The following is a 56641-nucleotide window of genomic DNA, read 5'->3' as shown; positions in this document are numbered from 1 at the left end:
AGTGCTTCGCTGCTGTCGGTGCCGGTCAGCGCCGTGCGCACCGACAAACCCACGCCTTATGTGCAAGCGGTTGAAAACGACCTGGTGGTGCACAAGAGCGTGGAGCTGGGCGCTCGCGGCACCGCCGGCAAAGACAGCGTGGTCGCTGTCAAGGGCCTGGCCGACGGCGCGGTGGTGATCCGCGGCGAGATCGGCGCATTGCGCGAGGGCACCAAGGTGCGCTTCACACAACTTCCGGCTGCGGCGCAAGCAGCCAGTGCACCGGCCAAGCCGGCGCCCTGAGGACTCGCGCGCATGTGGTTCACGCAGGTCAGCCTCAAGAACCCGGTGTTCGCCACCATGGTCATGCTGGCCATCGTGGTGCTTGGGCTGTTTTCGTACCAGCGCATGCGGGTCGACCAGTTCCCCAACATCGACTTTCCGGTGGTCGTCATCACCGCCGAATACCCGGGCGCTTCGCCCGAGATCGTTGAAAGCGAAGTCACCAAAAAAATTGAAGAAGGCGTCAACTCGATCGCCGGCATCAACGCGCTGACCTCGCGCAGCTACGAAGGCCAGTCGGTCGTCATCATGGAGTTCCAGCTCTACGTCGACGGGCGCCGCGCCGCCGAAGATGTGCGCGAAAAAATCGCCGCCATACGCCCCAACTTTCGGGACGAAGTGAAAGAGCCGCGCGTGCTGCGCTTCGACCCGGCAAGCCGGGCGATCTGGTCCGTTGCGGTGTTGCCCAATGCCCAAAGCGGCAATGCCATGTCGGCCGTGGAGCTGACCAACTGGGCCGACCAGGTCTTGAAAAAGCGCCTGGAGAACGTACGCGGTGCAGGCTCCGTTACGTTGGTGGGCGGCACCAAGCGCGAAATCAACGTCTACCTGAATCCGCAGGCCATGGAGTCGCTGGGCATCACGGCCGACCAGGTGGTCAATGCCGTGCGCAACGAAAACCAGGATTTGCCGGTGGGCGCCATCCGCTCGCTGCAGCAGGAGCGGGTCGTCAAGATCGATGCACGCATGAAGCGCCCCGAAGACTTCGGCAAGATCATCGTGGCGCGCAAGGGCGCCGCGCCGGTCACGGTGGACCAGGTGGCGCGCATTGCCGACGGCGCGCAGGAGATCGACAGCCTGGCGCTGTACAACGGCCAGCGCACGCTGCTGCTGTCGGTGCAAAAAGCGCAGGACGAAAACACCATTGCCGTGGTGGATGGCCTGAATCAGGCCATCAAGGACATCCAGCCGCAACTGCCGCCCGGCGCCCGGCTGGAGCTGATCACCGACGGCTCGCGGCCGATTCGCGTGGCGGTGGAAAACGTGCGCCGCACGCTGATTGAAGGCGCGCTGCTGACGGTGCTGATTGTTTTCCTCTTCCTGAACTCGTGGCGCTCCACGGTGATCACCGGGCTCACGCTGCCGATCTCCATCATCGGCACCTTTTTGTTCATGAACCTGTTCGGCTTCACCATCAACATGATCACGCTGATGGCGTTGTCGCTGTGTGTGGGCCTGCTGATCGACGACGCGATTGTGGTGCGCGAGAACATCGTGCGCCATGTGCAGATGGGCAAGGCACCCTACCAGGCCTCGCTGGACGGCACACAGGAAATCGGCCTGGCGGTGCTGGCTACCACGTTCTCCATCGTCGCCGTGTTCCTGCCGATTGGCTTCATGGGCGGCATCATCGGCAAGTTCTTCCACGAGTTCGGCGTGACCATCGTGGCGGCGGTACTGATCTCGATGTTCGTGAGTTTCACGCTGGACCCGATGCTCTCCAGCATCTGGCACGACCCTTCCATCGAAGCGCACGGCAAACGCCATGCGCCCGTCACTTTCTACGACAAGACCATAGGCCGCGTCACCGGCTGGTTCGACCACGCCACCGACTCGCTGAGCAACAGCTACCAGGGAATCCTGCGCTGGTCGCTGGGCCACAAGCTGGCCACCCTGGCCCTGGCTGTGGTGATTTTTATCACCAGCATTTTCATGGTGCCGCTGCTCGGCACCGAGTTCGTACCCAAGGCCGACTTCTCGGAAACCTCACTCAATTTCTACACGCCGGTGGGTTCGTCGCTGGAAACCACCGAAGCCAAGGCGCGACAGGTGGAAGCCATCATCCGCGAATTCCCCGAAGTGAAGTACACGCTGGCCACCCTGAACACCGGCAACGCCCAGGGCAAGATGTACGCCAGCATTTACGTGCGCCTGGTGGACCGCAAGGCACGCACCCGCAGCGTCGACGAAATGTCGGGCGTGTTGCGCGAACGCCTCAAGCAGGTGCCAGGCATCACCGTGACGCACGTCGGGCTGCTCGACGCGGTGGGCGGCAACAAGCAGGTGGAGTTCTCGCTGCAGGGGACGGATTTGAAAGAGCTGGAACGCCTCACGCGCGCCATCAACGACAAGATCCGCGGCATCCCCGGCCTGGTGGACCTGGACTCCAGCGTCAAGGCCGACAAGCCGGTGATTGAAATTGATGTGCGGCGCGACGCAGCCTCCGACCTGGGCCTGTCGGTGTCGCAGATCGCTGCCTCATTGCGCACCCTGGTGGCCGGGCAGACGGTAGGCAACTGGCGCGCGCCCGACGACCAGACCTACGACGTGAACGTGCGCCTGGCGCCCGATGCACGCAACGCGCCGCAAGACCTGGAGCGCCTGCCTTTCATGAGCACGCCCGGCAGCAGCGCCGACGGCGCCGCGCACATGGTACGGCTCAACCAGGTGGCCACCGTGAAGGAATCCACCGGGCCCAACCAGATCAACCGGCGCGACATGGCGCGTGAAGTCGCGATCAACGCCAACGTCTACAACCGCTCGGCCGGCGAGGTGTCGAACGACATCAAGGCCGCGCTGGAAAACTTCAGCTTTCCGCCCGGCTATCGCTACCAGTTCAGCGGCTCCACCAAGAACATGGCCGAATCCTTTGGCTACGCGGTGTCGGCACTGGTGATGGCCATTTTGTTCATCTACATGATCCTGGCCAGCCAGTTCAAGAGTTTTTTGCAGCCGATGGCGCTGATGACCTCGCTGCCGCTGACCTTGATCGGTGTGGTGCTGGCCCTGCTGCTGTTCCGCTCCACGCTCTCGATGTTTTCCATCATCGGTGTGGTGATGCTGATGGGCCTGGTCACCAAGAACGCCATTTTGCTGGTGGACTTTGCCATTCGCATGCGTGCCGACCAGGTCGACGTGGATGGCCACCGCGTTCCGGGCATGAACCGCAGCGATGCGCTGCTGCACGCCGCCAAGGTGCGGCTGCGCCCCATCCTGATGACCACGCTGGCGATGATTTTCGGCATGGTGCCGCTGGCTTTTGCCCTGACCGAGGGCTCGGAGCAGCGTGCGCCCATGGGCCAGGCCGTGATCGGCGGTGTCATCACCTCTTCGCTGCTGACCCTGGTGGTGGTGCCGGTGACGTATTGCTACCTGGACGACCTGGGCCAGTGGTTCAAGCGCAAATTCGGCCCCAAAACACCGCCGCAAGACCCCGCGGACATGCCTGCTGCAACGCCGGCCGCCGTCATGGGCGACCGTTAAAATCAAAGGTTTATCTCGTGTACAGCTCACCCTCCCCCATTTCGCCAACTTACAGGTCCGCCATGAACTACGAACAAGCCCGATTCAACATGATTGAGCAGCAAATCCGCCCCTGGGAAGTGCTGGACAACCAGGTCCTTTCCCTGCTGGCCGTGGTCAAGCGCGAAGACTTTGTGCCGGCCGCCCAAAAGGCACTGGCCTTTGTCGACATGGAAATCCCGCTGGGCAGCGGGCTCGGCCAGTGCATGCTGGCGCCCAAGGTGGAAGCCCGCATCCTGCAGGAACTGGCCGTGCAAAAACATGAAAAGGTTCTGGAAATCGGCGCCGGCTCCGGCTACATGGCCGCACTGCTGGCCCACCGCGCGCAGCAGGTGATCACGCTGGAGATCGACCCCAAGCTGGCGCAGACCGCACGCGACAACCTGCAAAGGGCGGGCCTTTACAACGCCGAAGTGCGCACCGGCGACGGCGCCGCAAAAATCGCCCAGGCCGTTTCCAGCAACGACCCGCTTCGTGGACCGTTTGACGTGATCGTGCTCAGCGGCTCGGTCGCCGAAGTACCGGCTTCGCTGCTGTCCCTGCTCAAGGTGGGCGGCCGCCTGAGCGCCATCGTGGGCTTTGAGCCGATGATGCGCGCCACCCTGGTCACACGCGTGGCCGAAGACGCCTGGCGCACCACCCAGGCCTGGGACACCGTGGCGCCGCGCCTGCTGAATTTCCCTGAACCTTCGAAATTCAGCTTCTGAGCCTGGGCGCCGTACACGACTTCACCAACGCCAAGCACGCATTCCAACGCAGGACAGCCGACCATGATTCCCCAACTGAGCCCCGCCAACTTCGCCGAGTGGCGCAACAACGCCGGGGAAGGCGCGCCCGCCCTGCCTGTGGTGCTGGACGTGCGCGAGCCCTGGGAACTGCAGACGGCCTCGGTCAGGGAGGACGGCTTCAGGCTGGTGCACATCCCGATGCGGGAAATACCCACGCGCCTGGCTGAGCTGCAGGAAATCGGAGCCGGCACCGGCCAGCCGATCGCCTGCCTCTGCCACCACGGCATGCGCAGCCTGCAGGTGGCCAACTTTTTGACGCAAAGCGGCTTCACCGAGGTCGTCAATCTGCAGGGCGGCATTGACGCCTGGTCGCAGCAGGTGGACCCGTCGGTCCCTGTGTACTGACCTTTGCCGCCGCTGCACACCGTATTCACCTCCACATCGCCGATTCACTCATTCCTCAGGACCTTTATGACCACGCCCAAGAAACCGCCGGCGCTACGCCTGTCGATGTTGCCCCTGTCGATCGCCGTCACTGCGGCGCTGATGATGGCAGCCCCGGCCGCGCAGGCCCAGAGCCTGGTGGAGCTGTATGAGTCGGCCCGCGCCTTCGACGCTGCCTACCAGTCCGCCAAGCTCCAGTACGACGCCAACCTCGCCAGGGCCGCCCAGGCCAAGGCCGGCATCTTGCCGACAGCAGGCGTTTCGGCGGGCGTGTCGCGCACCAGTTTTGAAAACACCGCACCGGTGATCGAGCGCAGCTTCAACACGCAAAACGCCACGCTCAACCTTTCGCAGCCGCTGTACCGCCCCGCCAACTGGGCCACCTACCAGCAGGCCTCCAGGCAGGTCGAGCAGTCCCAGGCACAACTCGAAACCGCCAACCAGGACCTGATCGTGCGCACCAGCCAGGCGTACTTCGACGTGCTGGCCGCGCAGGACACGCTGACGTTTGTCCGGGCGCAAAAAGCCGCGGTGGCCGAGCAGCTTGCATCGGCCAAGCGCAACTTTGAAGTGGGTACCTCCACCATCACCGACACCCGCGAAGCGCAGGCACGCTACGACCTGGTGATCGCCCAGGAGATCGCCGCCGAAAACGATTTGCGCGTCAAGAAAATCGCGCTGGACACGCTGGTCGGGAAAACCGAAACGCAACCCAAGCCCTTGCTCGCGCCCGTCAATTTGCCGGTCGTGGAACCCGCCGATGTGAACATCTGGGTGCAGCAATCCGAAGCGGTGCACCCGAATATCCGCCTGGCGCAAAGCGGGCTGGAGATCGCCGACCTGGAAGTCAAAAAAGCCGAAGCCGGCCACAAGCCGACGCTGGACGCGACGGCCAGCTACAACGTGACGCGCAACCCGTCGGGCACGGCCACCACCATCCCTCCGTTTGCCTTTCGCACCAACACAACCACCATCGGTGTGGTGCTGAACGTGCCGTTGTTCGCCGGCTTTGCCACGCAAAACCGCGTACGCGAAACCCTTTCGCTGAAAGACAAGGCACAAAGCGACCTTGAAGGCGCGCGCCGCACCGTGGCCCAGGCCACGCGCACCGCGTTTTTCGGCGTGCAGTCGGGCCAGGGCCAGGTGAAAGCGCTGGAAGCCGCCGAGCTGTCAAGCCAGAGCGCACTGGATGCCAACAAGCTGGGTTACCAGGTCGGCGTTCGCATCAACATCGACGTGCTCAACTCGCAGAGCCAGCTGTTCCAGACCAAACGCGACCTGGCCAAGGCGCGTTATGACGTGCTGCTGGGCGACCTGAAACTGCGGCAGGCCAATGGCACGCTGACACCGGAAGACCTGCAAAAAATCAACGCACTGCTGGCCAGGTAAATCGCGGTACGCTTCACAACACTCCAACAAAGGCCCGGCCCGGGGCCAGAATTTCCATGTTGATGCCCGCACACAATCCCCTGCCCTTGCCGATAGAGGCTGAACGCGTGACCGATGCGCCGGTACACATCCCCAAAGGCCCCAGCTTCGAGCTGATCGAGGAAGCCACCTGGGAAGAACTCAAGCGCGCGGGCCGCCGGCCACCGTTTGACAAACCCGTGCTGGTCAAGGGCGGAATCCATCACTGGCCGGCCTGGAAAAAATGGTCGTTTGAATTCCTCGCCGACGTCTGTGCCGGCAAGGGCGCCGAGGTGCCGGTCAAGTTCACCGATGGCCTGGTCGAACAGGGCGTGACCAAGGGCCGCCCCTTCCTTCCGGTCGCACCCTATCTGCGGGAACTCGGCAAGGCGGCGCAACGCACGCCGGACCCCATGGCCGGACTGCTGCCCAAGCCGGTGCGGGACGGCTACAAACCCGGCGAGCGCTTTCACCTGAACTGGGCCCACATGCAGTCGTTCAAGCCGACGACCTTGTACCTGGCGCAGTGGGACATCCTCGAAAAATACCCCGAGCTGCGGCGCGACCTGCTCATCAAGAGTCTGTGGCCCGGCCGCATGACCTGGGAATATGTGTTCATGGGCCCGGCCAATACCGTGACCGGCCTGCACAACGATTTCCCGCACAACTGGTTTGTGCAACTCCAGGGCGTCAAGGAGTTCATCCTTTTTTCACCCGACCAGCGCCAGCACATGTGCCCGGCCGCCAAATACGACTGGGGTGCCACGCTGAGCGACATCAACGTCTCGCGCCTGCCCGAGCAAGTCCGCGAACTCGCCTCCTTCGAAAAAGCCCACGGCTACCATGCCCGCGTTGAAGCCGGCGATGCCCTGTTCATCCCCAGGCGAACCTGGCACTCGGTGGTGTCAGTGGAGCCCTCCATCAGCCTGGGCATGTTTGGCCTGACGCCGTATGAAGTGGCGACCGGCGGCGCCTGGGCCACGCTGCGCGACTGGGCGCATCACCTGCGCCTTTATGCGTGGGGAAATTGCACTTGTCATCAGGTGCTGGGCAAGCGCTAGGCCATCGAACGAACGCCTTTCAGCAAAACGTCACTTGCACCGGTCGTTGATGTCAATCGCTGGACCACCAAAACAGCCATGAAGCCGCTCGATCTCGATCACTTTCCCCAGCCGGACTCTAACGCTGCCGGTAGCGTGGAAGCTGCGCTCGACGCGCTCTGGAATGCATACGATGAATCGACCGCAAATGAAGCCTACGATGCGCTTCTCTGGGCAACTGGAAACAACCACAGGGGCACGTACTATCCTGTCGTCTTGGGTGTCCTTCCGGAGATTGAACAGATTCTCATGAAGGGAAAAGAGTGGGCGCAGCGAGCAGCTATGGAGTCATTAATAGATCTTGGTGGCTCATTCGTCCCTGAAAAAGGTTACGACACATATCTTGGAGCCTCGGTCAAAGAAACACTCAATGCATTCATCTACTCCATGCGCCAGCGCATTGCACCACTCGCTAACGGTACGGGTGCGCGCGCCAAAAGTGCAATTGAGCTGTTGGAGCTCATTGACGACCAGGCGGCCTAGGTGCCGTTAAAGCCACTTAAATAGGTCTGGAGCGCATCCACCGTCTTCACCGTCGCACCGCGGTTGCTGTCGGCGAAAGCCAGCCCGGCGGCCACCGCGGCAGCGCGTGCTTCGGGTTTGTCCATCAGCTTTCGGGCGGCACGCACGCCCTGCTCCATATCGACCACGCGCCGGGCCGCCCCCGCCTCGATGGCCAGCTCGGCGGCTTCGGTGAAGTTGAAGGTGTGGGGGCCCATCACGACCGGACAGCCACAAGCAGCCGCCTCGATCAGGTTTTGCCCGCCCAGCGGCGCGAAGCTGCCGCCCAGAAGGGCGACATCGCTCATCGCGTAATACAGCGCCATTTCACCCAGTGAGTCGCCCAGCCATACATCCGCCTGCAAGGCATCGTCGTTCACGGCCGGGCCGCTTGCCGCCTCGGGCCAGTGCGAGCGGCGCGAGACACGCAGGCCGTGCTGCTGCACCAGCGCCTCCACCTCGTTGACCCGTTGCGGGTGGCGCGGCACCAGCAACACCCTGAACTGGCTTCCCGGCCCCTCCTTGTGCGCTTCTTCCCGCGATTCATTCGCTACAGAATTGATAGCTGTCTGCGCTTGTTCAGATTGGGCTGTAGCACTTAATTGCTTTAAAAACTCCTGCTCTTCGCCTTCACGCGAGCTGGCAAACATGAGCACCGGCAGCCCGAGCGCCTGACGCCAAACCTTGCCTTTTTCCAGCTGGGTGTCGTCAGGCGAGGCATCAAACTTCAGGTTGCCAAACACGCCGCTCACCGCAGCACCCGCCTGGCGAAAGCGCCGGGCGTCGTCATCGGTCTGGGCATACACCGCAGACAACGCCGCGTAAGCCGGAAACGACAGCGGCGACATTTTCAGCGCCTGCTGCAGGGACTTTTCAGACAGCCTGCCGTTGACCAGCACCAGCGGCATGACACGCGTCTGGGCTGCGGCCACCATGTTGGGCCAGATCTCGGTTTCCATCAGCAGGCCCAGGCGTGGTTTGAAGTGATCAAAAAACCGCGCCACTGCGCCTGGGCTGTCCCAGGGCTGCCACACCTGCACGTCGCCGGGCTGCAGCAGGGCCACGCCCTCGGCGCGCCCTGTGGCCGTACCGTGCGTCAGCAAAATACGCAAGCCGGGGTGTTGCGCGCGCAGCGCCTTGAGCAGCACGGCTGCCGTGCGGGTTTCGCCGAGGGAAACGGCATGCAGCCAGACCAGCTCAGAGGCGGTTTCCACCGGCTGGGCGTAGTGCCCAAACCGTTCCTGCACCGCCTGAAGGTAGCCGGGTTCCTGCCTGCCGCGGCGCGCCAGTTTGCGGCGCAGCAGCGGCTGGCCCAGCCACATCAGAAGCGAATACAGCTTCAGGGCCAGCGCGCTCATTTCGCCCCGCCGGCACGGGTGGGGCTGCTCACCGCCCAGCATGCCAACCAGGCCTGCCAGACGGTCTCCACTGTGGGCGCCGGCCGCGCATACACGCTGACCTGCCGCCCACCGTGGCCGAGGGCAGCGGGGCCGGTTCGCCACGCCGTGTCGAAGTTGTAGATCTGCACATGCGGCAAATCCAGCGCCACGGCAATGTGGCTGACACCGCTGTCGACACCAATGACACCGGCGCACTGCGCCAGCGCTTCAGTGAGCGCGTCGAGCGGCAGCAGAGGCAGCACCAGGGCGATGTCCGCGGCGGTTTTGGTCAGCGCCTGCGCGATGGCCTGGCTGGTGGCCAGCTCGTGTGCATTGCCGTGCGCCAGTGCCACCGGGTAGCCGGCCGCATGGAGGCGACGCCCCAGCGTGATCCAGTGATCCAGCGGCCACTCCTTGTCGGGGCGCGAGGTGCCGTGGACCAGTACCACCCGGCCTTTCGACGCTTCAGGCGCTATCTTTTCAGGAGCTGCTTGCGCCCGTCCCTCATAGGTTTCAAGCCTTTTTAATCCAAAATCTGGCGCGCCTTTCAGGGTGTAGCCCAGCGCGCGCGCCGCCAGCTCGCGCGAGCGCTGCACCGCGTGAATATGCGGTGGGAGGGTGATGGCCACGTCGGCCACCCAGCGGGTAGGCGCTTCATAGCCCGAGCCCTCGGTCTGGTTGGCCAGGGCATAGCGCTTGCCGCCGGGCGCCACCGTGGCAAGCCGCGCCACCAGCGCCGACTTGGTCAAGCCCTGCAGGTCGATGACGGCGTCATAGGCTTCACGTTGAAGGTCGCGCTGGAAGGCACGCCATTCGTTTCGCGTGGCCAGCGTCCAGAATGATTTGCGCCAGCGCCGGATCTCACAGGGAATCACCCGGTGCAGACCTTTGTGGCGCGCCAGCAAGGGGGCAAAGGCCTTTTCCACTACCCAGTCAATCTGCGCGTCCGGGAGCGCGGCATGGATGTCCCGCACCACCGGCAGGGTGTGCACCACATCGCCGAGGGAGGACAGCTTGACCAGCAAAATTTTCATGAAGCATTTTAGACCCCCACGCTCCCCCACTTCGTGTGGGTCGCCGCCCCCCGAGGGGGCCGCCCGCCTGCGGCCCGGCAAAGCCGGTTCCGCGGCACCCGCTGGCTTGAAGAGTCCGATGGGCGTAACTAACGGGGGGTATTTCACCAGTGGGGGCCGAGGGTCCGGCTTTGCCGGCCCCAGGCGCCGCCCCCTTGAGGGGGGAACAAGCTACACGTAGTGAGCTTGGACGGGGGTGGGCCTAGTGAGCGGCGGCAGCGAAGCTGGCGCCGGGCTTCACGCTCCGTAACAAGGTCAGCATGTCGGCCTCGATGCGCTCCAGTGCCTGCTGGGTATGGCCCTCAAAGCGCAGCACCAGCACCGGCGTGGTGTTGGACGCACGGATCAATCCAAAGCCGTCGGGCCAGTCAACGCGTACGCCATCAATCGTCGAGATCCTGGCAGGCGCCGCGAATTTCGCGGATTTGATCAAGGCCTCCACCACCGTGTGCGGCTCGCCTTCCTTGCAGGCCACGTTAAGTTCGGGCGTGCTGAAGCTGGTAGGCAGGGCATTGAGCACGATGCCGGCGTCGGGCACGCGGCTCAAAATTTCCAGCAGGCGCGCGCCGGCGTAAGTGCCGTCGTCAAAGCCGTACCAGCGTTCCTTGAAGAAGATATGGCCGCTCATTTCGCCGCCCAGCGGCGAATCGACTTCTTTCATCTTCGCCTTGATCAGCGAATGGCCGGTCTTGTACATCAGCGGCACACCGCCGGCTGCCTCGATCTCGGGCGCCAGGCGCTGCGAGCATTTCACGTCGAACAAGATGGTGCCGCCCGGCACGCGCGAGAGCACGTCGCGGGCAAACAGCATCATCTGCCGGTCGGGGTAAATGTTCTGGCCGTCTTTGGTCACGATGCCGAGGCGGTCGCCGTCACCGTCAAAGGCCAGGCCCAGTTCGGCCTTGCCGCTTTGCAGGGCCTTGATCAAATCCTGCAGGTTTTCGGGCTTGCTGGGGTCGGGGTGGTGGTTGGGGAAATTGCCGTCCACCTCGCTGAAGAGTTCGGTCACCTCGCAGCCGAGCGCACGAAAGATCGCAGGCGCCGAAGCGCCGGCTATGCCGTTGCCAGAGTCGATAACGATTTTGAGCGGACGCTCGAGCTTGATGCCGGACACGATGCGGTCGCGGTAGGCCGTTTCGACATCGACCTGGCGAATGGCACCGGCCTGGGACGGCAACACCCATGTCTCGCCTTCCATCGCGCGGCGCAGCGCCTGGATTTCTTCGCCATAAATGGCGCGGCCTGCCAGCACCATCTTGAAGCCGTTGTAGTCCTTGGGGTTGTGGCTGCCTGTGACCTGGATACCGGAAGCCGTGAGGGTGCTGGCCGCAAAGTACAGCATGGGGGTGGTCACCATGCCGACGTCGATCACTTCCAGCCCCACCGCGGCCAGGCCGCGCATCAGCGCCGCACTGAGCGATGGCCCGCTGAGGCGCCCGTCACGGCCTACCGCCACGGATTTCTCACCTTCGGCCAGCGCCGCCATGCCAAAAGCCTTGCCCAGCGCCTCGGCCATTTCCTCATGGATGGTGGAGGGCACGACACCGCGGATGTCGTAGGCCTTGAAGATGGACGGGTTGATTTGCATCGGCGAGATCCTTCAATTTGATGGGTTTGATTGTAGGGGGCGGTCCTTTCGCGAACTGTAGGCCGCCACCGTTTCCAGGGGGCCCGTTCAGACTATGGAAAGCTTCGGCAAAGTGGTATCTAACCGGTCTCCAACGAGGCGAAAAACGGCTAGCCTGGACAAGAATTTTGAAGGCTTTTTCGGCCAAAGGGACATGTCCGAAAACGGCTAGTCAACAGCCTGCTGCGGCGTATCATTTCCCTCATGAACCGCGAAACCACCCCTCTTGCCGACAACGACTGCTACCTCGCCCTCAAGGCGCGGGACGCCCGGTTTGACGGCAGTTTTTTCACCGGTGTGACCTCCACCGGCATCTATTGCCGTCCGGTCTGCAGCGTGAAAACCCCCAAACGCGAAAACTGCCGCTTCTTTCACCACGCGGCCCAGGCCGAGAGCGCGGGCTTTCGTCCCTGCCTGCGCTGCCGGCCCGAGCTGGCGCCGCATTCAGTGGTGTGGTCAATACAGGATGCGTCCTACATCCTGGCGCACCAGGCGGCGCGCCTGCTGGATGAGCCCGAGGTGTGGACCGAGGAAGCACCTTCTGTAGAAAAGCTGGCTGCCAAGTTGGGCGTGAGCGACCGCCACGTACGGCGGATTTTCGAGGCACAGTTCGGGGTCTCGCCCATGCAATACCTGCAGACGCACCGGCTGCACACCGCCAAACAATTGCTGGCCGACACCAATCTGCCCATCACGCAGATTGCGCTGATCAGCGGTTTTGCCAGCGTGCGGCGCTTTAATGCTGCCTTTGTGGAGCACTACAAACTCAACCCCACGCAGTTGCGACGCCAGGGCCCGGCCCGGGTCGGCGAGGTGGGTGAAGGCGTCATCGTGCGGCTGGGCTACCGCCCGCCCTATGACGTGCAGGCCATGCTGGCCTTCTTCAGCAAGCGCTGCATCAGCGCCATTGAATTCATTGACGCGGACGCTGCGCAGCCCGCTCTGCGCCGGACTTTCAGCATCGAGTCGGGCGGCAAGCTGCATGCCGGCTGGCTGCTCGCAAGCTTTGACGAAAGCCGTTCGCAGCTGGTGCTGCGCGTCAGCGATTCGCTGCGCGAAGTGTTGCCGCTGGTGATACGCCGCGTGCGCACCACTTTTGACCTGGACGCTGATCCGGCCACCATCAACAGCGTACTGCACGATAGTTTCCCCGAAGGCGACGGCCTGCGAGTGCCAGGCGCGCTGGATGGCTACGAGCTGGCGGTGCGCGCCGTGCTGGGCCAGCAGATCACCGTGGCCGCCGCACGCACGCTGGCGCAGCGCATGGTGGACCGTTTTGGCGAACCGGTGGAAACACCGTGGCCGCAGCTAACGCGCCTTTTCCCCGCACCGGCCGTGCTGGCCGCGGTCAGCGGCGACGCGCTCGGGCAACTGGGCATCGTCAGGCAGCGCCAGGCCGCCATCGTGGGAATCGCGCAAGCAGTGGCAGAAAAACGCCTTCAATTGCACAGTGGCGCCGACATCAACACGACGGTGACTACGCTGAAAGGGTTGCCCGGCATCGGTGACTGGACGGCGCAATACATTGCCATGCGGGCATTGCGCTGGCCCGATGCGTTTCCTTCAGGCGATGTGGCGCTGCACAAGGCACTGGGTGTGCAGGAAAAAAAGAACCCGGCACGGGAGGCTGAGCTGGCCTCGGATGCATGGAAACCCTGGCGCAGCTACGCGGTGATCCGCGCCTGGAGCGGCACACTGGAGCGTCCCGGCTGACGGCGCAACAGCGACGACATGGCGATTCATGCGTTCGGGGAATGAATGCGGCGCTTCGATTTCATTGGACGGTCCAGCGCCTTGGCGCGAACATCGCCGGTGAATGATCGAGCCAGTCTTTGCCCGCAAAAGAGACAAGTCAGCTTAAGCCGCCTATTCAGGCCCAAAAAGGACCTCATAAGGCAGAAACTCGAAACCATTCAAAGGTGAACAAGATGAAATTCGACAACTCCATCGTCCAGACGACCTTCCACAGCCCCTTGGGGGAAATGATCATTGCCGCGACTGACAAAGGCCTGGCCGGCACCTGGTTTGCCGGCCAGCGTCACCTGCCGCCGCAACTCGTGAAACCTTATGTGTGGCGCGAAGACCCGGACCACCCGGTGCTCAAGCAGACCATCAAGCAACTCACGGAATACTATGCCGGCACACGCACCGAATTTGACCTGCCGTTGGACCTGGGGCACGGAACGGCCTTCCAGCAGTCGGTGTGGCAAGCGCTGCTGGCCATCCCGCAGGGCGGCACCCTCAGCTATGGCCAGGTGAGCCAGCGTATCGGCAAGCCGGAAGCCGTGCGCGCCGTGGGCGCAGCAGTCGGGCGCAACCCGGTCAGCGTGATCGTGCCCTGCCACCGGGTGCTGGGCTCCGATGGCTCACTCACAGGCTACGCAGGCGGCCTGCACCGCAAAACCGCCTTGCTTAAACTCGAAGGCGCACTTCAGGAGAGCACGCTGTGAGTTCCAGTCCCTCCGGTATCGCCGCGCCGGTGGGTGCGGCCCTCACCAAGCCCAAAAACTGGGCTGCCGATTTTGTGATGCTGGCGGCCATCTGGGGCTCTTCCTTTCTCTTCATGCGCATCAGCACGGTGGAGTTCGGTCCCCTGCCCACCGCCGCAGTGCGCGTGGGCATTGCGGCGCTGTTCCTGCTGCCCATCGTGTGGTTGCGCGGCCTGTTGCCTGACCTGAAGAAAAACTGGAAACGGATTTTCTTCATCGGCATACTGAATTCGGGCATCCCGTTTGCGTGCTTTTCGTTTGCCCTGCTGTCCATCACCACCGGCTTGTCGGCCATCCTCAATGCCACGGTGCCGATGTTCGGCGCCCTGGTGGCCTGGCTCTGGCTGAAAGACAAACCCAATGCCTCACGCGTGCTGGGCCTCTTCGTGGGTTTTGCCGGCGTAGCCATGCTGGCCTGGGACAAAGCCACCTTCAAGCCCGATGCTTCAGGCGTAGCGCCAGGGTGGGCCGTGCTGGCCTGCCTCTTTGCCTGCATTTGCTACGGCATATCCGCCAGCTACACCAAGCGTTATCTGTCAGGCATGCCGCCGCTGGTCACCGCGGCGGGCAGCCAGATTGGCGCAACCCTCGGCCTGGCCCTGCCCGCCGCCTGGCTGTGGCCGGCGCAGATGCCGGGCGCGCATGCCTGGCTGGCGCTGCTGGCCGTAGGCGTGGTCTGCACCGGGCTGGCCTACATCCTGTTTTTTCGCCTGATCGAAAACGCCGGCCCGCCGCGCGCGCTGTCGGTCACCTTCCTGGTGCCGGTGTTTGCGGTGATCTATGGCGTGATCTTCCTCGGTGAGCATGTGACGGCCTGGATGGTGATCTGCGCCGTGGTGATTGTGATTGGCACCGCGCTGTCAACCGGGCTGCTCAAGCTGGGCCGCAAACCTGAACAGCAGAAGGCATGACGTCGGCCCGCAAGACCAAGCTGAAGATCAAGCTGACCACGCCCAAGCCGCGCAACCCGCTGGTTGCCCCGGCGACGCAGCGTAAGGCCGGCTCACACCGCAAGTCTGAAGCGAGCCTTCGCAAGAAGGAAAAGATGGCGCTGAAGAAGCAGTTGCTTCGAATATAGGAAGCCAGGAACCTGTGCGCTGGGCCTGAGTAAATAGGCGTTGCGGCCGCTTATTGCAGCGCGCCCGCCACCACATTGATGCTGAGCGCCAGGATCAGCATGTTGAAGCCGAACGACAGCACGCTGTGCACCAGCGTCAGCCGGCGCATCTCGCGCGAGGTGACCTGCACGTCGGAGACCTGTGAGGTCATGCCGACCACGTGGGCGTAGTACAAAAAATCGAAATAGTCCGGATCCAGCCCGCCGGGAAAACACAGACCGGGTCCATCGGGCTCTCCGAGTTTTTCTTCGTGGTAATAGCGATGGGCATAGCGAAACGCGTAAATCGTCTGCATGAAAAGCCAGGAGGCAGCCAGCGCCGCAACGGAGAGCACGATGTGCAGCGTGCGCTCCATACCCGACAGGTTTTTTGCCTGTTGCATCATCAACGTAATGGCAGCGACGCAGGCCATGGTGGCCAGCAGCATCAGTAAAAACAGCACCACGCTGGGTTCGTCCTGAGCCTGTGCACGTTCGCGCGTTCGTTTGGCGTCAAAGCGCACGCACAGCCACCAGGCCAGCCACAGATAAACGCCGACGCCGGCACACCAGCCCAGCAAGCCGCAAAACTGCCAGCCCAGGGGCAGCGGCAGCGCCGCCACAATCAGCCCGGCCACCAGGCCCAGGGTGAGCCGCTGCGGGCCCGTGGTTTCGGAGAAATGTTTGCGCATGGCTGCATTGTGAGGCTAGCGGCATCCCGGCTTCAAGGGGGAGATGAGGCACCCATGGTCCGCCGGTACCACTCGTGGAAATGCTGCATGCCGTCTTCCAGCGGCGACTGGTAGGGCCCGGTGTCCGAGACGCCGCGCGCCAGCAGCGCGCGCCGGCCCGCATCCATGCGCTCGCCGATCTCGTCGTCTTCCCGGGCGGTTTCCATGTAGGCGGCGCGGTGCGCTTCGATGAACTCCCGTTCGAAGGCGGCGATCTCTTCGGGATAGTAAAACTCCACCACATTGACCGTGTCCTGCGGCCCTTTGGGATAAAGCGTGGAGAGGACTAACACATGCGGGTACAGCTCGATCATGTGAGTGGGGAAGTAAGTCACCCAAACCGCGCCGAAGTCGGGCGGGGTGCCGGTGCGGTAATTCAGCAGACGGTCGTGCCAGGTACTGTAAATATCAGAGCCCGGCGCACCAAGCGACTCATGCACACCGACACGCTGCATGCTGTACCAGTCGGCAAAGTCCCAGCTCAGGTCGTCGCAACTGACGAAGCTGCCCAGGCCGGGATGGAAAGGCGCGACGTGGTAGTCCTCCAGATAGACCTCGATAAAGGTCTTCCAGTTGTAGTTGCATTGGTGAATTTCCACGTGGTCGAGCACGTAATCCGAAAAATCGAACTCGGGCCGCTCGAACAGCGGCGCCATATCCTGAGCCGGGTCGCGCGGGCCTTCGAACAGCTGGCCGTGACAGTTCCGCAAGGGAAAACGCTGCAGGTTCTTGCAGGGTTTTTGCTCGAACTGCGGCGCGCCCAGCAACTCGCCGCTGCTGTTGTAAGTCCAGCGATGCAGCGGGCAGACGATGTTCCCGCCGGCAGCCGACAGGTTGCCTTTGGGGTTGGCCGGTCCGCTGACGTTGCCGGTTTCACCGCCCAGGATCAGCGCCTGCCGGTGCCGGCAGACGTTGGACAACAGCTCCACGCCCTGCGGGTTGCGCACCAGCACGCGGCCTCCGCCTTCCTGCGCGAGCCGGTGCCAGTCGCCGACCTGCGGCACGGCTTTTTCATGGCCGAGGTAGCGGGCGGACTGGTTGAAGATCAATGCCTGCTCACGTGCGAACAAGGCCTCGTCAAAGTACGCGCCTACGGGCAATTGCGGGTCCGCCGGCATGACATGCACCAGGCGTGCGATATCGTTCATGGAACTCTCCAGGGCGTGGCGAAGCATACCGGCCTTGAGAAAGGCACAGCCGCATCGCGGAATCAATGGCCCGGACTACGAAGGATCGGCCAGCAATCGGGCGATACGCTTGTCGAACGGGAGCTTGGGGCAGGTGCTGCATTTCTCGCCGTCATGGCGGCGAAAGTAGTGGCAGCACACCTTGCGATCCAGGGCGAGCGCGGGCGTCCCATCGCGCGCCCGGTAGGCAAAGAAGCCGCAGCCGCCGCTTATGCCCAGCTGCGCCAGCCATTCCTCACCTACCGCGGCGACCTCGCTATCGGCCAGGACTGGCCGGCTGCGATGCACCAGCAGCAGCGCGCCCAGCACGCACTCGGCCTGCAGCCGGTCGGCGGCGCGTGCATGCAGCGCCACCAGCGGCATGAGTGCCGCGCGCGTGGATTGGCACAGTTCGCGCAGCTCGCCCGTTACCAGGCGGATGCGTGAAGGCAGCGCCCCGGCCTTCATGGGCGCATGCACCGGCAATTGAAAGCCGCTGGGAAAGCCGTCCACCACGGGCTGCGCCAGACCGGCGAGCCGCGGAACGTGTGTATCAAGATGCGCGGCGATCACGCCGAGGTAGACCGGCTGCCAGATTGCCAGCCCCCAACAACGCAGCGCCACATAGTGCGCGCCGGCTTCGGGGTAGGCCTCTGCCCAGTGCCGGCACAACGCCCGCAACGGGCCCGGTCTGGCCGCTGCGTCGTCGCCATGACGCAGTGCGCTGGGCAGAGGTGCATCGCCCTGCTCGCCGCGCAGCGAGGGTGCGATGCGCCCGGCCAGTTGCAACACGCGGGCGAGGTCAGCGTTGGGCGCGGACGCCCACGCCTGCAACGGAGCGCCGTCGCGCACGGTGTCCTCCGCCCGCATGTCAAAGCTCATGCAACGCTTTCCACAACCGGTTCTGCCTCGGCCCGGTGCGCGGCGCGGCGGCGGAGCCCGGCAATCGGGTTCACGAGATTGCCGGCCATCTTCAGGCTGGAAGCGGGGTCGGCCAGGTTGACCATCTGCACGTTGTTGCCGAGTTGCAGGCGGTTCAGACAGGAATGCAGGAACCCGGGCACGAACATGTCATAGTGCGCGAACTTTGCGGCCATCTCGGGGTGGGCATCCTGGTAATCGGATACGCAGTCGGCCACCGATTGCCAGAAGTCTCCCTCGCTGCAGCAGGCGTTTTCCACCAGCACCTGGTTGATGTGGCGCAGCACGCCGTCGAACACGTCGATAAAGATGCCCAGCAGTTTGAAATGGTCGGGCACATCGACCGCCAGGCGATTGACGCGCTCCGGTAGCAGCGCCTTCGCTTCGATATTGAGGATGGCGCATTCCTCGGCGATGTCTTTCATGATGGCGCGCACCGGCACATGCTTGTCGAGCACCAGGATCAGGTTCTCGCCATGCGGCATGAAGGTCAGGTCGTGCTTGTAGAAGCAATGTAGCAGCGGCGTGAGGTAAGACGCCAGATAGCTTTTCAGCCAGGCCTTTGTGCTCAGGCCGGAACGGCGGATCAGTTCAGGCAGCAGCGCGTGGCCGTCCTTGTCGACATGCAGCAGCGCGGCCATGGTCATCAAGCGTTCGCCCGGTTTGAGCAAGGGCAGCGGGCTCTCGCGCCACAGCGCCGAGAACATCTTCTTGTAAGGGGTGTCGACCGGTATCGCGGCTTCGTAATAGTGGTTGCGAAAGCCGATTGACGCGACCTCTCGCAGGATGGTGAAGCCGTTCGCGCGCAGGAAGGCATCGCCCGACACCAGGTCCTTGATGAACTCATTGATAGCCGGTGTGCCCGACATGTAATAAGGCGACAAGCCGCGCATAAAGCCCATGTTCAGGATGGAGAGCGAAGTCTTCACATAACGCTTGCTGCGGTCGCTGGTGTTGAAGAAGGTGCGGATCGACTGCTGGGCGATGTAGTTGTCGCGGCCATAAGCCAGGCAGATGATCTTGCGCTGGGCAACATAGCCGGCGAAGGCGATCGACAGCTTGTTGAACCACTGCCACGGGTGGGCCGGCATAAAGTTGTAGTCGACTGGATCGACGCCCAGCGCTGCCACTTCACGGGTAAAGCCGTCCACGGTCTCCTGCCCCAGCTCTTCGGCCAGCAGCTGTTCGTAGCTGAGCGTGGAGATGCTGGAGAAAGCCGCATGGTCCTTGTGCACGGCCAGCCAGATGACTCGAATCTCCGAGCCGGCCTCAGGCGCGTAGGCCTGATAGTCGGCCGCGGTGAAGCCCAGCCGCCCGTTGTTGGCGACAAAACCCGGATGGCCTTCGGTCATGGCGACCTCAATGGTCTGGAAGTCGGTGGCGTCGGCCAGCTGGGCGCTGCTGGGTGCGTCTGCCTTCATGCGCTTGTAGGCACTACCGAAGAGCGTGCTGCTGATCTCGTCGAGGTAGATGGGCAGCAGCTCATCACGTATGCCCAGACGTTGGCGGCATTCGATGATGAACTGGAGCGCGTCCAGCGACTGGTCTGCGCCGTTCACCAGCTTGCGGATGGATTCCGGTTTGATGTACCAATGACGCAGCGCCAGGCGTTGTGCTTCGAACTGGTAGGACACGGCGCCATCATCCGAGCACACCTGGTACAACGCGAAGCCACCCTTCCCTGCACGCAGTTGCTCCGGTTCGATGATGATCTCATGGGCATATTCGGCAATGGCTTTGCGCAACAGCAGGCGGTTGGCCTGAGCCCAGACCTCCGGCGTCAGGTGGGCGGCGAATTGGGCCGGGTCGTGCGCGATCTGGTGGGCGATGGTGACGTTCATGAATGGACTTCCTCTAGGGTGGCGGCCGTAGCCTGTTCAAAATCCCGCCGTGTGCAAAAGGCGAGGCTGGCGATCTTCTCGGGGAAGACCACATCACGGTCGTAGGCAAAGCCCGCGGACCGGTTCAAGGCATGGACCTTGTGATTGGTGGCGTCGGGCTCCACGACGATGCGCTGCGCACCCAGGTGCTCGAACATGAAGCGCATCAGCGCGTAAAACACAGTGCGCGAGTACCCGGCGATGCGCTGCTGGGGCGGGCCGATAAAAATATGCATGCCCAGGTCGCCGGGCTGCACTTTGTAGAAGGCCCGAATGCGGTCCTGCGCGGGGTCGTAGCACTCCGCCAGGAAGGCTGGCTGGCCTTCGTACCAGCCGATGTAGGGCGTGGCGCCGCCGGAATCCATCATGCGCTGGTAGGCCTCACGAACTTCGTCCTCGGTCTTGTCCTGCATCAGCCAGAAGGCCGCACGCTCTTGCGTAAACCAGCGGTGCAAAGTGGGGATATCCTCCGGTATCCGCAGCGGACGGAACACAAAACCGGCCTCGTCGCGGTAAGGCCTTTGCACGGCATCGGCGCGGCGATGGATCGTGTCAGTATCAATTGGCATGGGCGGGCTCCTTTAGAGAGGCGGGATGGGCTGACTTGTCGCCTTCCTCCAGATGCCCGGCGCTGGGCACTTTGAGGATCAGGCGGTCCAGCAGCGCTGTAAGGACAAAGCCGCCGGCCGCCAGCAGGAATGGCACATGCAGCCCGTAGCGATTGACAATCGCACCCGCCGCAAACGAGGACAGCAGCACGCCCATGTTCTGGAAGAAATTGGTGATGCTGTAGTCCTGTGCATAGCGTTGCGGCGTGGATAAGCGGAACAGGTTGACCTCCAGCTTGACGATGATCTGGAAGAAGGCCCAGCCGTACAGCACGCGCCCCAGCACGACCAGGAAAGGATCAGGTGCGGCATGCAGCAACAGGCCGACCGCGCCCAGCATCAGGTTGCCCACCGTGTGGTCGGGCAGGTCCCCGCCGCGTGCCCGTATCCAGGCATGCAGGCGCAACGCGATGATGGCCACCACGCCCGGTATGGCGAAGGCCATGCCGGACAGCAGCTCGCTGTCGTTGCCAGTGATCTTCTGCCAGTACAGCGCGAAGAAGGGGCGGATCAGGTAGGCACTGAAGTCGAACATCAGCATCACGAGCGCCAGCTTCAGGATCGGCAGGCGGGCCAGCAGCCCGACGCGGCGCGCTTCGGTGGCTTCGGCCATTGCCTGCTCACCGGTGTTGACGCGAATGATCTTTCCGCTGCGGATCAGGTAAAAGCAGACGGCCATCTGGAAATAGTCGCCGGCCGCCATGGCCAAAATGCTGGCGCGCGGCCCCCAGGTCTGCAGCACAAAGCCGCCCACCACCGCGCCGAAGATGGCGCCGAAGTGCACCACCACCGACAGGATGCCAATGGTGGCCGCATGCTGCTCCTTGGGGGTCAGGCGCATCATGTACGGGTACATCAGCAGATAGCTGCTCTTGCACATGAACATCATCATCGACAGTACCCAGTAGATCTCCACGGTAGGCGCCCAGTCGCTCAGCAGGCTGAAGGTGCCGGCGGCAAACTGCGTGTAGACCAGCAGGTGCAGCGGTTCGACGCGGCGCGCCACGCGCGCCCACAGCGGCAGCGTGCACATCACGGCGATGGAAATAGCCGCCACGTAGGCGCCCACATGCATGGGGCTGTCGATGCCGTAGCGGGCGCTGAAAAACTGCGGATAGAAGGGAATCAGGATGGCGTCGCTGATGACGGCCAGCACCGTCATCGTGATGATGTGGAATCTGAGGTTCATGTTGGTTGTGCGCCTCAGGCCTCAGAGCAGGACAAAGTCCGCAGTGGCTGGAATGGTGAAATCCTGGATCGCGACGCGTCGCTCTATCTTGTAGTGCTCCACGCCCGTGAGTTCGCGCAGGATGTAGGAGTTGCGGTAGCAGCTCATGCCCAGGTCCTGGTTGGTCATGCCATGGGTGTGCTGGCCGGCGTTTTGCACGAATATCTCGTTGCCGTTGAAATCGGCAGCGTAATTGCGCGCGAGGCGATAGCGGCCTTGTTCGTCCCAGCGCAGGCGGTGGCGGATGCCGTCAACGAAAGGCGGGATGTTTTCGCGGTAACCCGTGGCAAAGACCAGCCCCTCGCTGCGGTGCGCATAACGTGCGTCGCAGTCAAGCTGACGGAATTCGATCTCGTAGCTGTCGCTTCCGGCGTCGTAGCGGCACCCCTGCAACTCGCAATTGGTAATGAGGTGCGTGCGCAGCGGCCCCTGCTTTCGCCTGTCGTCCAGCAGGTCATAGATCTGGTTGATCAGGCTGGCATTGACGCCCTTGTACAGGCTGTCCTGCGCGCGCACGATGCGCTCCTTCTTCCCATCGGCCAGGTTGTAGAAGTAATCGATGTAGTCCGGGGAGAACATCTCCAGCGTGAGCTTGGTGGTCTCCATCTGGAAGAAGCGCGAAGAGCGGGTGATCCAGGTCAGGCTGTAGTCGTGCCCGTCGGCGTCCTTGAGCAGGTCGTGGTAGACCTCGGCCGCGCTCTGGCCGCTGCCGACGATGGTGATGGAGCGCTTCTTCTGCAGCTCGGCCTTGCGGGTGATGTAGTCGGCGGTATGCAGGTAGCGATGCCCGCCCGGCGCGCAACATTGTGGGAAACGGGGCTTGGAGCCAACGCCCAGCACCAGCTTGCGGCAGCGCATGACAAAAGGCTCGCGCTGCGGGCCTTGCACACCGGTCACGACATAGCAGCCGTTCTCGATGTCGTGGACGATCTCCTGCACGTCATATTCGAAGCGCGCGTTGGACAGGCGCGCCGCCGCCCAGCGGCAGTAGGCGTTGTACTCAGCCCGCGTCAGGTAGAAGCTCTCGCGGAAGTAGTACGAATAGATTTTCCCTTCTTCCTTGCAGTAGTTGAGAAAGCTGAAGCAGCTGGTGGGGTCCGCCAGGCTCACCAGGTCGGCCAGGAAGGGGTTTTGCAGTGTGGTGTTGTCAATCAGCATCCCGGGGTGCCAGTTGAACTCCGCATTGCGCTCCAGAAAAACCGCGTTCACCCCGGTGATCGGCTCCTCCAGACAGGCCAGACTCAGATTGAAGGGTCCAAGCCCGATCGCAATAAAGTCATAGACATCATTTTTCATTGCACTGAACTCCCTGATTTCTGGTGCGCCATCCGGTGGCGCATGGTGATCAAAAGAATGCCCGCCGCTGACTACAGCACCGGGCCGCGTTCCTACCACTGATACGTCACGGTCGCGTTGACGCTGCGCGCGTCGCCCCAGTAGCAGTACTGCTGGCTCAGGCACGACGCCACATAGGTCTTGTCGAGGAGGTTATTGACGCTCAGGCGAAGGTTGGCGCCCTTGAGCGACGGATTCAGCTGGGCCAGATCGACGCGCAGCATCAGGTCCACCAGCGTGTAGGGCGGCACCTTCATGCTGTTGGCGTTGTCGACCCAGCTCGAGCCCACATGGCGCACGCCCGCACCCATGGTGTAGCCCTGCGAGAAGTTCCAGTCGCCCCAGACCGAGGCCATATGGCGCGGCGCCTGGTACGGCGTGTTGCCGGTGAAGCCGTCCGACGATTCGGTGAACTTCATGTCGGTATAGGTGTAGCTCGCCATCACCGAGACCTTGCGGCTCAGCTGCGAACGGGCCTCCAGTTCCAGGCCGCGCGAGCGCACCTTCCCGGTAGGTTCAAAGTAGGTGGCGCCCACCGGGCGTGTGGCGACATTTTTCTGCGACAGGTCGTACACCGCCGCCGACAGCAGGGTGTTGGAGTCCTTGGGCTGGTAGCGGATGCCGACTTCCAGCTGTTTGGTCTCCGCGGGCGGCAGGTTGTTGCCTTGCCGGTCATTGCGCAGGCTGGGATTAAAGCCGTCCGAATAACCCACATAGGGCGCAACGCCGTTGTCAAACAGATAGACAACGCCGGCCCGCTTGGTGAACTTGGAGCCGCTCCACTGCGCCGGATTTCCCGAACCATACTGGTTGGAGGCCTTGGCCCAGTCCATGCGGCCGCCCAGCGTGAAGCGCCAGCGGTCCAGCTCCGTCTGGTTTTGCAGATACAGGCCGGTTTGCTCGAGCTGGCGATCGATAGGGTCGCTGGTCACGCCGGTCAGGCCCGGTGCGCCGTAGCCTGGATTGAACACGTTGATCGGCAGCGCGCTGCCCGACTCCCAGCTCCCGCTGACGCGGCGCTTCTGGTAGTCCAGCCCGGTCAGCAGGGTGTGCTTGAGCGCGCCCGTCTCGAAGTGGCCTTCAAGCTGGTTGTCGATGGTGTTGCCGCGTGTCGACTCCGTGGCGCCGGAATAGTAGCGCGTCAACTCGTTGGCGCTGGCCCAGCCATAACCGTAGATCTGGCGCAGCGTGGTATTCGCCGTCACGTGGCGGAAGTTCTGCCGGAACTTCCACGCATCGTTAAAGGCATGCTCGAACTGGTAGCCGAGGAAGCGTTGCTTGCGCTGGTATTTCTCGACACTGGAATCTCCATCGAAGAAATAGCGCGAAATCAGGCGGCCGTTGTGATTGGCATTGAGACTGGCGTCCGCCGGAACCCCGCTGTGATAGCTGCCCTCCGGGTCATCCTGGAGATAAGCCTGCAGCAACAGGCGCGTGTCGTTTGACGGGTTGATCGCCAGGGATGCAGCAATCGCCTGGCGCTCTTCCTTGACTGTGCTGAACTGTGAGTCGAGCGAGCGCGTCAGTGCCGTCAGGCGAAAGGCCATCACACCGTCTTTGTCGATGGGCCCCGAAAGATCGACAGCCGCTTCCCGGCGGTTGCGGTTGCCGGTGGTGACTTGTACTTCCCGGTAAGGCTGGTACTGCGGTGTCATGCTGGTCAGCGCCACCAGGCCGCCCGGCGACGCGCGTCCGTACAGCACAGACGCAGGGCCCCGCACCACGTCAATGCGCTCCAGGAAATAAGGATCCACCTGCATCGAGGTGTAGCTGCCCTGGTCACTCAACATACGCAGCCCGTCAAGCAGGGTGCTGTCTACGCTGCTGTCCTTGAAGCCGCGCAGCGCCACGTAGTCGTAGCGATTGGACGCGCCCACCAGCCCTGTGAAGGCGCCCGGCGAGTAATTCAAGGCCTCGGAAACGCTGCGCGGTTTCTGGTCTTCCAGCTGCTGCTTGGTCACCACCGAGATCGACTGCGGCGTCTCGATGATGGGCGTGTCGGTCTTGGAACCCGAGGCACTGCGCTTGGCGACGTAGCCATTGCCGCCGCTGGTGGCCGTTTCCTGCTCCGCGCCGGCCGTCACGGTCACCAGCGGCAAGGTTGCCGCGCCCGATGACGTTGAAACAGGCTTGACCACAAACACATTGCCGTCGATGGTCGCCGCCAGGCCGCTGCCGGCCAACAGCCTGTCCAGCGCCTGTTGCGGCGTCAAACGGCCAGACACAGCCGGCGCCGTCTTGCCCGCCACCAATGCGGGCTGCACCATCAACTCAAGCCGGGCCTGCTGCGCCAGGTCGTTCAGCGCCTGGGCCAGGGGCTGCACCGCAATGCTGACCTGTACCGGTATGGCGGCACGCGTGCTGCCGGTGTTTTGGGAAAAAGCCACCGTACTTCCGAGGGCCAAAGCCAGGGCCAACGGGGGTAGATGGAAGCGGGAACGAGGCATGCGTGCAATCTCCGGGAGAAGGTTTAAATAAGAATCCTTCTCATGTAGACGCGTGGGCTCTGGGAAACCCTAGGTCGGGCACAAAAGTTTTTTTGTGTCCTGATGTCACCTGCTTCGGCCAGCAGGCCAGGCAGCTCAAGCCGATAACTAATAGTTAGTGGCTAACGGCGAATGACTAATGACCGGCAGAGACGATCTCGGCCTCGCCGCCCTGCTCGCGCAGCTTCACGGGCAAGACCTGCTGCAGGATGCGGGCGAAGTTGCCCGGCCGCCGCGGGTCGAACGTGCCCGTCACGCGCAGCGCGGCCACGGCCGGCTCCCGCACCGTCAGATGCACCGGGCCGTAACGCTCGAACTCGGCCAGAGCCTGGTTCAGAGGCGTGTTGTCAAAACTGACGCGGCTTTCACGCCAGGGCGCAATTCCGGCTGCGGGCAAGGCAGACACCGCGCCCAGCAATCCCGACATGTCGCTCGCGATCTGCTGGCCGGCGACCAGCTCAACCGCCGCATCGGTAGCGGACCGTTCGACGCGCGCCACGCGCACACGCCCTTCTTCCACCGCAACCTGCACACCCGCACGGCCCGGCACACCGGGCGTGTAGCGCACAGAAAACCGCGTGCCGACCACCGTGATGCGCAAAGGCCCGGCCAGCACATCGAAAGGACGCGCCGGGTCACCCTTGACCTGGAACATTGCCTCTCCCTGCGGCAGGCGCACTTCACGGCGCTCACGGTAAAGCGTGACGTCGGCGGTGGTCAGGGTGTCCAGCCTCAGGCGGCTGCCTTCCGGCAAGACCACCTCCAGCTGCTGGCCTCGCGTGGTGGCAAAACTCTGCTCGAACACCGGTTGCTGCTGCCAGAGGCTCCAGGCCATATAGCCCCCGCAGGAAACCATCAATGCCACGGCGGCCAGTGCGCCCTGCGGCACCCAGGCAGACAGCCCCTGCCACCAGGCGCGCCGGCGCGGCGCGGTACGGACGGCGGCAGCGGCTTTGTCGTCGGCGAGGTTCTGTCTCAGCGTGCGCAAGCCATCTGCCGGCAGCGCGTCGAGCAAACGCCAGTCACGCTGGTGGCGCGCAAAGGCCGCGCCGTGGGCGCTGTCCGCCGCCAGCCAGGCCAGGAACGCAGCCTCGTCCGCCGCGCCAAGCTGCCCACCGGTATGCCGCACGAACCAGTCCAGCGCCGCTTCGTCGGGCTCTGTGGACGGTGCGGCTGGCGGGTGGGCTGGCGGCGGGATGTTCATGGTGTGCTTATCGGCTCTTGGATGTAGACGCACGAACAAGCCGAAACCCTATGCCGGGAAAATAAGAATACAAATAAAAATTCATTCGAAAGCCGAAAGTCATTCGCGGGCGGGTTTTCTTCGTCGGAGCACCGGGGTAGAGATGGGGGTAGAAGTTGGGCCGGCGGTGGCGGGTGCCCCGTCGAGCGCGTCTTTGCAACGCCTGCAGGCGTCCATGGCCAGCTTGATGTGCTGCTCGACCATCTTGCGCGAGATGCCCATCTGCTCGGCCACCTCCGCATGCGGCAGGCCGTCAAACTTGTGCAGGATAAAAGCCTCGCGGCAGCGCAAAGGCAGGGCATCAATCGTGGCCAGCAGGGCGTTCACCCCTTGCGCGGAAGACGCCGCAGCATCGGGCTCGCAGGCCAGCGGCGCCGCGAGATTCTCGAGCTCGGCGGCCGAGGCCTCGGCATCGGGATGCAGCGCATCGCCGCGCACTTCACTGCGGCGGTGCTGGTCGATCTGCAGGTTGCGTGCTGTGCGGTAGAGCAGTGCGCGCGGCTCAGGCACCGCCTGGCCGGAATGCTGCACCGCCAGGACGCGCGCATAGCTCTCCTGCACGACATCAGCCGCAGCATCGCGGTTTCGCACCGTGCGGGAACAGAAGTTCAGCAGTTCTTGGTAATAGCGCTCAAGCACAGGTCGGTCATTGCCATGGAGGTGACGGATCCCTTCAAGCGGCAGACGAGATGTGGCGGTGGCTGACCAGGCGCGCGTCGTAGATGGGAATTATTCTCATTATGAACGAAACACGCTATCGGACTCTGCTGCGGGGACCATCGTTACCTTTGATACCACCACTGCCCTGTTGAGCGGTCGCTCCTGAATTCACATGCGAGTCTCAAGGACCCGAGACATCGCAAGAAGGAAGCGAGGAAATGCGCGTTGTCTATGGTCGGGTGTGCTTCAACCTTCATCGGGATTGTCAACACCCTGAAAACTACATAACAGGCAGTTCCGTCGTTGAGAGCACCTGCTTCAGCACGACGAAGGTGCGGATCTGCCGCACCCCCGGGAGGTAGAGCAGCTCCGCGGCATGCAGGCGGTTAAACGATTCGTTGTCCTGCGTGCGGACGGTGACGAAGTAGTCGAACTCGCCCGTCACCACCACGCATTCCAGGCAGCCCGGCACCTTCTGCACCGCTTTTTCGAAGTCGGCGAAGGACTGCGGTGTGGACCGGTCCAACACCACGCCGATCACGACCAGCATGCCAAGGTTCAGCGACGCAGGATTGAGCAGCGCGACGATGCGCTGTACCAGGCCCATCGATTTCAGGCGCTCCACCCGACGCAGGCAGGCTGCGGGGCTCAGGTGCACCTTGGCCGCCAGTGCCACATTGGAGATCGATGCATCGCGCTGGAGCAGGCGCAGGATCACGCGATCAACCCGGTCCAGGTCAGGTCGTGGGGCAGTTGTTTCATTCTGTAAACGCACTTTTATTTCTCTTTTTTCTTTAATCACACACTTCTCCAAGTTTTCAAATCTAATTATTCGAATAACTGATCTTAAAAGTCAATTATGTTGCAACCCTGTTGCGCGGCCTCGGCGATAGACTTTCCTTGACTCCTCAAGCGGATTTCCGACATGCCCTCCAACTTTGCCGCTTGGGATTCTGGATACGTCGAAACGCAATGCCTGCAGTTTCCTGTTTCGCAACGGTTGATCAACGCGGCCCATGCCGTATCAAAGAGGAGCAATACGATGATGAACCCAAGGTATGAGAAGCGCTTCTTCCTGGCCATGGCGCTGGTCTTGCTGGCCCCGTGGGCCAGCGTTCACGCGCAGGGCTATCCGTCCAAGCCGGTCCAACTGGTCATTCCTTTTCCGCCGGGCGGCGCCACCGACATCGCCGGACGGCTGGTCGCCAAGAAGCTGGGTGAGCGCCTGGGGCAACCTGTGGTCATCGACAACCGGCCGGGCGCCGGCACCATCGTCGGTGCCGCATTCGTCGCCAAGGCGGCGCCGGACGGCTACACGCTGCTTATCAGCTCGGGATCCACTTTCACGGTCAACCCGGCACTCATGCCCAAGCTGCCTTACGACCCGATCAAGAGTTTCGAGCCTGTCGGGATGGTGGCGCGCGTTCCCCTTGTTCTTCTGGCCAACTCCGATGTCCCGGTCAACGACCTGAAGCAGCTGATCGCAGCGGTGCAACGCGCACCGGACAAGTACGTGTACGGGTCGTTCGGCAACGGCACCACAGGGCACTTCGCCGGTGAAATGCTCTGGAGCGCCGCTGGCATCAAGCTGCAGCACATCGCTTACAAAGGCAGCGCACCAGCGATGACCGACCTGATGGCCGGCCAAATCCCCTTCTCGATTGACACCGTCGCGGCGGCGCTGCCGCAACTGAAGGCGGCGAAGCCGAGGATCAAAGCCATCGCCGTCACCGGCGAAAGCCGCGCGACGCAAATGCCCACGGTGGCGACTGTGGCGGAGAGCGGTTTCAAAGGTTTCTCGGCCGATTCCTGGCTGGCCATTGCCACGCCCAAGGGGGTGCCGGCGGATGTAAAAGCCAAGCTGCAGAAGGCGCTGGCCGAGGCGATGAAGGATCCCGAGCTTCGCGAAAAACTCGTCGCGAACGGACTCGAATACGCCTGGGAGCCCGCTGCCACGGTTGCTGCGCGCATCGAAAACGAGCTGCCCCGCATGCGCGTGATCGCCCTGCGTTCCAACATCCGGATCGATTGAAAGTGGCGGCCGGCAAGGACCTCGTGGCCTTCTCCGATTGATTGTTACCCATGGGGCTGGACTCACTATCTACAGCCTCAGGCTTGACAGGTGAAAGCGTTGCACGTGCGAGTTGGACCGCGTTAAGGAAACTGGAAATGAGAACTGGTCAGTTGATTTCCCGCCTGGCGGGCCTGGTTATCGCAAGCGGTATAGCGTCGTCCGTGCTGGCCGCGCAGCTTGTAGTCGGTCAGGTGGCGCCGTTGACCGGCATTGACGCGAGCCAGGGCCGCGCCTATGCAGCTGGAATGCAGTTGCATTTCAACGCCGTGAACAAGGCGGGCGGGGTCAACGGAAACACCTTCATCCTGGCGCGCCGCGACGACGCTGGACGCCCCGATGAAACACTCACCCAAACGCGCGCGCTTCTGGCCGAGGACAAGCCAGTGGTGCTTGCCGGCTATTTTGGAAGCCGCAATATCGCCCAGCTGGTCAGCGCGGGCATATTTGAGCGCGAGCACATCGTGCTGGTCGGCTTCCGCGCGACCGAACTGAATCTGGACGTTCCGCAACTTTATGGCGTGCGCGCCACATTGCGAGACGAACTTGCGAGAATCACGGCGCACCTGGCGACAGTCGGAATCACCAGGCTTGGCTTGTTTTACGAAAACGGCCCCGGTGCTGCGCCACTCGTCGCCGCCGCACAGGAAGCAGCGGCGAATGCCAAGGCCAGGATCGTGCAAACGGCGGGTTATGACGCCGGGACCAGCCGCGTGACTGCCGCCGCTGACGCCATGCTGCAAGCCTCGCCGCAGGCGATCATCATGATTGCAAGTGGAGGCGCAGCTTCCGGTTTTATTGAAAAATACCGCTCGGCCGGAGGAACGGCCCAGCTGTTTGCACACTCGGGCGCGGACATTGAGCAGATGGCGAAACGGCTTTCTGACGAGCAGATGCAAGGCATCGCGATCGCTCAGGTTACGCCCAGCCCCTACAAACTGACAAATCGGCTTTCCAAGGAGTTCAACGACATCGCGGCAACAGCCGGAGCGCAGGATGTTCCGATCAGCTACGCGATGATGGAAGGCTTCATCGCGGCCAAGGTGATTGTTGAAGCGGCCCGGCGGCAAGGCTTGCGTGTGACCCGTGAAGGTTTTGCTTCCGCTCTGGATGGACTGGACAGCTTTGACCTGGGAGGATATGTCATCGGATTTCGCCCGGGGATGCGCAATGGTTCGCGCTTCGTGGAGATGACGATCGTCAGTGGAAACGGAAGAATCCGGCAATAGAAAAGCAGGGTCGATACCGCTGCTTTGCGCCACGCACCCAATCTTGAGGACGCAGTCAGGAAACAAGGGCCGGAAAAGAGAAAAGGGTTAGCAGATACTTACCTGCTAACCCTTATCAATATTGGCGGAGTGGACGGGACTCGAACCCGCGACCCCCGGCGTGACAGGCCGGTATTCTAACCAACTGAACTACCACTCCTGGTAGTGACAACATTCGCTCTTTCGAGCCAAGTCGCTTGAGCCCTTGCGGGCCGGCGGTTGTCAACTTGCGCCTTGGGCATCACACGCAAGGTGTGATGAATTCTGGCGACCCTAAGGGGATTCGAACCCCTGTAGCCACCGTGAAAGGGTGGTGTCCTAGGCCTCTAGACGATAGGGTCAAAACCTTGGAACTTCCGGATGAGCCCCTGCTTTCACACGGACCCACAAAACTTCAAATTCTTCCCGACTAACTTTTAACTTTTGGTGGAGGTAAGCGGGATCGAACCGCTGACCTCTTGCATGCCATGCAAGCGCTCTCCCAGCTGAGCTATACCCCCGTCAAGTTATTGAGGTTTCCCTGCAATTGTCGAGCCTTGAATTATAGCCCGAAAAATTGGCCTATTTCAAATCCTCAAACAAGCTTCAACCGGGAGACCACATCTTCGCGTTTCATGAGCTCCAGAATCGCGTCGAGCGACGGGGTTTGCGGCGTGCCCATGACCAACACGCGCACGGGCATTGCCAACTGCGGCATCTTCAGGCCCGTGTCGGCCAGCACCTGTTTGATGGCGGCCGAGATCGCGGCCTTGCTCCACTCGCAGGCCACCAGCGAACTGCTCAGTTTTGCAATGGCCGGGCGCACCGCCTCCGTGACGTGCGTGCTGATGTCTTCAGCGCTGGGCTTGCCCCCGGTCACCAGCAGTTGCAGCCAGCCGGCCAGCTCTACGAGTGTGCTGCAGCGGTCTTTAAAAAGCCCGCAGCCGCGCGCCACCCATACCGGGTCCACGCCGGTAATGCCCTGGGCAGCCAGGAAAGGCTGCACCAGCGTTGCCAGCGTGTCATCTGCAGTAGCCTTCAGGTGCTGGGCATTGACCCAGCGCAGCTTGGTTTCGTCGAACTGCGCGGCGCTCTTGCCCAGGTGATCAAGGTTGAACCATTCAATGAACTGCTCGCGGCTGAAGATTTCGTCGTCGCCGTGGCTCCAGCCCAGGCGCGCCAGGTAATTGACCATGGCGTCCGGCAAATAGCCTTCGGCGGCGTACTGCGTCACTGGCTTGGCGCCATTGCGTTTGCTGAGCTTTTCGCCCTGCTCGTTGAGCACGGTCGGCAGGTGGGCGTAGACCGGTGGCTCCTTGCCCAGCGCTTTAAAGATGTTGATCTGGCGCGGCGTGTTGTTCACGTGGTCGTCGCCGCGGATCACGTGGGTCATGGCCATGTCGATGTCATCGACCACCACGCAGAAGTTGTAGGTCGGCGTGCCATCGGGCCGCGCGATCACCAGGTCGTCGAGTTCGTCGTTGCTGATCTCGATGCGGCCCTTGACCTTGTCGTCCCACACCACGCTGCCGCCCTGCGGATTCTTGAAGCGCAGCACGGGCTGCACGCCTTCGGGCACGGGCGGCAGGGTCTTGCCGGGCGCAGGACGCCAGGTGCCGTCGTAGCGTGGTTTTTCCTTGGCGGCCATCTGCTTTTCACGCAGGGCGTCGAGCTCGGCCACGCTCATGTAGCAGGGGTAGACCAGGCCATCAACCTGCATCTGCGCAAGCACAGCCTTGTAGCGGTCCATGCGCTGCATCTGGAAAAACGGGCCTTCGTCGTGGTTCAGGCCCAGCCAGCGCATGCCTTCGATGATCACGTCGACGGCTTCCTGGCTGGAGCGCTCGACATCGGTGTCTTCGATGCGAAGAACGAAGTCGCCGCCGGTGGCACGGGCAAAAGCCCAGGGGTAAAGTGCTGAGCGGATATTGCCGAGGTGGATGAATCCGGTCGGGGAAGGGGCGAAACGGGTTCTTGTCTTTTGGGTCATTGGGGCAGTCATGCAGTCATGCAGTCATACGATAAGGCTCAGGCCGCGGGACAGGTCGGCCTTGATGTCGTCTACGTGGTCCAGCCCAACGGCCACGCGAACCAGGCCCTGGCCTATGCCGGCGGCCTGGCGCTGCTCTTCGCTGAGGCGCCCGTGCGAGGTGGTGGCTGAATGGCTGATGATGGTCTTGGTGTCGCCCAGGTTGGTCGCAATGCTGAGCACCTGCGTGCTGTTGATCACCTTGAAGGCATTGGCGCGTGCCGCTTCCGGTGTGTCGCCAAGCACGTCAAACGACAGCACTGCGCCACCCAGTCCAGATTGCTGGCGCATGGCCAGCTCATGCTGGGGATGCGATTCAAGACCAGGGTAATAAACGCGCGCCACCGCAGGCTGCGTTTCAAGCCACCTGGCAACGGCCAGCGCGTTGGCGCTCTGTGCCTGCATGCGGATGTTCAATGTCTCCAGGCCCTTGAGCACGACCCAGGCGTTGAAGGGCGCGAGCGTCATGCCGGCGGTGCGCACGATCGGGCCAAACACATCAACGATGAGTTTGGACGAGCCGCAGAGCGCACCCGCCATCACACGGCCCTGGCCGTCCAGGTATTTGGTGCCCGAATGCATGATGAGGTCAGCGCCGAATTCCACCGGGCGTTGCAGGGCCGGTGAGCAAAAGCAGTTGTCCACCGCGAGCAAGGCGCCCACGCTGTGCGCCAGATCAGCCAGCGCCCGGATGTCGCAGACTTCGGTCAGCGGATTGGTCGGGGTTTCAGCAAACAGCAGCTTGGTGCCGGGTCGCAATGCGGCCTTCCACTCGCTCACGTCGGTCTGCGACACAAACGTGGTTTCAACGCCGAACTTCCCGAACTCGCGGCCTATCAGGGCGATCGTCGAGCCAAACATCGAACGCGAGCAAATGACGTGGTCGCCGGACTTCAACAGCCCCATGCACATCATCAGGATCGCGCCCATGCCGGTCGAGGCACCGATGGCGGCTTCGGTGCCCTCCATCGCGGCGAGGCGGCGTTCAAAGCTTGTGACCGTCGGGTTGGACGTGCGGCCGTAGGTGTAGCCTTCTGTCGGGTCGGCAAAGCGCCGTGCCGAGGTCTCGGCATCAGGCTGCACAAAGCCGCTGGTCAGGTACAGCGCTTCGGAGTTTTCACCGTGCTGGCTGGGCTCCAACGCCACGCGCACGGCCAGCGTATCGCGGTGCAGGTTGTCAGGCAGTTTTCTTTTCGTCATGCTCAGGCTTCTTGCGGATTGGGCAGCGCCAGGCGGGACACGTCCACGTCGCCTTCTTCGCCGGCGGTGTCGGCGCGCTGTGAATTCATCGCTGCGATGGTCTCTGCAGTCACGTCGCCCGTGATGTAAACGCCGTCAAAGCAGGAGGCGTCAAAGCCGTCGAGCTTGCCGTTGAGTGAGCCAATGGCGCGCTTCATGCCTTCCACGTCCTGGTAAATCAGCGCGTCGCAGCCAATGACTTCACGGATTTCTTCAATCGTGCGGCCGTGGGCCACCAGCTCATCAGGCGTAGGCATGTCAATGCCGTACACGTTGGGAAAGCGCACGGGCGGCGCAGCGCTGGCAAGGTAGACCTTGCGCGCACCGGCGTCACGCGCCATCTGCACGATCTCGCGGCTGGTGGTGCCGCGCACGATGGAATCGTCGACCAGCAGCACGTTCCGGCCCTTGAATTCGCTGGCGATCACGTTGAGCTTCTGGCGCACGGACTTCTTGCGCACGCCCTGCCCCGGCATGATGAAGGTGCGGCCCACGTAACGGTTCTTGACGAAACCTTCGCGGTAAGGAATACCCAGTAGGTGCGCCAGCTGCGTGGCACTCGGCCGGCTGGATTCGGGGATCGGGATGATCACATCGATCTCGCTGGGTGGCACGGTGGACACCACGCGTTTGGCCAGCGTCTCGCCCAGGTTCAGGCGGGCCTGATAGACCGAGATGCCGTCCAGCACCGAGTCGGGGCGCGCCAGGTACACAAATTCGAAGATGCAGGGGTTGAGTTTGGCGTTGGGTGCGCACTGCTCGGCGTGCACCACGCCTTCCATGTCTACATACACGGCTTCGCCCGGGGCGATGTCGCGCTCGAACTGGTGCGACGTGCCTTCGAGCGCCACCGATTCGCTGGCCACCATGACGGTCGTGCCGTTTTCATTCTCGCCGCGGCCGATGCACAGCGGGCGGATGCCGAAGGGGTCGCGAAACGCCAGCAGGCCGTGGCCGGCGATCAGCGCGACGACGGCATAAGAGCCCTTCACACGCTTGTGCACACCGCGCACTGCGGCGAACACATCAACCGGCTTGAGCGGCAAGCCGCGTGTGGTTTTTTCGAGTTCGTGCGCCAGCACGTTGAGCAGCACTTCGGAGTCGCTGTCGGTGTTGATGTGGCGGTGGTCGGTGTTGAAGAGCTCGGCCTTGAGCTCGGCCGCATTGGTCAGGTTGCCGTTGTGCGACAGCACCAGGCCGAACGGCGCGTTGACGTAGAAAGGCTGGGCCTCGTCTTCGCTGTAGGCGTTGCCTGCCGTGGGGTAGCGCACCTGGCCCAGGCCTACCGTGCCCGGCAGCGCGCGCATGTTGCGGGTGCGGAACACATCGCGCACCATGCCCTTGGCCTTGTGCATGTAGAACTTGCGCCCCTGCTGCGTGACGATGCCTGCGGCATCCTGGCCGCGATGCTGCAAAAGCAGCAGTCCGTCATAAATCAGCTGATTGACCGGGGCTTTGCTGACGACGCCGACTATCCCGCACATGGTGTTCCGATCATGATGAGTTGACTCTTCAAAGTTAAATTAAATACTTGGCAAACTGTTCGGGCAATACCGGCTTCAGGGCTTTGAGCGTGGCCGTCAACACCGGCGCGCCCTTTGATTCCCGCCACCAACTGCTGGACTTCAGCGCCGTCATGTCGATCACAACGGTCGCGGCCAGCAGCAAAACAATTCCGCGCAACACACCAAAAGCGGCTCCGAATACTCTGTCCACAGGCGCCAGGCCGACGGCAGCTACCAACTTCTTCACCACAAAGGCCAGCAGCCCTGCCGCGAACACGGCGGCGATAAAGATCAGCACAAACGCCGCCGCATAACGCACCGGGTCAGAAGCAGACTGCACCGGCAAGCGGGTGGCCAGGTCGGGCGCAAACCATTGCGCCACAAAAAACGACACCACCCAGCCCAGCACCGACAACACCTCATACACCAGCCCGCGCCATGCGCCCAACAGCATGGAAAAAACCAGCACCCCCAGCACAATCCAGTCAACAGCCGTCACGACACCACCGGGGCAGTACCCATTACAAGGTCAGGATGGCAGCGGGTAAATCAAGGGCCTTGATCTTGGTCGCCGCCTTGTCGGCCTCGGCCTTGGTGGCAAACGGCCCCACGCGGACCCGGATGCGCTTGCCGTCTTTGGTTTCCGCCACTTGTGTATAGGTTTTGAGGCCCGCCTTTTCCACCTTCAGGCGCGCTTCGCGGGCCTTGGCCACATCGGCAAACGCGCCGACCTGAACCACAAAACGGCCATCCGCCTCGCTGGCAGACGGTTTGGCGGCCGGCGCGGCGGTGCCGTTCAGCAGTGCGGCGGCACGTGTGGCGTCGTCGTTCGCAGCGGGCTTGGCCGGCTTGGGTTCCGGTTTGACCGGGGGCTTCACCTCAGGTTTGGCTTCCGGTTTTGCTTCATTTTTGATAGCTGCTGGCGCAGATGCAGCAAGGGCTGGGGCCGGTTTTGATGAAAGAATTTCTTCCCTGGGCGCCAGGCTGGCGTCAGCGGTTACTTTTTCGGCGGGCTTGTCGGCCACCTTGGGGGCGGACGCGGAAGTGGCTGCCGGGGCACCGGGCCCGGGAATCACCAGGGGCTTGACCGTGCCCTTGCCGGGAATTTCAATCGGGATATCGACCGGAATGGGCCTGGGCTGGGTGTCAAACAACAGCGGGAAGCCCAACACGCCGATCAACACCAGCACGGCAGAACCGATCAGCCGGTGTTTGGCGCGCTTGCGAATCACTTCCACGCTTTCCGTTTGAGCGGCTGACCCGGCATTGGAGGCAGCGTTGGAGCCGCCCCGGCGGAAGTTGAAAAACGGCATGGTGTGGCTTGGATCCGATAAGGGGTGACGTTAACGGTGAACGCGGGCTGACGGCCCTTGGAATGCTTGACGGACCGGCTTGTCCGGTCTCAGGCGGCCAGGTGCGGGGCCGAAAGACGCGGCACACCGTCCTTCAAAATGCCGCCCACCGTATAGAAGGAGCCGAACACGACAATTCTATCAGCGGGGGTTGCGGCCCTGACCGCCGCCTGCAGCGCCGCTTCGGGGGATTTGTAAGTGCCGGCGCTTGCATCAGGCCGGGTATTGGCCGCCGTCCACCTGGCCTGCAAATCCTCGGCAGAAGCGGCCCGCGGCGTCGGCAAATCGGTGAAATACCACTTGTCGATGAGCGGCGCCACCCGCGCCAGCATGGGCGCGAGGTCCTTGTCGGCCATGGCACCGAACACGGCGTGTGTGCAGGGGTAAAAGCCCATGGCATCGAGGTTTTCGGCCAGCGCAGCCACCGAATGGGGGTTGTGCGCCACATCCAGCACCAGCGTGGGCTGGCCGGGCACGATCTGGAAGCGCCCCGGCAGTTCGACCATTGACAAGCCGTTGCGCACCGCCTGGGCGGTGATCGGCAGGCGCTCACGCAAGGCAGTCAGCGCCGCCAGCACGCCTGAAGCATTGACAAGCTGGTTGGCGCCGCGCAAGGCCGGATACGCCAGGCCGGCATAGCGGCGCCCGCGCCCTGCCCAGCCCCATTGCTGCTTGTCGCCCGAAAAATTGAAGTCGGTACCGAAACGCCACAAGTCAGCACCCACTGCGGCGGCGTAGTCAACGATGCTTTGCGGCGGCACCGGATCGCTCACGATGACCGGCTTGCCGGCGCGCATGATGCCGGCTTTTTCGCGGCCAATGCTTTCGCGGTCGGGGCCCAGGTATTCCATGTGGTCCAGGTCGATGCTGGTGATCACCGCGCAGTCCGCGTCCAGCATGTTCACGGCGTCCAGACGCCCGCCCAGGCCGACTTCGAGGATGACCACGTCGAGCTTTGCGTCGGCCAGCAGCTGCAGGATGGCCAGGGTGGTGAATTCGAAGTAGGTGAGCGAAACCGCGTCACCGCCCTGCGTGCGCGCCGCCTCGACGCGCGCGAATTGCGCAACCAGCTCGTCAGCCTTCACGATGTCGCCGCGCACCCGGCAGCGCTCTTCAAAATGCACCAGGTGCGGCGAAGTGAAGACGCCGGTGCGGTACCCGGCCTGCAGCAAGATGGCTTCGAGCATCGCGCAGGTCGAGCCTTTGCCGTTGGTGCCCGCCACCGTGATGATGGGGCAGTCAAAGGCCAGGCCCATGCGCTTGGCCACAGCACTGATGCGCGTCAGGCCCATGTCAATACCGACAGGGTGCAGGTGCTCGCAGTAGGCGAGCCAGTCGTCGAGAGTGTTCGGTTTGTCCATACAGTCCAGCATTGTCGCGCAGGGCATAAAACCCCGGCGTCAGACAGACTCAGTCAGCGAAGCGGTCTGTGGCGGCTATCAGCTGGCGCAGGATGCCGGGCTCGTTGAAGGCGTGGCCTGCGTTGTCAATCATGTGGAATTCAGCCTCGGGCCAGGCGCGGTGCAGGTCCCACGCGGTTTTGGCTGGCGTGGCGACGTCGTAGCGGCCTTGCACGATGACACCGGGAATCCCGGCCAGCTTGTGCGCGTCGCGGATCAGCTGGCCTTCCTCGAGCCAGCCAGCATGCACAAAATAATGGTTTTCGATGCGCGCGAATGCCAGGGCGAAAGCGTCGTCCCCATGCTGGGCGGTAAAAGACGGGTCGGGCAACAAGGTAATGGTCTGGCCTTCCCACAGGCTCCAGGCGCGGGCAGCCGCCAGTTGCGCAGCGCGGTCAGCGCCCACCAGGCGTTTGCGGTAGGCAGCAATCAGGTCGCCGCGCTCTGCCTGGGGGATGGGTTTGACGAATTCTTCCCACAAATCAGGGAACAACCAGGACGCGCCCTCCTGGTAGTACCAGAGCAGCTCGGCGCGGCGCAGCGCAAAAATGCCCCGCACGACGAGCGCCGACACCCGGGTCGGATGGGCCTGCGCATAAGCCAGCGCCAGTGCGCTGCCCCAGGAGCCGCCGAACACCAGCCAGCGTTCCACGCCCAGCAGGGTGCGCAAGCGCTCGATGTCGGCCACCAGGTGCCAGGTCGTGTTGTTGTCCAGCGAGGCACTGGGGCGGGAACGGCCGCAGCCGCGCTGGTCGAACAGCAGCACGCAATAGCGCTCCGGGTCGAACAGGCGGCGATGCTCGGGCGAGCAGCCCGCGCCCGGACCACCATGCAAAAACACCGCCGGCTTTCCTTTGGGGTTGCCGCATAACTCCCAATACACCGAATGGCCGTCACCCGTTTCAAGAATGCCTGTGCGGAAGGGTTCGAGAGGCGGGTAAAGAACGGCGGGGGCAGTGCGCGTGGCTGAAGCAGCGGTCATGAGGCAAGGCATCCATACAAAAAGGTCACAAAGGGTTGGGCCGGTCGGCGTTCTTCATTATTCCAGCCTTGCCAAAGGCTCGCCCACGCGTCCAGGCCCTTGCCTGCCTTCGCAGAAACGCTACTAATTTGATAGCTGCTTGCGCAAGTCCCACTTGGCCGGAAGGCCTATTTCTCTTAAATCTGCGAAAATCCGGCCATGATCATTCTTTACGGCATCCCCAACTGCGACACCGTCAAAAAGGCCCGTGCATGGCTCGGCGAACAAGGTGTTGACTACCAGTTCCACGATTTCAAGAAGCAGGGCGTGCCGCCCGACCAGCTGGCGCGATGGGCCCAGGCGGCAGGCTGGGAAAAGCTGTTGAACCGCCAGGGCACCACCTGGCGAAAGCTGGACCCGGCGCTGCAGGCCGGTGTGCATGACAGCGCCAGCGCGCAAACACTGATGCTGGCCAACCCCAGCGTCATCAAGCGGCCCGTGGTGGACTGGGGCAAAGACATCACGGTGGGTTTTGACGCCCTGGGCTGGGCTGCGAGGGTTTGAACGCACGGCAGGCCGACCGGTTACGTTTTGCAGCCTGTTTTGCCTCCAACGGGATTAAAAGGGCAGCTTTACCGTCGATTTACCGAACTCCGCGCCCCAAAATGACTCTGACTTACTAAAATTACGTTTGCCACTCGAGCCATCACCCGACCAGGGTGAGCCCTTTGGCGGTGCAACTTCAGCCACGTGCTGAAAAGGGTTGAATCATGAAAAAAGCGCTTGTTCTCTCTGCTCTTGCTGCCGCCTCCGGGTTGGCAGCTGTACCCGCCTCCGCCATGGACATCCTGGCCCGGGTGATTTCAAGCACGCCGGTGGTGCAACAAGTGGCCGTACCGCGCCAGGTCTGCAGCAACCAACCCGTCGTTGTCCAGCAACCGAACTCGGGCGCAGGTGCGCTGATGGGCGCTCTGGCAGGCGGCGCAGCCGGTAACGCCATCGGCAATGGCGGCGGCCGTGCGGTTGCCACCATGATCGGGCTGGTCGGCGGCGCCATCGTTGGCGACCGCATCGAAGGCTCAAACAACCAGGTTCAAAACGTGCAGCAGTGCACAACGCAAACCTATTACGAAAACCGCCCCAGCCACTACAACGTCGTGTACGAATACCAGGGCACGCAGTACAGCACGCAAATGGCCACCGACCCGGGCCAGTATGTGCGCCTGCAGGTCACGCCGGTCGGCGCCATGGCGCCTGCGCCGCAGACTTTCCAGTCTGCCCCGCAGCAGCCCCAGACCTATGTGCAACCGGCACCCCAGCCCGTGTATGTGCAGCCTGCCGTGACTTACGTGGAGCAGCCGGTGGTTTACCCGGCTTACTACCCCCGTCCCTACTACCAGCCGTACTACGCACCTATCGGCCTGTCGCTGAACTTCGGTTACAGCCGGGGCTACGGTGGCCACCGTCACTGGCGTTAAATCGCGGTCCGGCAGAACCAAAAAAAGGGGCGTTTGCAACGCCCCTTTTTGCTGTCCGCGAATATTCGACTGTTGCTATTTGGGCGTTTCAATCAGCGCGCCCTTGAACAGCACCGGCCCGGTCGGCCCGCTGCCAGGCGGCACACCACCCTTGGGCTCCAGGGTGATCGCCAGCGTCGGTACCTGGCGCATGTCAGTGCCTGCGGCGGTCAGCCGAACCACAGGGTCTGCGCCCATCACGCCCAGTGATTTGGGCGCCGCGCCGGGCGGCAAAGCCCAGAGTTCCAGGGACTTGTCGGGCTGCTCCCTGAAGCTGCCCACTCGCTTGAGCGACAGTGTTTTGTTCTTCGGGTCAAACGTCACCAGCAGCGACGCCGAAGCCTTGTCATCGGTCAGCACGGCCACGTATTCGATCTCGGGGGTGGCTGTCAGTTTGGCGGTCAGCTCGCTGACCTGCCCGCTCAGCCGGCCGTTCACGTTCAGCCCCACGACAACCGCCGCTGCAGTCGCGAGTGCGCCCGCCACGGCCCCGCCGCGCCACAGCCCCAGGCTGGACCACCAACCCATGGCGCTCGGAGCGGCCCGCGCCGCCTGCATGGCGCGCGCCTCTTTGTCGGCCCTGACCAGGTTTTCAATGCGTTTCCACACGGCGGGGCCAGGCACCGCCTGCGGCTGCAGCTCAGCCACCGACGACAGCCGGCTTTGCCAGACCAGCGCCGCCGCGCGCAAAGTGGCGTTGTCGCGTGCCAACGTCTCAAACCGGCGACGCGCGCCGCCGCGCAAGGTGCCCAGCGCGTAGCTGGCCGCCAGTTGCTCCATCAGGGCGGGATTACTTTGTAAATTCATCAGGCAAACCTCGCCATGCAACCGCGAAGCTGCTCCAGCCCGCGCCGGATCCATGTTTTGACAGTACCCAAAGGCAGTTTGAGCTGCTCGGCCAGCTCACCATGGCTCAAATCCCGCAAATACGCCAGGCTCACCACTTCGCGCTGCTTGTGCTCCAGCTTGCCAAGGCACTGATGCAAAGCCCAGGCCTGTTCGCTGGCCTGGGTCGTGTCCATCGGGTTGGGCGAGTCGCCCGCCACCGTGTCGGAAATCACGTCGTCGAGTTCCTGCATCAGGTCGGCCCGGTCCGAAGCCCGGCGCCGCAAAAAATCCAGGCCGCGGCTGCGCACCACCAGCGCCATCCAGGCCATGGGCGGTGACAGGGTCGCCTTGTAGTCGCCAGCAATGCGCCAGATGTTGAAGAAGGCCTCCTGCAACACGTCTTCGGCCCATTCACGGTTGGTCACCACACGAATCGCGACACCGTAGAGCTTGGACGAAGTCAGCTCATACAGCTCCCGCAGGGCCGACTCATCGGCCTGGGCCACGCGGTCAATCAGCGCGATCAATTGTCTGTCCGGGCTTTCTGGCTTCATGAAGAACATTGTCAGGTATTGGTGGCTATCGGGAAACACCGGCAGGCGGCTGGCATTGGGGATACGCCACAAAGGGCCAACCGGATTCACCGCGGGCCCGGCGAAAGGCTCCGGGTGACCTAAAATCAACGGTTTTGGCGCCACGCGGTGCTTTTCCGCAGCCCGGAACAGCCCCTTTCGTCTCTTTTCGTCTCTTTTCGCCTCTTTCAGTCTCTTTTCAGCACCTTCCCATGCCTACCGAAAAAATCGACAACATCAGCGTGACCACCAAGGCCAACGTCTACTTTGACGGCAAATGCGTGAGCCACGGCATCACGCTGGCCGACGGCACAAAAAAATCGGTCGGCGTGATCCTGCCGGCCACCCTGACCTTCAATACCGGCGCCCCCGAAATCATGGAATGCGTGGCCGGCGCCTGTGAATACAAGCTGGCCGGCAGCGACAGCTGGGTCAAGTCTTCGGCGGGCGAAAAATTCAGCGTGCCCGGCAACGCCAAATTCGAAATCCGCGTTGCAGCGGGCGAAGCGGCTTATCACTACATCTGCCACTTCGGTTAAAAAGCGTCCAAGTCCACCCCCAACCGATCTTTCGCTCCTTTTTTCATAGCTGCTCGCGCAATCTCTACGCGGCTTTCAGCGATATTCAGGCCTAAAACATGTCTAACACCATTCTGCAAAACATCCCCGCCAACCAAAAGGTCGGCATCGCGTTCTCTGGCGGCCTGGACACCAGCGCCGCGCTGTTGTGGATGAAACAGAAGGGCGCCCTGCCCTACGCCTATACCGCCAACCTGGGCCAGCCCGACGAAGCGGACTACGACGAGATCCCGCGCAAGGCCATGGAATACGGCGCCATCAAGGCCCGTCTGGTCGACTGCCGCCCACAGCTCGCTGCTGAAGGCATTGCCGCGCTGCAATCCGGCGCCTTCCACATCACCACCGCCGGCGTGACCTACTTCAACACCACGCCGCTGGGCCGCGCCGTGACTGGCACGATGCTGGTAAGCGCGATGAAGCAGGACGACGTGAACATCTGGGGCGATGGCTCCACGTTCAAGGGCAACGACATCGAGCGCTTCTACCGCTACGGCCTGCTGACCAACCCCGCGCTGAAGATCTACAAGCCCTGGCTGGACCAGCAGTTCATTGACGAACTGGGCGGCCGCGCCGAGATGAGCGCATTCATGACGGCCAACGGCTTTGGCTACAAGATGAGCGCCGAAAAGGCCTACAGCACCGACAGCAACATGCTGGGCGCCACGCACGAAGCCAAAGACCTTGAAAACCTCAACAGCGGCATCAAGATCGTCAACCCCATCATGGGCGTGCCGTTCTGGAAGGACGACTGCGTCGTCAAGGCCGAAGAAGTCAGCGTGACCTTTGAAGAAGGCCGCCCTGTGGCACTCAACGGCGTCGCATACCCCGACCTGGTGAGCCTGATCCTCAAGGCCAACGAAATCGGCGGCCGCCACGGCCTGGGCATGAGCGACCAGATCGAAAACCGCATCATCGAAGCCAAGAGCCGCGGCATCTACGAAGCCCCCGGCCTGGCCCTGCTGTTCATCGCCTACGAGCGCCTGGTCACCGGCATCCACAACGAAGACACCATCGAGCAATACCGTGACAACGGGCGCAAGCTGGGCCGCCTGCTGTACCAGGGCCGCTGGTTCGACAGCCAGGCCATCATGCTGCGCGAAACCGCCCAACGCTGGATCGCCAGCGCCATCACCGGCACCGTGACGCTGGAACTGCGCCGCGGCAACGACTATTCGCTGCTGAACACCGAATCGCCAAACCTGACCTACGCGCCTGAGCGCCTGAGCATGGAGAAGGTGGAAGACGCGCCGTTCTCGCCGCTGGACCGCATTGGGCAACTGACGATGCGCAATCTGGACATTACCGATACGCGGGCCAAGCTGGGGATCTATTCCAATGCCGGCATGTTGGAGTTGGGCAAGGGGGATGATTTCTTGAAGCTGGGGAAGTAAGCCGATTCAAGCCGTAAAGACAAAGCCCGCCAAGTGAAAGCTTGGCGGGCTTTTTCGTTCTGGGCCGGTTTACCTAGGCGACTGTCACCTGCCCATTCATTAGTAGGGGAAGCAGCCAATCGCGGAGTCGGGCAAGCTCCATGTTCTGCTGAAGGTTGTTTTGAATCCGCAAGAACAATGGTGCTGCCTTGCTGGTGTATGCGCTCAAGGCTGTATCTGCGGGTATCACCAATGGTGACTCATCCAGCACTCCCTTGTTGATGTGCGGCTGTTGCGCACCTGTTCGAAGTGCCATCAATCTAGGGATTTCACGAACTAGGTAGGGGTAAATAAAGCAGTGTTTCAGTTTGTCGGTTTCTACAACCCCCACAACAGATTGATTCGTAGCCGCCTCGATACCCAGTATCGATGCCCTGAGATGACGAACGATTGAAAGAATCACCGTTCCCTGGGGCAGCAGTTTAGCTGGGGAGTTTTGCAAACCGAGTGTCGAAATTTGCTCATCAGGTGCCACGACAAACGTACTAGGGTTCTCTCCGGAGCTAAGCCAATGCACTTCGCCGGGTTTCCAATAGCCCCCGACGTCACGTGATGGCGTGCCGCCGAGATGGGTTCTGAACGTTTCGCCAATTGTTGAGTGTTGCCACCCCGCAGGAATCTCCCGTTTCAAAGTGGCGTTGTAGACCATCTTGCCGCCGGACGATTTGTAGGGTTTGCCGTTGACGTCTGGGAAGTCGAACTGCACGAACCAGTAGTCGTACAGCGTCTTGGCCATCGCCTCCAGCTCGGCGTTAATGCGGTTGTTGCAGTCGATTTTGGCGTCGAGGGTGGAGAGAACGGCGGCAATCTTCTTCTGCTCTATTGCCGTCGGCGTTGGAATTTGAAGACTTCTTATTGATGCAAGTGACAGGTTTTTGATAGTAGAACCTGTGGCAACATTCCACATCTGCTCCTGAACACTTTTCAACTGCAAGTAGAAGTAAAGAAAATCAACGTGTATTGATGAACACTTAATGTAAGCCGCGCTCTTACCAAGAATCACAGACTCCCCTCGGTATTTTGCCAAGCTACCTAGAGTGCCATTGATTGACAAAAGCAATGTATTTTCATCAAGCTCGATGAAATATCTTTGAAACTCTGAGAGCGAAACTCTTTTCGTATCTGAAGATATTTGAATAAAGCCTTGCTTCAAATTGTTGCCGTTTATGAATGGGTACTCAGAGGTCTCAACGTATTGGGGCGTGCCGTGAACTCCATCCCCGATTTTTGAGCAAAGAGCATCCAAGCTAGATTTCGGCCAACGGGGATTACTCATATCGCAACCCTACCAACTGCTTCCTTATTTCCCGCTCCAACCCCGCAGACTGCTTGAATAGCTCATCCAGTCGGGTCGTAAAGCCTTGCATCTTCTCTGCAAACTGAGCTGGGGTCAGGTCGCAGTATTCGATCCTCACCTCGAAATACTGTCCGGCGCTTAGGGAGTAATTCTTTGCGGCAATGTCGGCGTAACTCACTACCACCGAAAAATCTTCAACTGCCTCTTTGCTGTTGAAAGTGGCGATGATGCGGTCTTCTTCGGCTTCGGACAGTAGCGTCTTCTGGTTCTTGCCGTCTTTGACCTTGTTGCCAAGGTTGGATGCGTCGATCAGAACAACGTCGGCCTTGTTAGACGCATCAATAAATAGGATGGACACATTGGTGCCAGTGGTGGCGAAGATGTTACTGGGCATAGAGACCACGCCTGCCAGCATTTTGTTGTCCACCAAATGTTGACGAATGCCTTTGTCAATACCGCTTTGTGCGGTGATAAAGCCGGTGGGCACCACCACGGCTGCCTTGCCGCCGGGCTTCAAGGAATAAATGATGTGCTGCAAAAAGAGCTGGTAAATAGCCATCTTGTCGACGGCCTGCTTGGGTGTGTTGGGTACCCCGGCAAAAAAGCGTTCTTGGTGCTCTTTGCTGTCCAGCTCGTTGCGAAAGTCTGAGAAATCCATCTTGAACGGTGGATTGCTGACGATGTAGTCAAACTTCTTAAGGGCTTTGCCGTCCCGATGGTAGGGGTGGAGCACGGTGTTGCCCTGAATGATGTTGGGAATGGAGTGAACCAGATTATTCAAAATCAGATTCAGGCGCAGCAGGCTGGATGATTTTTGCGAAATGTCTTGCGAGTAGATGCTGCAGCGTTGCTCGCCAATGGCGTGGGCAATGTTCATCAGCAGCGTGCCCGAGCCCGCCGACGGGTCGTAGCAGCTCACGTTGTTGACTTTGCCCCGCACCTTTTCAGGCACGAGGATGGCGGCCATGATCTTGGCCACCGCATGCGGCGTGTAGTACTCGGCGTATTTGCCGCCACTGTCCTTGTTGTAGTCCTTGATGAGGTATTCAAACAGCGCGGCGTAGAAGTCGTACTTCTCACTAAAGATGCGCTCAAAGCTGAAGTCGCCCAGCTTGTTAATAACGGCGCGGCAAAAGGCGTCGCGCTTGGAGGTGTCGGTGATGAATTCGCTGACCCGGTCAAACAGGGTGATCTTGGTGCCACCGTCGGTTTTAACGGCAAAGATGTCGTTGTTGGTGATAGCGATGTCGCGCAGGGTGTCGTCGAACAGCTTGGCGAACTCGGGCCCGTTTTGGCGGCCAAACAAGTGGGCAATGAAATGCTCGGGCTTCAGACGGGCGGTGTCGGGGCCCATTTGCATTTGCAGCATGTCCAGGTCATTGGCACTCAGGGCAGCAATGGCGGCTTCCCAGCTCTCAGCCTTGGCAAGGGCTGGCCGGATTCTTTTGGCCTCAAAAGCGAATTTGTCGTTCAGAAACTTGTAGAGAAAGACCTGGGTGATGATCTTGAACTCATTGCCGTCGTTGCCCAGGCCATAGGCTGCGCAAATGGCTTTGAGGCTGTCGATGAGTTCGCGGGTGCGTTGTTCAAATTGTTGGGTTACCAAGCTTGTGCTCCAGGGAGGCCACCGCCCGTGCGGGTGCCTGCAAAAAATTCATTCATGTATTCCGACACCACCAAGTGGTTGATGCTGCGGGTAGCGTCGGGGGTCAATGGGATGTGTTGACGGGTGTAGAACTCGTCAATCACGATGGGCTGCATCAGCCGTTCAAAATAGTTTTCGTTGTTCAGCAGCTGGGTGTTTTGCAGCACTTGTTCGTCCGCCTGCACTTTGACGCCGACCAGCGCTTCAAACAATTTTCGCTCGGTTTGCGTGAGGGTGCCACGCTCTTGCAGACGCTTGTGGATGCGCGTGTATTTGGCATCGCCACGGTACTTGGCACGCAGTTGGTTGTTTTGGCGATTCAGCTCTTTCACCTTGTCGTAAATGGCGTTGAGTGCGCCAATGTTGGCGTTCATGTCCTCTTGGCTCACTTCGCTGAGCCTTTTGTTCTTGAACAGACGCTCCAGCTCTTCGCGCAGGGTGACGAACTTAGGATCTTGCTGGTCAAAGTTGTCAGCCAAGGCCTCGCGCGTTTGGCGCAAGGTGTTTTTGAGCTTGTCTGCCAGCACCAGTTCTTCTTCCCTGATCTTGGCGAATTTGAAAATGACGTCTTCCAACGCCATGTTGAGCAAGTTGCTGGTGTCAGTTTCCGATTCGATGGCCTCTTTGAGGTTGAGCAGGTCCAGGTGGTTGCTGGTTTCGCGATAGAGCTGGCCGAGCTTGTGAAAGTCGAGCTGCTGCAATAACCCGTATTCGCCTTGCAGGCGAATCAGGTTGTAGAGATTGCGGGCGTCGGCCAGCGCTTTTTTTAGCGCCAGCACGGCGGTGCGGTCTTGGATCTGGCTAAGCTGTTTTGAAAATTCTTCGGCGTTTTCAATATCGAAGCTGAAGAGGATGTCTTTGATGGCTTCGATTTCTTGTCTGATCTCTTCGGCCGACTTGAACAGGTTGGAGTAGTGCTCGATCTCGTCGCCCAGCTCGGACTGCAACTCGTCAAAGTAGTCTTTGTTGGTTTTGTCGAATTCCTTGCGGATGTCGGCAAAGTCCACCACGTAGCCATAGCGGAAATCTTTGTATGTGCGGTTAACCCGCGTGAGCGCTTGCAGCAAGTTGTGCGCCTTGATGACGCGCCCAAGGTAGAGCTTTTTCAGGCGTTTGGCATCAAAGCCGGTGAGCAGCATGTTGTAGACAAACAGGAGGTCGATTTTTCCGGCCTTGAAGTCTTCCACCCAGTCTTTGCGCTCGTCTTTGCTTCCAACATCGTGCAGGATCAGGGCGGCGCTTTTAACGCGGTTGGCAAGCTGCGCACGTTCTGCATAGCTGCCCGTTGGGGCCATAGCGAATATGGCTTGTCCTGAGTCTTGGGCAACTATGGCTGACGACGAGGGCGCGGCGTACATCGCCGTGAAAATGCGGAACATTTCACGTGCTTGATCCGCGCTGTCACAGATCACCAAGCCACCAATGCTGGCGTCGCCCAAGGCGCTGCGGCTTCTTTCAAAGTCACGCACGATGTAATCGAGCATGGGCTCGACGAACGTTGGATGGGAGTAGATCAGTTTGCGATCCACATCGCCTTGCTTTAGCCGGACCGTGGCGAGTGCCTCTTGCAGTGAGAGCTTGTAATTGGTGGCGATTTCTTCGCGGATCAGCCTGAGGGTGTAGCCGTCGGCGATTGAGGCGTTGTAGTAGTACTTGTGGAAGTAATCACCAAACAAGGCTCGGGAGTTGTAGTCGTCGCCAAGCAGGGGGGTGCCAGTGAGGCCTATTTTGATGGCGTTGCGGTCTGACTGACTAAGGTTGGCCAGAAAGCTGCCCTGCGGGTTATAGCTGCGGTGCACCTCATCCAGAAAGTAAACGCGCTGGATGTTGAAGTCGTAATCCTCGGCGCGCACTACATCTGGGTCGTCCAGAAATTTCTGGATATTGACCACGGTGATTTCTGGTTTGCCACTGTGGTTGTGCAACACCTGAGTGGTTTTGATGTCACGCGCAAAGTCAGCGCGGCTGTCGATGGTGTGGACCACCAGCCCCCGGCACGAAAACTCATGCTGAGCCTGCGTGGCCAGATCAAGGCGATCGACGATGAAGTAGAACTTCGGAATGACGCCTTTGCGCTGGAAGTAATCGGTAAGAAAACGGGTGTTGTAGTAGGCCAGTGCGGTTTTTCCGCTGCCCTGGGTGTGCCAGATGATGCCCTTTTTGACGCCTTCATTGAGCTTCTTCTCGATGGCCTTGGTGGCAAAAAGCTGAGGGTAGCGCATGACATGCTTTTGCAAGCCGTCTATTTCATTGACGTAGGCAAGCGCAAAACGCAGCAAGAAAGCCAAGCGCCCACGACTGAAAAGGGACGTGCAGATGCGGTTTGTCGGCGTGTCTGGCGACTTGTTGCTCAGAAACTCGGGGCTGTGCTTGATGACGTTAAGGTTGTTATCGCGCAGTACTTCGTTCTCAAGGACGTCATCCCCTGCCGCCAAAAGCTGAGAAAGGTCTAGCGTTTCGACTTCGCGGTCTTCCCGAAAATAGTTGAAGACGGGCGAGTCATAGGAAGGGCTGGCATAGAACGCTCCTTCAATGGGCTGTGGCGAACCGTCTTCGTACTCCATGTTGTTGGAAAAAACCATCAACTGAGTGGCGTTGATAAAGCGCCTGAATTTGGGGTTGCGGCTGCGCGTGATGATGCGGTTGCGCTCGGCTAGCACGCCTTCGCGGTTGTTGGGCTTCTTGACCTCAATGAAAGCCAGCGGCATTCCGTTGATGAGCAAGGTGATGTCAGGCCGAAATTCATCGTCACCGTTTTTGCAAGTCAGCTCTGTGACGACATGAAAGCTGTTGTTGTCAAAGTTCTCGAAGTCAATAAGCCGAATGCCTGAGCGTTCTGTGAGTTTTTCGTAGAAGGCTTTACCGAGGTCTTCGTTGTCCAGCGAAAGCTTGACGTCAGCCAAAAGACGGTCAATGTCACCGGTTTCTGCTTCGGGGTTGATCTTGAGAATGGCGGAATGAAACAAATCCGGGAAGATATTGGTTTCTTCATCCCATGAGACGCCTTTGAGGGAAAGGTATTGATAGCCAAGTCGCACCAAGTGCAGGATGCAGGGGATTTTGACTCTTGAGTCTTCGCTAAAAATCATTGGCTAAGTTCTCCCCGTTTGTCGCTCTTTTGGACTCTTACTCAGCCAGCAGGCCAATGTACGCAGCGCAACTGTAGCTGCGATTCTTCTTCTGCCCGGTCAGCTTTGTGACGATGCCAAAATCTTCCAGCACCTTGACCGCCGCGGTCGCGGTTGGGAAGCTGGTGACCAGCTTCTGGCGCACCTGGTCAATGGTGGAGCGCGGCATCATGGGCAGCATTTCAAACAAACGGTAGCTGCTGGGCCCTGCCTTGGGCGAAGCCAGCAAACTGCGGCGGTCGGTAGCCAGCAATTTCGCGATGGCCTGGTGCGAAAGAGTTCTTTAATTTGATGAAATCACATTAAACCAATCTTTAATACGCAGCGGAAGTATGAAAGGAGGCTTGAACAGAAGGTTTAGGGGCAAAACGCCGGCCATGGCGGTCTTTTTTACGTCAAATTGGCCTCTAGCCCTTGTGGAATGTGCGCGAGCAGCTATTAAAAACATAGCAAGTGTCAAAAAGCCGCCTTCAGGCGGCTTTTCCGTTGGCTTTTCGTCCCCTGGCCACGCGCTAATCGCCACCCCCGCCACAACCACCGCCGCATCCACCTCCGTCGCTACCGCCGTCACTGCCTGCGTCACTGGAGTTACTGCTACTGCTGTCGGAGCCGCCAAACCCATCCGCGTCGCCGCTGTAGCTACCGTCAGAAAAGCTTTCGCCGCAATAAGCACCCGCCGAACCGCCTGTTCCGTCGTCACGCTGAGGCTGGCTGCAGTCGGGCAGGTAATGAAAGCCATTGGGGATCGCCAGCTTCGCGTCCAGGGCAAAAAGCAGCGGCAGGCGGCTGGGGGAGCGCGGTTTGATGGCCTCGTCGCGGCAGGCCCAGTACCAGGCGCGCCGCAGGCCGTCGTTGCTGGAAGCGCGGCGGCCCAGCACTTCAGCCGGTACATGGTCCATGAAACGGCCCAGCACGAGGTCGCACCACTCACGGTAGGCGCGCGTGTGCAGGATGAATTCGTGCCACATGCTGTCGACCACGCGCGACGGCATGGCCACAAACTTGCCCTTGCTGCGCACGCAGGCCAGGAAGAACTGCCGAAGCCCGCGCTCGACCAGCTCGGTGTCTTTTGCGCTCAGATGCGGATAGGTGTCGCGCAGCTTGCGCTTGAGGAACTGCGGCAGCGGCGCCTCGCGCACCAGGCGTTCGCGTTCACGCGTTGCCCACACAGCCAGCACCACCATGGCGGCGACCAGCCCGAATATTCCGGTTGCCAGCCCCGTCGGTTTGCGCCAGCCGGCCTCGCCGGCCATCATCAGCACCACCCACAGGATGACCAGCACGACCGCAAGCTGCCGCGCATGGCGCAGCACCAGGCGGCGCCAGAGCGCGATGTCGGGCCCGGTGTAGACCTTTGCGGCGGTCGCCATCAGACCACCACCGGTTCAGGCTCCAGCAGGATGCCAAAGCGTTCGTACACACTGGTCTGGATGGCCTTGGCCAGCGTCATGACCTCGCCGCCTGTGACCGGGTCGGCCGTGCCGCCGCGGTTGACCAGCACGAGCGCCTGTTTTTCATAGACACCGGCATTGCCGATGGTCTTGCCCTTCCAGCCGCAGGCATCAATGAGCCATCCGGCGGCCAGCTTGACCGTGCCGTCGGCGAGGTGGTAGTGAACGATTTTGGGCTCCCTCTGGATGATGTCGGCGCACTGCTCGGGCGAGACAGTTGGGTTCTTGAAAAAGCTGCCGGCGTTGCCGATCACCTGCGGATCAGGCAGCTTGGCTTTGCGGATCTCGCAGATCCAGTCGTAAATTTGCTGTGCGTCGGGCGTCTGGATGCCGGATTGCGCCATTTTTTTGTCGATGTCGGCATAGCCCAGCACCGGCTTCCACGCCTTGGGAAGGGAAAAGCGCACCCGCGTGATGAACGCCTTGCCCTCCAGCCCAAAACCATGGGCGGCCGACTCCGGCGCCGAACTGCTGTGCTTGAACACAGAATCACGGTAGCCAAACGCGCATTGCGCGGCATTGAGGGTAAATGGCTGGCCTGTCGTCAAATCGATGGCGTCGAGCGACTCAAAGCGGTCTTGCAGCTCCACGCCATAGGCACCGATGTTCTGCACAGGCGACGCGCCGACCGTTCCGGGAATTAATGCCAGGTTTTCCAGGCCCGGGTAGCCGTTTTGCAGCGTCCAGGTAACGAGGTCATGCCAGTTTTCACCGGCGCCCGCCTCGATGACCCAGGCCTTGGCGTCTTCCCTGAGCAGCCGTTTCCCCATGATTTCGACCTTGAGCACCAGCGGTTTTACGTCGCCGGTCAGCACGATATTGCTTCCGCCGCCCAGCACAAACTTGGGGGCAGCCTTCAGGGCCGGGTCCTGCAAAGCCGCGGCAATATCGGCCTCCCTGGCCACCCGCACCAGGCTGAGCGCCTTGGCGACGATGCCAAAGGTATTGGAATGCTGGAGTGGAACGTTTTTCTCGACTAACATCCGGGTGATTGTCTCACTCCAACCCCCGAAAAAAAGACTTGCACCATGCCCTCTTTCGACACCGTTCTTGAAGCCGATCTGGTCAAGGTCAAAAACGCCGTGGAAAACACCTCCAAGGAAGTCGGCAATCGCTTTGACTTCAAGGGCACCTCGGCCTCCATCGAGCTGAAGGACAAGGACATCATCCTCGTCGGCGACGGCGACTTCCAGATCGACCAGATCAATGACATCCTGCGCTCCAAGCTCGCCAAGGCAGGCGTTGACGTGCGCTTTCTGGACACCGGCAAGATCGAGAAAATCGGCGGCGACAAGGTCAAGCAGACCAACAAGGTCCGCAATGGCATCGACACCGAAACCGCCAAGAAGATCCAGGCCGCCATCAAGGCCAGCAAACTCAAGGTGCAGGCCGCCATCCAGGAAGAAAAAGTCCGCGTCACGGGCGCCAAGCGCGACGACCTGCAGGCCGCCATGGCGCTGATCCTGTCGGAGATGAAGGACTTTCCGCTGAGTTTTGACAACCGTCGCGATTAGGATTGCCATGAATCTTCTGCCTACCCTCACCCAAGCAGCATTTTTGCTGTCCGCGACTTTGCTGCTGCACGGTGCCGCCCGGGCGCAGAGCGAAGGCCAATCCGTGGCGCTGGCCGGCATGATGGGCACCAAGGCCCTGCTGGTGGTCAACGGCGGTTCACCCAAGAGCGTCGCGCCCGGTGAAACACACCAGGGCATAAAGATTATTTCCACCACCAGCGATCAGGCTGTCATTGAGCAGTCTGGCAAGCGGCACACGCTGCGGGTGGGCGATGCGCCGGTGAACTCCGGCGGCAGCACCGCCTCAGCAGGACGGGGCACCCGTATCACCATTACCGAAAGCGGCGGCGGTCATTTCATGACGGCCGGGCAGATCAACGGAAAGGCCGTGCAGTTCATGGTTGACACCGGTGCGACCAGCATTGCCATGAGCGCGTCGGATGCGGAGCGCTCTGGCATTAACTACAAAGACGGGCAGCCTGTGCGCATGTCCACAGCCAACGGCACCACGCAAGGCTACCGGGTCAAGCTCAATTCGGTACGTGTGGGTGACGTGGAGGTCTTTGACGTGGATGCCGTAGTCATACCGCAACCGATGCCTTTTCTGCTGCTGGGCAACAGTTTTTTATCGCGCTTTCAGATGAAGCGCGACAACAACCTCATGACGCTGGACAAGCGTTATTAGCCCTTCGAGGTGCGTTGCCGGCCGGGCTATTTGGTGGCCTGTTTTGAACCACCCAGCTTCGACTCCGTTCCCTTGATCAGCTTGTTGATGTTCTCGCGGTGGCGATAGATCAGGAGCGCACTGACAACGACCATCATGGCCAGCAGGTTCTTGTCGACATACCAGGCGGCCCGGTCGCCAAACAGGTAATACAGCGGCGAAAAAACGGCCGCCACCAGTGATGCCAGTGAGGAATAGCGCGAAAAGAAGGCGACGATCACCCAGGTTGCCAGCGTGGCAACACCCAACACCCAGCTGACGCCCAGCAACACCCCGGCCGCCGTCGCGACACCCTTGCCGCCCTTGAACTGAAAAAACACCGGATAGAGATGGCCCAGAAAGGCCGCCAGCCCCACGGCAGCCATCGTGCCCTCACCGAGGCCGTAGTCGCCACCAAACCATTTGACAAGCACCACCGGCACCCAACCCTTGAGGCCGTCCAGCAGTAACGTGATTGCCGCCGCGGCCTTGCTGCCGGAACGCAGCACGTTGGTGGCGCCGGGGTTCTTGCTGCCGTAGCTGCGGGGGTCACTCAAACCCATCACCCGGCTGACGATGACAGCAAACGACAGCGAGCCGATCAGGTAAGCCAGCAAAGTCGCGCCGGCTGAATACACGTAGTCCAAATTCATCTCCCTTGTTATGTGGTGGCCACCGGCATTTCAGCCGTGGCCCGTTGCGTTGTCCAGGCTCAATGCACAACGGACTGATTTTGCACCCAGCAAGATGACACAAACCTGCGGGTCAATACCAATCAGGTAGCCCCGCCGCCCGCCGTTGATGGCGATTTTGGGCAAGGCCAGGATGCTTTCCTCGATATACACCGGCATCGCCCTGCGGGTGCCGAAAGGCGATGTGCCGCCGACCAGGTAGCCGCTGTGGCGGTTGGCGACTTCGGGCTTGCACGGTTCGACCGACTTGGCCCCGATCTGCCGTGCCAGGTTCTTGGTGGAAACCTTGCGGTTGCCGTGCATCAGCACCAGCAAGGGTTTGGCGTCCTGGTCCTGCATGACCAGCGTTTTGACGACGGTGAATGGGTCAAAGCCCAGCACCTCGGCGCTGTGCTGCGCCCCGCCGTGCTCGAGGTATTCGTAAGGGTGCTCGGTGAATGGTACCTTGCTGACCTTTAGCAAGGCAGTAGCCGGTGTCTCGCTGACGTGATCTTTTTTTGCCATGACGCGACGTGCGCAGCAGACCGCAGCTTACAAGGCTGGGTCGCGCGTTTCCCATCGGATTTTGTCGATCTCAGCCAGAACTTCAGCGGTCAACTTGGTGCCCCAGGCATCCAGGTCTTCGTCCAGTTGCGCAACCGAGGTTACGCCGATGATGGTGCTGGCGACTTGCCACTTGGTGTAGCAGAACGCCAGCGCCAGCTGGGTCGGGGTCAGCTTGTTGTCACGCGCCAGCGCGTTGTAGCGCCGGGCGGCGGCCAGTGCCTCGGGGCGGCCCCAGCGTTGTTTGCGCACCGACTCGAATTTTGCGATGCGCGCATCTTTGGGCGCGGCCGGGCCTTCAGTGCCGGACTGGTCGTATTTGCCTGTGAGCAAGCCGAAGCCCAGGGGCGAATAAGCCAGCAACGAGACACCCAGGCGGTGCATGGTTTCGTCCAGGCCGTTTTCCACCGTGCGGTTGACGAGGCAGTATGGGTTCTGCACGGAGGCCACACGCGGCAAACCGTGCTGCTCGGCGAGGCGCACAAACTCGTGCACGCCATACGGGGTTTCGTTGGAAAGCCCGATAAAACGCACCTTCCCGGCTTTCACCAAAGCACCGAGTGCCTCGAGCTGCTCATGGATCGACGTGGCAGAGCGCTCTTGCGCAGGGTTGTAATACAGCGCGCCAAACGCCGGCACGTGGCGTTCAGGCCAGTGAATCTGGTAGAGGTCGATGACATCGGTCTTCAGCCGCTTCAGGCTGGCATCGCACGAAGCCAGAATGTCTTGAGCCGTCATGCCGCTGCCTTCACGCACCCAGGGCATGCCGCGCGAAGGTCCGGCTACCTTGGTGGCAAGCACCAGTTTGTTGCGTGCTGAAGGATTTTTGGCAAACCAGTTGCCGATGATGGTTTCGGTCGAACCGCAGGTCTCGGCGCGCGCCGGCACCGAATACATTTCGGCGGTGTCGAGAAAGTTGACGCCGCGCTCCAGCGAGCGGTCCAGGATGGCATGAGACGTGGGCTCATCCACCTGCTCGCCGAATGTCATGGTACCCAGGCAAATGGGGGTCACGTGAAGGTCGCTGGAGCCGAGTTGAACTTTATTCATGGAGGAGTCACATGTGAGATTGAAGAGGCCGTACGACAGCAAAAACGCTGTGACGGAATTCACGGAATTGACAAAACGGCTAGTTTAAGGTCTCCGTAAACGGCGTGCAGGCGCGCCTATCTCGCGCCCTTGTCTTACAACTGCTCACTTTTTGCATGCCTAGTATTCACACACCCGCGCTTTAATGCGCTGCTGATTGAAGTGAGACCGACAACCGCTCTCT

At 61.4% G+C, this 56641-nt stretch carries 51 protein-coding genes and 3 tRNA genes (1 of these 54 running past the window's edge); 19 read left to right on the top strand and 35 right to left on the bottom strand.

Going from position 1 to position 56641, the window contains the following annotated elements; genetic code table 11:
• From AC1D13_RS06565 to AC1D13_RS06535, 7 genes are all read left to right on the top strand, one after another.
• Positions 1 to 282 carry the 3' end of an efflux RND transporter periplasmic adaptor subunit gene (locus AC1D13_RS06565; protein ID WP_457279941.1) on the top strand. 912 nt of this gene lie to the left of the window's left edge, so the window shows 282 of its 1194 coding nt (coding positions 913-1194); its start codon lies off the left edge, out of view; its stop codon occupies positions 280 to 282.
• 12 nt (positions 283 to 294) lie between these two features.
• Positions 295 to 3525 carry an efflux RND transporter permease subunit gene (locus tag AC1D13_RS06560; protein ID WP_477689224.1) on the top strand — a complete coding sequence of 1077 codons (3231 nt, stop codon included), beginning with the start codon at positions 295 to 297 and terminating at the stop codon, positions 3523 to 3525.
• Positions 3526 to 3587: 62 nt separating this feature from the next.
• Entirely contained in the window at positions 3588 to 4271 is a 684-nt protein-coding gene (locus tag AC1D13_RS06555) for a protein-L-isoaspartate O-methyltransferase family protein (RefSeq protein ID WP_457279939.1), read from the top strand.
• 63 nt (positions 4272 to 4334) lie between these two features.
• Positions 4335 to 4697 carry a rhodanese-like domain-containing protein gene (locus tag AC1D13_RS06550; RefSeq protein ID WP_457279938.1) on the top strand — a complete coding sequence of 121 codons (363 nt, stop codon included), beginning with the start codon at positions 4335 to 4337 and terminating at the stop codon, positions 4695 to 4697.
• A 66-nt stretch (positions 4698 to 4763) separates the two neighbouring features.
• The gene (locus AC1D13_RS06545; RefSeq protein WP_477689223.1) at positions 4764 to 6125 is read left to right on the top strand and encodes a TolC family outer membrane protein; all 1362 of its coding nucleotides are present in this window, start codon (positions 4764 to 4766) and stop codon (positions 6123 to 6125) included.
• A 62-nt stretch (positions 6126 to 6187) separates the two neighbouring features.
• Positions 6188 to 7204, top strand: coding sequence for a cupin-like domain-containing protein (locus AC1D13_RS06540; protein ID WP_477689222.1), 1017 nt, complete (start codon positions 6188 to 6190; stop codon positions 7202 to 7204).
• A 78-nt stretch (positions 7205 to 7282) separates the two neighbouring features.
• Positions 7283 to 7726: a hypothetical protein gene (locus tag AC1D13_RS06535; RefSeq protein ID WP_477689221.1), complete on the top strand. Its 444-nt coding sequence runs from the start codon at positions 7283 to 7285 to the stop codon at positions 7724 to 7726.
• On the opposite strand, the gene AC1D13_RS06530 is transcribed toward AC1D13_RS06535, so the two are convergent.
• From AC1D13_RS06530 to AC1D13_RS06520, 3 genes are all read right to left on the bottom strand, one after another.
• Entirely contained in the window at positions 7723 to 9102 is a 1380-nt protein-coding gene (locus tag AC1D13_RS06530; RefSeq protein ID WP_477689220.1) for a 3-deoxy-D-manno-octulosonic acid transferase, read from the bottom strand. The two genes, AC1D13_RS06535 and AC1D13_RS06530, sit on opposite strands and share 4 nt — an antisense overlap.
• A complete protein-coding gene (waaC, locus tag AC1D13_RS06525; protein WP_477689219.1) occupies positions 9099 to 10157 on the bottom strand; it encodes a lipopolysaccharide heptosyltransferase I in 1059 nt (352 codons plus the stop codon). Before waaC ends, AC1D13_RS06530 begins: the two co-directional genes overlap by 4 nt.
• 241 nt (positions 10158 to 10398) lie before the next feature.
• On the bottom strand, positions 10399 to 11784 hold the full coding sequence (locus AC1D13_RS06520; RefSeq protein ID WP_477665560.1) for a phosphomannomutase/phosphoglucomutase: 1386 nt from the start codon (positions 11782 to 11784) through the stop codon (positions 10399 to 10401).
• 243 nt (positions 11785 to 12027) lie between these two features.
• Between AC1D13_RS06520 and AC1D13_RS06515 the strand changes: the two genes are divergently transcribed.
• The 4 genes from AC1D13_RS06515 (at position 12028) to AC1D13_RS06500 (ending at position 15390) form a co-directional block, all read left to right on the top strand.
• Positions 12028 to 13536 carry a DNA-3-methyladenine glycosylase 2 family protein gene (locus AC1D13_RS06515; RefSeq protein ID WP_477689218.1) on the top strand — a complete coding sequence of 503 codons (1509 nt, stop codon included), beginning with the start codon at positions 12028 to 12030 and terminating at the stop codon, positions 13534 to 13536.
• A 215-nt stretch (positions 13537 to 13751) separates the two neighbouring features.
• Positions 13752 to 14273, top strand: coding sequence for a methylated-DNA--[protein]-cysteine S-methyltransferase (locus AC1D13_RS06510; RefSeq protein WP_457279930.1), 522 nt, complete (start codon positions 13752 to 13754; stop codon positions 14271 to 14273).
• The gene (locus AC1D13_RS06505) at positions 14270 to 15223 is read left to right on the top strand and encodes a DMT family transporter (protein WP_457279929.1); all 954 of its coding nucleotides are present in this window, start codon (positions 14270 to 14272) and stop codon (positions 15221 to 15223) included. The genes AC1D13_RS06510 and AC1D13_RS06505 overlap by 4 nt, the downstream gene beginning before the upstream one ends.
• Positions 15220 to 15390, top strand: coding sequence for a hypothetical protein (locus AC1D13_RS06500; protein WP_477665558.1), 171 nt, complete (start codon positions 15220 to 15222; stop codon positions 15388 to 15390). Before AC1D13_RS06505 ends, AC1D13_RS06500 begins: the two co-directional genes overlap by 4 nt.
• Positions 15391 to 15440: 50 nt before the next feature.
• On the opposite strand, the gene AC1D13_RS06495 is transcribed toward AC1D13_RS06500, so the two are convergent.
• The 11 genes from AC1D13_RS06495 to AC1D13_RS06445 all read right to left on the bottom strand — a co-directional run bounded on the left by AC1D13_RS06495 (position 15441) and on the right by AC1D13_RS06445 (position 28441).
• A complete protein-coding gene (locus tag AC1D13_RS06495; protein ID WP_457279927.1) occupies positions 15441 to 16100 on the bottom strand; it encodes a DUF1345 domain-containing protein in 660 nt (219 codons plus the stop codon).
• A 32-nt stretch (positions 16101 to 16132) separates the two neighbouring features.
• On the bottom strand, positions 16133 to 17287 hold the full coding sequence (locus AC1D13_RS06490) for an aromatic ring-hydroxylating oxygenase subunit alpha (protein WP_477665557.1): 1155 nt from the start codon (positions 17285 to 17287) through the stop codon (positions 16133 to 16135).
• 75 nt (positions 17288 to 17362) lie between these two features.
• The gene (locus AC1D13_RS06485) at positions 17363 to 18187 is read right to left on the bottom strand and encodes a siderophore ferric iron reductase (protein ID WP_477689217.1); all 825 of its coding nucleotides are present in this window, start codon (positions 18185 to 18187) and stop codon (positions 17363 to 17365) included.
• The gene (locus AC1D13_RS06480) at positions 18184 to 20067 is read right to left on the bottom strand and encodes an IucA/IucC family protein (RefSeq protein ID WP_477689216.1); all 1884 of its coding nucleotides are present in this window, start codon (positions 20065 to 20067) and stop codon (positions 18184 to 18186) included. Before AC1D13_RS06480 ends, AC1D13_RS06485 begins: the two co-directional genes overlap by 4 nt.
• A complete protein-coding gene (locus AC1D13_RS06475) occupies positions 20064 to 20675 on the bottom strand; it encodes a GNAT family N-acetyltransferase (protein WP_477689215.1) in 612 nt (203 codons plus the stop codon). Before AC1D13_RS06475 ends, AC1D13_RS06480 begins: the two co-directional genes overlap by 4 nt.
• Complete coding sequence (locus tag AC1D13_RS06470; protein WP_477689214.1) at positions 20665 to 21903, bottom strand: MFS transporter; 1239 nt, start codon at positions 21901 to 21903, stop codon at positions 20665 to 20667. Before AC1D13_RS06470 ends, AC1D13_RS06475 begins: the two co-directional genes overlap by 11 nt.
• Positions 21904 to 21924: 21 nt before the next feature.
• A complete protein-coding gene (locus AC1D13_RS06465) occupies positions 21925 to 23238 on the bottom strand; it encodes a lysine N(6)-hydroxylase/L-ornithine N(5)-oxygenase family protein (RefSeq protein WP_477689213.1) in 1314 nt (437 codons plus the stop codon).
• Between the two features lie 92 nt (positions 23239 to 23330).
• A complete protein-coding gene (locus AC1D13_RS06460; protein ID WP_477689212.1) occupies positions 23331 to 25724 on the bottom strand; it encodes a TonB-dependent siderophore receptor in 2394 nt (797 codons plus the stop codon).
• 175 nt (positions 25725 to 25899) lie between these two features.
• Positions 25900 to 26967, bottom strand: coding sequence for a FecR family protein (locus AC1D13_RS06455; protein ID WP_477689211.1), 1068 nt, complete (start codon positions 26965 to 26967; stop codon positions 25900 to 25902).
• 99 nt (positions 26968 to 27066) lie between these two features.
• Entirely contained in the window at positions 27067 to 27645 is a 579-nt protein-coding gene (locus AC1D13_RS06450; RefSeq protein ID WP_457279918.1) for a sigma-70 family RNA polymerase sigma factor, read from the bottom strand.
• Positions 27646 to 27946: 301 nt separating this feature from the next.
• Entirely contained in the window at positions 27947 to 28441 is a 495-nt protein-coding gene (locus AC1D13_RS06445) for an Lrp/AsnC family transcriptional regulator (protein ID WP_457279917.1), read from the bottom strand.
• Between the two features lie 306 nt (positions 28442 to 28747).
• On the opposite strand from AC1D13_RS06445, the gene AC1D13_RS06440 reads away from it, so the two are divergent.
• Both AC1D13_RS06440 and AC1D13_RS06435 read left to right on the top strand, forming a co-directional pair.
• Complete coding sequence (locus tag AC1D13_RS06440; protein ID WP_477689436.1) at positions 28748 to 29698, top strand: Bug family tripartite tricarboxylate transporter substrate binding protein; 951 nt, start codon at positions 28748 to 28750, stop codon at positions 29696 to 29698.
• A gap of 137 nt (positions 29699 to 29835) precedes the next feature.
• The gene (locus tag AC1D13_RS06435) at positions 29836 to 30966 is read left to right on the top strand and encodes an ABC transporter substrate-binding protein (RefSeq protein ID WP_477689435.1); all 1131 of its coding nucleotides are present in this window, start codon (positions 29836 to 29838) and stop codon (positions 30964 to 30966) included.
• Positions 30967 to 31088: 122 nt separating this feature from the next.
• Here the strand turns inward: AC1D13_RS06435 and AC1D13_RS06430 are convergent.
• The 10 genes from AC1D13_RS06430 to pip all read right to left on the bottom strand — a co-directional run bounded on the left by AC1D13_RS06430 (position 31089) and on the right by pip (position 39491).
• Positions 31089 to 31165: transfer RNA gene (locus AC1D13_RS06430), tRNA-Asp, on the bottom strand.
• A gap of 105 nt (positions 31166 to 31270) precedes the next feature.
• Positions 31271 to 31346, bottom strand: a tRNA-Glu gene (locus tag AC1D13_RS06425).
• An 83-nt stretch (positions 31347 to 31429) separates the two neighbouring features.
• A tRNA-Ala gene (locus tag AC1D13_RS06420) sits at positions 31430 to 31505 on the bottom strand.
• 74 nt (positions 31506 to 31579) lie between these two features.
• Entirely contained in the window at positions 31580 to 32974 is a 1395-nt protein-coding gene (gene gltX, locus AC1D13_RS06415) for a glutamate--tRNA ligase (protein WP_477689210.1), read from the bottom strand.
• A 24-nt stretch (positions 32975 to 32998) separates the two neighbouring features.
• Complete coding sequence (locus AC1D13_RS06410; protein ID WP_457279914.1) at positions 32999 to 34213, bottom strand: O-succinylhomoserine sulfhydrylase; 1215 nt, start codon at positions 34211 to 34213, stop codon at positions 32999 to 33001.
• 2 nt (positions 34214 to 34215) lie between these two features.
• A complete protein-coding gene (gene purF / locus AC1D13_RS06405; protein ID WP_457279913.1) occupies positions 34216 to 35736 on the bottom strand; it encodes an amidophosphoribosyltransferase in 1521 nt (506 codons plus the stop codon).
• Positions 35737 to 35770: 34 nt separating this feature from the next.
• Positions 35771 to 36256, bottom strand: coding sequence for a CvpA family protein (locus tag AC1D13_RS06400; RefSeq protein ID WP_477689209.1), 486 nt, complete (start codon positions 36254 to 36256; stop codon positions 35771 to 35773).
• Between the two features lie 22 nt (positions 36257 to 36278).
• Positions 36279 to 37070, bottom strand: a complete 792-nt coding sequence (locus AC1D13_RS06395; RefSeq protein WP_477689208.1) for an SPOR domain-containing protein — start codon at positions 37068 to 37070, stop codon at positions 36279 to 36281.
• Between the two features lie 89 nt (positions 37071 to 37159).
• Positions 37160 to 38470, bottom strand: coding sequence for a bifunctional tetrahydrofolate synthase/dihydrofolate synthase (gene folC, locus AC1D13_RS06390; protein ID WP_477689207.1), 1311 nt, complete (start codon positions 38468 to 38470; stop codon positions 37160 to 37162).
• A 49-nt stretch (positions 38471 to 38519) separates the two neighbouring features.
• Positions 38520 to 39491 (bottom strand): prolyl aminopeptidase, encoded by a 972-nt coding sequence (gene pip / locus AC1D13_RS06385; RefSeq protein ID WP_477689206.1) that lies wholly within the window; start codon positions 39489 to 39491, stop codon positions 38520 to 38522.
• A 198-nt stretch (positions 39492 to 39689) separates the two neighbouring features.
• Between pip and AC1D13_RS06380 the strand changes: the two genes are divergently transcribed.
• Together AC1D13_RS06380 and AC1D13_RS06375 are read left to right on the top strand one after the other, a co-directional pair.
• On the top strand, positions 39690 to 40034 hold the full coding sequence (locus AC1D13_RS06380) for an ArsC family reductase (protein WP_477689205.1): 345 nt from the start codon (positions 39690 to 39692) through the stop codon (positions 40032 to 40034).
• 206 nt (positions 40035 to 40240) lie between these two features.
• The gene (locus AC1D13_RS06375; RefSeq protein ID WP_457279907.1) at positions 40241 to 40948 is read left to right on the top strand and encodes a glycine zipper 2TM domain-containing protein; all 708 of its coding nucleotides are present in this window, start codon (positions 40241 to 40243) and stop codon (positions 40946 to 40948) included.
• Positions 40949 to 41023: 75 nt separating this feature from the next.
• On the opposite strand, the gene AC1D13_RS06370 is transcribed toward AC1D13_RS06375, so the two are convergent.
• Both AC1D13_RS06370 and AC1D13_RS06365 read right to left on the bottom strand, forming a co-directional pair.
• Entirely contained in the window at positions 41024 to 41794 is a 771-nt protein-coding gene (locus AC1D13_RS06370) for an anti-sigma factor (RefSeq protein ID WP_477689204.1), read from the bottom strand.
• Complete coding sequence (locus AC1D13_RS06365; protein WP_457279905.1) at positions 41794 to 42369, bottom strand: RNA polymerase sigma factor; 576 nt, start codon at positions 42367 to 42369, stop codon at positions 41794 to 41796. Before AC1D13_RS06365 ends, AC1D13_RS06370 begins: the two co-directional genes overlap by 1 nt.
• 230 nt (positions 42370 to 42599) lie before the next feature.
• Between AC1D13_RS06365 and ppnP the strand changes: the two genes are divergently transcribed.
• Together ppnP and argG are read left to right on the top strand one after the other, a co-directional pair.
• Positions 42600 to 42926, top strand: coding sequence for a pyrimidine/purine nucleoside phosphorylase (gene ppnP / locus AC1D13_RS06360; RefSeq protein ID WP_477674520.1), 327 nt, complete (start codon positions 42600 to 42602; stop codon positions 42924 to 42926).
• Positions 42927 to 43024: 98 nt separating this feature from the next.
• The gene (gene argG / locus AC1D13_RS06355) at positions 43025 to 44356 is read left to right on the top strand and encodes an argininosuccinate synthase (RefSeq protein WP_457279903.1); all 1332 of its coding nucleotides are present in this window, start codon (positions 43025 to 43027) and stop codon (positions 44354 to 44356) included.
• A 73-nt stretch (positions 44357 to 44429) separates the two neighbouring features.
• Here the strand turns inward: argG and AC1D13_RS06350 are convergent, their stop codons facing one another.
• From AC1D13_RS06350 to murB, 6 genes are all read right to left on the bottom strand, one after another.
• Positions 44430 to 45671, bottom strand: coding sequence for a restriction endonuclease subunit S (locus AC1D13_RS06350; RefSeq protein ID WP_477689203.1), 1242 nt, complete (start codon positions 45669 to 45671; stop codon positions 44430 to 44432).
• The gene (locus AC1D13_RS06345; RefSeq protein WP_477689202.1) at positions 45664 to 47298 is read right to left on the bottom strand and encodes an HsdM family class I SAM-dependent methyltransferase; all 1635 of its coding nucleotides are present in this window, start codon (positions 47296 to 47298) and stop codon (positions 45664 to 45666) included. The genes AC1D13_RS06350 and AC1D13_RS06345 overlap by 8 nt, the downstream gene beginning before the upstream one ends.
• Positions 47292 to 50426, bottom strand: coding sequence for a type I restriction endonuclease subunit R (locus AC1D13_RS06340; RefSeq protein WP_477689201.1), 3135 nt, complete (start codon positions 50424 to 50426; stop codon positions 47292 to 47294). Before AC1D13_RS06340 ends, AC1D13_RS06345 begins: the two co-directional genes overlap by 7 nt.
• Positions 50427 to 50463: 37 nt before the next feature.
• The gene (locus tag AC1D13_RS06335) at positions 50464 to 50718 is read right to left on the bottom strand and encodes a hypothetical protein (protein WP_477689200.1); all 255 of its coding nucleotides are present in this window, start codon (positions 50716 to 50718) and stop codon (positions 50464 to 50466) included.
• A gap of 259 nt (positions 50719 to 50977) precedes the next feature.
• On the bottom strand, positions 50978 to 51835 hold the full coding sequence (locus AC1D13_RS06330) for a glycine-rich domain-containing protein (RefSeq protein WP_477689199.1): 858 nt from the start codon (positions 51833 to 51835) through the stop codon (positions 50978 to 50980).
• On the bottom strand, positions 51835 to 52899 hold the full coding sequence (gene murB, locus AC1D13_RS06325) for a UDP-N-acetylmuramate dehydrogenase (RefSeq protein WP_477689198.1): 1065 nt from the start codon (positions 52897 to 52899) through the stop codon (positions 51835 to 51837). The genes AC1D13_RS06330 and murB overlap by 1 nt, the downstream gene beginning before the upstream one ends.
• Positions 52900 to 52944: 45 nt before the next feature.
• Here murB and AC1D13_RS06320 point away from each other — a divergent pair, with 45 nt between their 5' ends.
• Together AC1D13_RS06320 and AC1D13_RS06315 are read left to right on the top strand one after the other, a co-directional pair.
• A complete protein-coding gene (locus AC1D13_RS06320; protein WP_348050062.1) occupies positions 52945 to 53430 on the top strand; it encodes a YajQ family cyclic di-GMP-binding protein in 486 nt (161 codons plus the stop codon).
• Positions 53431 to 53437: 7 nt separating this feature from the next.
• Positions 53438 to 54115: a retropepsin-like aspartic protease family protein gene (locus AC1D13_RS06315; RefSeq protein WP_477689197.1), complete on the top strand. Its 678-nt coding sequence runs from the start codon at positions 53438 to 53440 to the stop codon at positions 54113 to 54115.
• 26 nt (positions 54116 to 54141) lie between these two features.
• Here the strand turns inward: AC1D13_RS06315 and plsY are convergent, their stop codons facing one another.
• From plsY to AC1D13_RS06300, 3 genes are read right to left on the bottom strand one after another with little or no spacing between them, the layout of a single operon-like run.
• Positions 54142 to 54780, bottom strand: coding sequence for a glycerol-3-phosphate 1-O-acyltransferase PlsY (gene plsY / locus AC1D13_RS06310; protein ID WP_457280957.1), 639 nt, complete (start codon positions 54778 to 54780; stop codon positions 54142 to 54144).
• 36 nt (positions 54781 to 54816) lie between these two features.
• On the bottom strand, positions 54817 to 55329 hold the full coding sequence (locus tag AC1D13_RS06305; RefSeq protein WP_477665530.1) for an aminoacyl-tRNA deacylase: 513 nt from the start codon (positions 55327 to 55329) through the stop codon (positions 54817 to 54819).
• A 27-nt stretch (positions 55330 to 55356) separates the two neighbouring features.
• A complete protein-coding gene (locus tag AC1D13_RS06300) occupies positions 55357 to 56418 on the bottom strand; it encodes an aldo/keto reductase (protein WP_477689196.1) in 1062 nt (353 codons plus the stop codon).
• Positions 56419 to 56641 lie beyond the last annotated feature (223 nt).

The organism is Polaromonas sp. P1_E12 (assembly GCF_056405975.1).
Note: the sequence above shows the minus strand (reverse complement) of the source record. Positions and strands in the feature narration are given on the sequence as shown.

What these genes read in the sequence shown, in the direction of transcription:
- AC1D13_RS06480 (WP_477689216.1), bottom strand. Translation starts at nt 20,067, where the DNA reads ATGAACGTCACCATCGCCCACCAGATCGCGCACGACCCGGCCCAATTC.
- AC1D13_RS06375 (WP_457279907.1), top strand. Translation starts at nt 40,241, where the DNA reads ATGAAAAAAGCGCTTGTTCTCTCTGCTCTTGCTGCCGCCTCCGGGTTG.
- AC1D13_RS06500 (WP_477665558.1), top strand. Translation starts at nt 15,220, where the DNA reads ATGACGTCGGCCCGCAAGACCAAGCTGAAGATCAAGCTGACCACGCCC.
- AC1D13_RS06460 (WP_477689212.1), bottom strand. Translation starts at nt 25,724, where the DNA reads ATGCCTCGTTCCCGCTTCCATCTACCCCCGTTGGCCCTGGCTTTGGCC.
- AC1D13_RS06530 (WP_477689220.1), bottom strand. Translation starts at nt 9,102, where the DNA reads ATGAGCGCGCTGGCCCTGAAGCTGTATTCGCTTCTGATGTGGCTGGGC.
- AC1D13_RS06560 (WP_477689224.1), top strand. Translation starts at nt 295, where the DNA reads ATGTGGTTCACGCAGGTCAGCCTCAAGAACCCGGTGTTCGCCACCATG.
- AC1D13_RS06465 (WP_477689213.1), bottom strand. Translation starts at nt 23,238, where the DNA reads ATGAAAAATGATGTCTATGACTTTATTGCGATCGGGCTTGGACCCTTC.
- purF (WP_457279913.1), bottom strand. Translation starts at nt 35,736, where the DNA reads ATGTGCGGGATAGTCGGCGTCGTCAGCAAAGCCCCGGTCAATCAGCTG.
- ppnP (WP_477674520.1), top strand. Translation starts at nt 42,600, where the DNA reads ATGCCTACCGAAAAAATCGACAACATCAGCGTGACCACCAAGGCCAAC.
- AC1D13_RS06455 (WP_477689211.1), bottom strand. Translation starts at nt 26,967, where the DNA reads ATGAACATCCCGCCGCCAGCCCACCCGCCAGCCGCACCGTCCACAGAG.
- AC1D13_RS06535 (WP_477689221.1), top strand. Translation starts at nt 7,283, where the DNA reads ATGAAGCCGCTCGATCTCGATCACTTTCCCCAGCCGGACTCTAACGCT.
- AC1D13_RS06315 (WP_477689197.1), top strand. Translation starts at nt 53,438, where the DNA reads ATGAATCTTCTGCCTACCCTCACCCAAGCAGCATTTTTGCTGTCCGCG.
- AC1D13_RS06495 (WP_457279927.1), bottom strand. Translation starts at nt 16,100, where the DNA reads ATGCGCAAACATTTCTCCGAAACCACGGGCCCGCAGCGGCTCACCCTG.
- AC1D13_RS06520 (WP_477665560.1), bottom strand. Translation starts at nt 11,784, where the DNA reads ATGCAAATCAACCCGTCCATCTTCAAGGCCTACGACATCCGCGGTGTC.
- AC1D13_RS06320 (WP_348050062.1), top strand. Translation starts at nt 52,945, where the DNA reads ATGCCCTCTTTCGACACCGTTCTTGAAGCCGATCTGGTCAAGGTCAAA.
- AC1D13_RS06410 (WP_457279914.1), bottom strand. Translation starts at nt 34,213, where the DNA reads ATGACGAAAAGAAAACTGCCTGACAACCTGCACCGCGATACGCTGGCC.
- AC1D13_RS06435 (WP_477689435.1), top strand. Translation starts at nt 29,836, where the DNA reads ATGAGAACTGGTCAGTTGATTTCCCGCCTGGCGGGCCTGGTTATCGCA.
- AC1D13_RS06330 (WP_477689199.1), bottom strand. Translation starts at nt 51,835, where the DNA reads ATGGCGACCGCCGCAAAGGTCTACACCGGGCCCGACATCGCGCTCTGG.
- AC1D13_RS06350 (WP_477689203.1), bottom strand. Translation starts at nt 45,671, where the DNA reads ATGAGTAATCCCCGTTGGCCGAAATCTAGCTTGGATGCTCTTTGCTCA.
- AC1D13_RS06300 (WP_477689196.1), bottom strand. Translation starts at nt 56,418, where the DNA reads ATGAATAAAGTTCAACTCGGCTCCAGCGACCTTCACGTGACCCCCATT.
- AC1D13_RS06485 (WP_477689217.1), bottom strand. Translation starts at nt 18,187, where the DNA reads ATGAGCTTTGACATGCGGGCGGAGGACACCGTGCGCGACGGCGCTCCG.
- AC1D13_RS06510 (WP_457279930.1), top strand. Translation starts at nt 13,752, where the DNA reads ATGAAATTCGACAACTCCATCGTCCAGACGACCTTCCACAGCCCCTTG.
- folC (WP_477689207.1), bottom strand. Translation starts at nt 38,470, where the DNA reads ATGGACAAACCGAACACTCTCGACGACTGGCTCGCCTACTGCGAGCAC.
- pip (WP_477689206.1), bottom strand. Translation starts at nt 39,491, where the DNA reads ATGACCGCTGCTTCAGCCACGCGCACTGCCCCCGCCGTTCTTTACCCG.
- AC1D13_RS06395 (WP_477689208.1), bottom strand. Translation starts at nt 37,070, where the DNA reads ATGCCGTTTTTCAACTTCCGCCGGGGCGGCTCCAACGCTGCCTCCAAT.
- AC1D13_RS06550 (WP_457279938.1), top strand. Translation starts at nt 4,335, where the DNA reads ATGATTCCCCAACTGAGCCCCGCCAACTTCGCCGAGTGGCGCAACAAC.
- AC1D13_RS06440 (WP_477689436.1), top strand. Translation starts at nt 28,748, where the DNA reads ATGGCGCTGGTCTTGCTGGCCCCGTGGGCCAGCGTTCACGCGCAGGGC.
- AC1D13_RS06340 (WP_477689201.1), bottom strand. Translation starts at nt 50,426, where the DNA reads ATGATTTTTAGCGAAGACTCAAGAGTCAAAATCCCCTGCATCCTGCAC.
- AC1D13_RS06545 (WP_477689223.1), top strand. Translation starts at nt 4,764, where the DNA reads ATGACCACGCCCAAGAAACCGCCGGCGCTACGCCTGTCGATGTTGCCC.
- gltX (WP_477689210.1), bottom strand. Translation starts at nt 32,974, where the DNA reads ATGACCCAAAAGACAAGAACCCGTTTCGCCCCTTCCCCGACCGGATTC.
- AC1D13_RS06365 (WP_457279905.1), bottom strand. Translation starts at nt 42,369, where the DNA reads ATGAAGCCAGAAAGCCCGGACAGACAATTGATCGCGCTGATTGACCGC.
- AC1D13_RS06380 (WP_477689205.1), top strand. Translation starts at nt 39,690, where the DNA reads ATGATCATTCTTTACGGCATCCCCAACTGCGACACCGTCAAAAAGGCC.
- AC1D13_RS06470 (WP_477689214.1), bottom strand. Translation starts at nt 21,903, where the DNA reads ATGAACCTCAGATTCCACATCATCACGATGACGGTGCTGGCCGTCATC.
- AC1D13_RS06305 (WP_477665530.1), bottom strand. Translation starts at nt 55,329, where the DNA reads ATGGCAAAAAAAGATCACGTCAGCGAGACACCGGCTACTGCCTTGCTA.
- AC1D13_RS06370 (WP_477689204.1), bottom strand. Translation starts at nt 41,794, where the DNA reads ATGAATTTACAAAGTAATCCCGCCCTGATGGAGCAACTGGCGGCCAGC.
- AC1D13_RS06515 (WP_477689218.1), top strand. Translation starts at nt 12,028, where the DNA reads ATGAACCGCGAAACCACCCCTCTTGCCGACAACGACTGCTACCTCGCC.
- argG (WP_457279903.1), top strand. Translation starts at nt 43,025, where the DNA reads ATGTCTAACACCATTCTGCAAAACATCCCCGCCAACCAAAAGGTCGGC.
- waaC (WP_477689219.1), bottom strand. Translation starts at nt 10,157, where the DNA reads ATGAAAATTTTGCTGGTCAAGCTGTCCTCCCTCGGCGATGTGGTGCAC.
- murB (WP_477689198.1), bottom strand. Translation starts at nt 52,899, where the DNA reads ATGTTAGTCGAGAAAAACGTTCCACTCCAGCATTCCAATACCTTTGGC.
- AC1D13_RS06490 (WP_477665557.1), bottom strand. Translation starts at nt 17,287, where the DNA reads ATGAACGATATCGCACGCCTGGTGCATGTCATGCCGGCGGACCCGCAA.
- AC1D13_RS06475 (WP_477689215.1), bottom strand. Translation starts at nt 20,675, where the DNA reads ATGCCAATTGATACTGACACGATCCATCGCCGCGCCGATGCCGTGCAA.
- AC1D13_RS06555 (WP_457279939.1), top strand. Translation starts at nt 3,588, where the DNA reads ATGAACTACGAACAAGCCCGATTCAACATGATTGAGCAGCAAATCCGC.
- AC1D13_RS06540 (WP_477689222.1), top strand. Translation starts at nt 6,188, where the DNA reads ATGCCCGCACACAATCCCCTGCCCTTGCCGATAGAGGCTGAACGCGTG.